The 57,671-nt window shown below is 42.1% G+C and carries 48 protein-coding genes and 1 pseudogene (2 of these 49 only partly in view); 27 read left to right on the top strand and 22 right to left on the bottom strand.

The features are described 5' to 3' along the window. The 4 genes and pseudogenes from ACFPIK_RS05445 to gyrB form a co-directional block, all read right to left on the bottom strand. A pseudogene (locus ACFPIK_RS05445) lies at window positions 1-336 on the bottom strand (DUF3078 domain-containing protein) (its annotated part extends 411 nt beyond the left edge of the window); the annotation flags it as partial. A gap of 15 nt (window positions 337-351) precedes the next feature. Continuing rightward, complete coding sequence (locus tag ACFPIK_RS05440; protein WP_377913033.1) at window positions 352-483, bottom strand: hypothetical protein; 132 nt, start codon at window positions 481-483, stop codon at window positions 352-354. A gap of 200 nt (window positions 484-683) precedes the next feature. Then, window positions 684-2,807 (bottom strand): polyphosphate kinase 1, encoded by a 2,124-nt coding sequence (gene ppk1 / locus ACFPIK_RS05435; protein ID WP_377913031.1) that lies wholly within the window; start codon window positions 2,805-2,807, stop codon window positions 684-686. Window positions 2,808-2,905: 98 nt separating this feature from the next. After that, window positions 2,906-4,864 carry a DNA topoisomerase (ATP-hydrolyzing) subunit B gene (gene gyrB / locus ACFPIK_RS05430; protein ID WP_377913029.1) on the bottom strand — a complete coding sequence of 653 codons (1,959 nt, stop codon included), beginning with the start codon at window positions 4,862-4,864 and terminating at the stop codon, window positions 2,906-2,908. Window positions 4,865-5,369: 505 nt separating this feature from the next. Between gyrB and ACFPIK_RS05425 the strand changes: the two genes are divergently transcribed. The 3 genes from ACFPIK_RS05425 to ACFPIK_RS05415 are packed head-to-tail and all read left to right on the top strand — an operon-like array spanning window position 5,370 to window position 8,160. Next, window positions 5,370-6,113, top strand: coding sequence for a bacteriorhodopsin (locus ACFPIK_RS05425; protein WP_377913027.1), 744 nt, complete (start codon window positions 5,370-5,372; stop codon window positions 6,111-6,113). 42 nt (window positions 6,114-6,155) lie between these two features. Further along, on the top strand, window positions 6,156-7,295 hold the full coding sequence (locus tag ACFPIK_RS05420) for a lycopene cyclase family protein (protein ID WP_377913025.1): 1,140 nt from the start codon (window positions 6,156-6,158) through the stop codon (window positions 7,293-7,295). Beyond that, the gene (locus ACFPIK_RS05415) at window positions 7,282-8,160 is read left to right on the top strand and encodes a Brp/Blh family beta-carotene 15,15'-dioxygenase (protein ID WP_377913023.1); all 879 of its coding nucleotides are present in this window, start codon (window positions 7,282-7,284) and stop codon (window positions 8,158-8,160) included. Before ACFPIK_RS05420 ends, ACFPIK_RS05415 begins: the two co-directional genes overlap by 14 nt. On the opposite strand, the gene ACFPIK_RS05410 is transcribed toward ACFPIK_RS05415, so the two are convergent. Genes ACFPIK_RS05410 through ACFPIK_RS05400 form a run of 3 tightly spaced genes read right to left on the bottom strand, consistent with a single transcriptional unit; the run spans window position 8,151 to window position 10,363 of the window. Next, window positions 8,151-8,537, bottom strand: a complete 387-nt coding sequence (locus ACFPIK_RS05410; RefSeq protein WP_377913021.1) for a CoA-binding protein — start codon at window positions 8,535-8,537, stop codon at window positions 8,151-8,153. The two genes, ACFPIK_RS05415 and ACFPIK_RS05410, sit on opposite strands and share 10 nt — an antisense overlap. Next, complete coding sequence (locus tag ACFPIK_RS05405; protein WP_377913364.1) at window positions 8,512-9,474, bottom strand: GNAT family N-acetyltransferase; 963 nt, start codon at window positions 9,472-9,474, stop codon at window positions 8,512-8,514. The genes ACFPIK_RS05410 and ACFPIK_RS05405 overlap by 26 nt, the downstream gene beginning before the upstream one ends. Window position 9,475: 1 nt before the next feature. Continuing rightward, window positions 9,476-10,363 carry a 1-acyl-sn-glycerol-3-phosphate acyltransferase gene (locus tag ACFPIK_RS05400; protein ID WP_377913019.1) on the bottom strand — a complete coding sequence of 296 codons (888 nt, stop codon included), beginning with the start codon at window positions 10,361-10,363 and terminating at the stop codon, window positions 9,476-9,478. Window positions 10,364-10,464: 101 nt separating this feature from the next. Between ACFPIK_RS05400 and ACFPIK_RS05395 the strand changes: the two genes are divergently transcribed. The 22 genes from ACFPIK_RS05395 (at window position 10,465) to ACFPIK_RS05290 (ending at window position 33,813) form a co-directional block, all read left to right on the top strand. Then, window positions 10,465-11,292, top strand: coding sequence for an SDR family NAD(P)-dependent oxidoreductase (locus ACFPIK_RS05395; protein ID WP_377913017.1), 828 nt, complete (start codon window positions 10,465-10,467; stop codon window positions 11,290-11,292). Window positions 11,293-11,520: 228 nt separating this feature from the next. Continuing rightward, window positions 11,521-12,417 (top strand): RsmD family RNA methyltransferase, encoded by an 897-nt coding sequence (locus ACFPIK_RS05390; protein WP_377913015.1) that lies wholly within the window; start codon window positions 11,521-11,523, stop codon window positions 12,415-12,417. A 14-nt stretch (window positions 12,418-12,431) separates the two neighbouring features. Then, the gene (locus ACFPIK_RS05385) at window positions 12,432-13,613 is read left to right on the top strand and encodes an aspartate aminotransferase family protein (protein WP_377913013.1); all 1,182 of its coding nucleotides are present in this window, start codon (window positions 12,432-12,434) and stop codon (window positions 13,611-13,613) included. Between the two features lie 11 nt (window positions 13,614-13,624). Next, on the top strand, window positions 13,625-13,909 hold the full coding sequence (locus tag ACFPIK_RS05380; protein WP_377913011.1) for a hypothetical protein: 285 nt from the start codon (window positions 13,625-13,627) through the stop codon (window positions 13,907-13,909). Next, on the top strand, window positions 13,906-14,256 hold the full coding sequence (locus ACFPIK_RS05375; protein WP_377913009.1) for a magnesium citrate secondary transporter: 351 nt from the start codon (window positions 13,906-13,908) through the stop codon (window positions 14,254-14,256). Before ACFPIK_RS05380 ends, ACFPIK_RS05375 begins: the two co-directional genes overlap by 4 nt. Before the next feature lie 268 nt (window positions 14,257-14,524). Then, the gene (locus ACFPIK_RS05370) at window positions 14,525-16,915 is read left to right on the top strand and encodes a penicillin acylase family protein (RefSeq protein ID WP_377913007.1); all 2,391 of its coding nucleotides are present in this window, start codon (window positions 14,525-14,527) and stop codon (window positions 16,913-16,915) included. Window positions 16,916-16,925: 10 nt separating this feature from the next. Next, the gene (locus ACFPIK_RS05365; protein ID WP_377913005.1) at window positions 16,926-17,411 is read left to right on the top strand and encodes a DinB family protein; all 486 of its coding nucleotides are present in this window, start codon (window positions 16,926-16,928) and stop codon (window positions 17,409-17,411) included. A 45-nt stretch (window positions 17,412-17,456) separates the two neighbouring features. After that, window positions 17,457-17,879 carry a peptide-methionine (R)-S-oxide reductase MsrB gene (gene msrB, locus ACFPIK_RS05360; RefSeq protein WP_377913003.1) on the top strand — a complete coding sequence of 141 codons (423 nt, stop codon included), beginning with the start codon at window positions 17,457-17,459 and terminating at the stop codon, window positions 17,877-17,879. 160 nt (window positions 17,880-18,039) lie between these two features. Continuing rightward, window positions 18,040-18,618 carry a peptidylprolyl isomerase gene (locus ACFPIK_RS05355; protein WP_377913001.1) on the top strand — a complete coding sequence of 193 codons (579 nt, stop codon included), beginning with the start codon at window positions 18,040-18,042 and terminating at the stop codon, window positions 18,616-18,618. A gap of 4 nt (window positions 18,619-18,622) precedes the next feature. After that, the gene (locus tag ACFPIK_RS05350) at window positions 18,623-19,696 is read left to right on the top strand and encodes a Gfo/Idh/MocA family protein (RefSeq protein ID WP_377912999.1); all 1,074 of its coding nucleotides are present in this window, start codon (window positions 18,623-18,625) and stop codon (window positions 19,694-19,696) included. A gap of 94 nt (window positions 19,697-19,790) precedes the next feature. Continuing rightward, window positions 19,791-23,714: a PAS domain-containing protein gene (locus ACFPIK_RS05345; protein WP_377912997.1), complete on the top strand. Its 3,924-nt coding sequence runs from the start codon at window positions 19,791-19,793 to the stop codon at window positions 23,712-23,714. A 2-nt stretch (window positions 23,715-23,716) separates the two neighbouring features. After that, window positions 23,717-25,705: an ATP-binding protein gene (locus ACFPIK_RS05340; protein WP_377912995.1), complete on the top strand. Its 1,989-nt coding sequence runs from the start codon at window positions 23,717-23,719 to the stop codon at window positions 25,703-25,705. Then, the gene (locus ACFPIK_RS05335) at window positions 25,702-25,926 is read left to right on the top strand and encodes a response regulator (protein WP_377912993.1); all 225 of its coding nucleotides are present in this window, start codon (window positions 25,702-25,704) and stop codon (window positions 25,924-25,926) included. Before ACFPIK_RS05340 ends, ACFPIK_RS05335 begins: the two co-directional genes overlap by 4 nt. Further along, window positions 25,895-26,149, top strand: coding sequence for a response regulator (locus ACFPIK_RS05330; protein ID WP_377913362.1), 255 nt, complete (start codon window positions 25,895-25,897; stop codon window positions 26,147-26,149). Before ACFPIK_RS05335 ends, ACFPIK_RS05330 begins: the two co-directional genes overlap by 32 nt. Beyond that, a complete protein-coding gene (locus tag ACFPIK_RS05325) occupies window positions 26,146-27,150 on the top strand; it encodes a response regulator (protein ID WP_377912991.1) in 1,005 nt (334 codons plus the stop codon). Before ACFPIK_RS05330 ends, ACFPIK_RS05325 begins: the two co-directional genes overlap by 4 nt. Before the next feature lie 149 nt (window positions 27,151-27,299). Further along, on the top strand, window positions 27,300-28,058 hold the full coding sequence (locus tag ACFPIK_RS05320) for an SDR family NAD(P)-dependent oxidoreductase (protein ID WP_377912989.1): 759 nt from the start codon (window positions 27,300-27,302) through the stop codon (window positions 28,056-28,058). A gap of 46 nt (window positions 28,059-28,104) precedes the next feature. Continuing rightward, the gene (locus ACFPIK_RS05315) at window positions 28,105-28,968 is read left to right on the top strand and encodes a fumarylacetoacetate hydrolase family protein (RefSeq protein ID WP_377912987.1); all 864 of its coding nucleotides are present in this window, start codon (window positions 28,105-28,107) and stop codon (window positions 28,966-28,968) included. Continuing rightward, a complete protein-coding gene (locus tag ACFPIK_RS05310; RefSeq protein WP_377912985.1) occupies window positions 28,965-29,789 on the top strand; it encodes an amidohydrolase family protein in 825 nt (274 codons plus the stop codon). Before ACFPIK_RS05315 ends, ACFPIK_RS05310 begins: the two co-directional genes overlap by 4 nt. Before the next feature lie 174 nt (window positions 29,790-29,963). After that, the gene (locus ACFPIK_RS05305; RefSeq protein ID WP_377912983.1) at window positions 29,964-30,734 is read left to right on the top strand and encodes an L-fucose dehydrogenase; all 771 of its coding nucleotides are present in this window, start codon (window positions 29,964-29,966) and stop codon (window positions 30,732-30,734) included. Beyond that, entirely contained in the window at window positions 30,731-32,041 is a 1,311-nt protein-coding gene (fucP, locus tag ACFPIK_RS05300) for an L-fucose:H+ symporter permease (RefSeq protein WP_377912981.1), read from the top strand. Before ACFPIK_RS05305 ends, fucP begins: the two co-directional genes overlap by 4 nt. Window positions 32,042-32,208: 167 nt before the next feature. Then, window positions 32,209-32,547 (top strand): L-rhamnose mutarotase, encoded by a 339-nt coding sequence (locus tag ACFPIK_RS05295; protein WP_377912979.1) that lies wholly within the window; start codon window positions 32,209-32,211, stop codon window positions 32,545-32,547. Between the two features lie 348 nt (window positions 32,548-32,895). Continuing rightward, window positions 32,896-33,813: an alpha/beta hydrolase gene (locus tag ACFPIK_RS05290; RefSeq protein WP_377912977.1), complete on the top strand. Its 918-nt coding sequence runs from the start codon at window positions 32,896-32,898 to the stop codon at window positions 33,811-33,813. Window positions 33,814-33,933: 120 nt separating this feature from the next. Here ACFPIK_RS05290 and ACFPIK_RS05285 read toward each other — a convergent pair whose 3' ends face one another. After that, window positions 33,934-34,725 (bottom strand): hypothetical protein, encoded by a 792-nt coding sequence (locus ACFPIK_RS05285; protein WP_377912975.1) that lies wholly within the window; start codon window positions 34,723-34,725, stop codon window positions 33,934-33,936. A gap of 200 nt (window positions 34,726-34,925) precedes the next feature. Between ACFPIK_RS05285 and ACFPIK_RS05280 the strand changes: the two genes are divergently transcribed. Together ACFPIK_RS05280 and ACFPIK_RS05275 are read left to right on the top strand one after the other, a co-directional pair. Beyond that, window positions 34,926-36,050 carry a pyridoxal phosphate-dependent aminotransferase gene (locus ACFPIK_RS05280; protein ID WP_377912973.1) on the top strand — a complete coding sequence of 375 codons (1,125 nt, stop codon included), beginning with the start codon at window positions 34,926-34,928 and terminating at the stop codon, window positions 36,048-36,050. Further along, the gene (locus ACFPIK_RS05275) at window positions 36,050-36,604 is read left to right on the top strand and encodes a GNAT family N-acetyltransferase (RefSeq protein ID WP_377912971.1); all 555 of its coding nucleotides are present in this window, start codon (window positions 36,050-36,052) and stop codon (window positions 36,602-36,604) included. The genes ACFPIK_RS05280 and ACFPIK_RS05275 overlap by 1 nt, the downstream gene beginning before the upstream one ends. Window positions 36,605-37,123: 519 nt before the next feature. Here ACFPIK_RS05275 and ACFPIK_RS05270 read toward each other — a convergent pair. The 14 genes from ACFPIK_RS05270 to ACFPIK_RS05205 form a co-directional block, all read right to left on the bottom strand. Beyond that, window positions 37,124-38,512, bottom strand: a complete 1,389-nt coding sequence (locus ACFPIK_RS05270) for an exonuclease domain-containing protein (protein WP_377912969.1) — start codon at window positions 38,510-38,512, stop codon at window positions 37,124-37,126. A 404-nt stretch (window positions 38,513-38,916) separates the two neighbouring features. Continuing rightward, the gene (locus ACFPIK_RS05265) at window positions 38,917-40,497 is read right to left on the bottom strand and encodes an NAD(P)/FAD-dependent oxidoreductase (RefSeq protein ID WP_377912967.1); all 1,581 of its coding nucleotides are present in this window, start codon (window positions 40,495-40,497) and stop codon (window positions 38,917-38,919) included. 207 nt (window positions 40,498-40,704) lie between these two features. Next, on the bottom strand, window positions 40,705-42,615 hold the full coding sequence (locus ACFPIK_RS05260) for a polysaccharide biosynthesis protein (protein WP_377912965.1): 1,911 nt from the start codon (window positions 42,613-42,615) through the stop codon (window positions 40,705-40,707). A gap of 218 nt (window positions 42,616-42,833) precedes the next feature. Next, complete coding sequence (locus ACFPIK_RS05255) at window positions 42,834-43,451, bottom strand: sugar transferase (RefSeq protein WP_377912963.1); 618 nt, start codon at window positions 43,449-43,451, stop codon at window positions 42,834-42,836. Window position 43,452: 1 nt separating this feature from the next. Beyond that, window positions 43,453-44,589: a DegT/DnrJ/EryC1/StrS family aminotransferase gene (locus tag ACFPIK_RS05250; protein ID WP_377912961.1), complete on the bottom strand. Its 1,137-nt coding sequence runs from the start codon at window positions 44,587-44,589 to the stop codon at window positions 43,453-43,455. Between the two features lie 347 nt (window positions 44,590-44,936). Continuing rightward, window positions 44,937-46,094, bottom strand: coding sequence for a glycosyltransferase family 4 protein (locus ACFPIK_RS05245; RefSeq protein WP_377912959.1), 1,158 nt, complete (start codon window positions 46,092-46,094; stop codon window positions 44,937-44,939). A gap of 1,699 nt (window positions 46,095-47,793) precedes the next feature. Then, window positions 47,794-50,253, bottom strand: coding sequence for a GumC family protein (locus tag ACFPIK_RS05240; RefSeq protein WP_377912957.1), 2,460 nt, complete (start codon window positions 50,251-50,253; stop codon window positions 47,794-47,796). A gap of 9 nt (window positions 50,254-50,262) precedes the next feature. Continuing rightward, window positions 50,263-51,075 carry a polysaccharide biosynthesis/export family protein gene (locus tag ACFPIK_RS05235; protein WP_377912955.1) on the bottom strand — a complete coding sequence of 271 codons (813 nt, stop codon included), beginning with the start codon at window positions 51,073-51,075 and terminating at the stop codon, window positions 50,263-50,265. A 199-nt stretch (window positions 51,076-51,274) separates the two neighbouring features. Beyond that, window positions 51,275-51,574: a GIY-YIG nuclease family protein gene (locus ACFPIK_RS05230; protein WP_377912953.1), complete on the bottom strand. Its 300-nt coding sequence runs from the start codon at window positions 51,572-51,574 to the stop codon at window positions 51,275-51,277. A 1,745-nt stretch (window positions 51,575-53,319) separates the two neighbouring features. Continuing rightward, window positions 53,320-53,532 carry a hypothetical protein gene (locus tag ACFPIK_RS05225; protein ID WP_377912951.1) on the bottom strand — a complete coding sequence of 71 codons (213 nt, stop codon included), beginning with the start codon at window positions 53,530-53,532 and terminating at the stop codon, window positions 53,320-53,322. 855 nt (window positions 53,533-54,387) lie between these two features. Beyond that, window positions 54,388-54,711: a type II toxin-antitoxin system RelE family toxin gene (locus ACFPIK_RS05220; RefSeq protein ID WP_377912949.1), complete on the bottom strand. Its 324-nt coding sequence runs from the start codon at window positions 54,709-54,711 to the stop codon at window positions 54,388-54,390. Next, complete coding sequence (locus ACFPIK_RS05215; protein ID WP_377912947.1) at window positions 54,701-54,925, bottom strand: hypothetical protein; 225 nt, start codon at window positions 54,923-54,925, stop codon at window positions 54,701-54,703. Before ACFPIK_RS05215 ends, ACFPIK_RS05220 begins: the two co-directional genes overlap by 11 nt. A gap of 182 nt (window positions 54,926-55,107) precedes the next feature. After that, window positions 55,108-55,407 (bottom strand): GIY-YIG nuclease family protein, encoded by a 300-nt coding sequence (locus ACFPIK_RS05210; protein ID WP_377912945.1) that lies wholly within the window; start codon window positions 55,405-55,407, stop codon window positions 55,108-55,110. A 1,856-nt stretch (window positions 55,408-57,263) separates the two neighbouring features. Then, window positions 57,264-57,671 carry the end of a capsule assembly Wzi family protein gene (locus tag ACFPIK_RS05205; RefSeq protein WP_377912943.1) on the bottom strand. 1,236 nt of this gene lie beyond the right edge of the window, so only the last 408 of its 1,644 coding nucleotides appear in the window; the start codon falls outside the window, past its right edge; the stop codon is at window positions 57,264-57,266.

Below are 57,671 nucleotides of genomic sequence, written 5' to 3'. Positions count from 1 at the left end.
CTTGTATTCAATTCCAAGTCCTGTAGTGAAGTATGCAGGATTAGCAAACTTGGAAATGAGTCTTTTTTCAGTCCCACTGAAATCATATCCGGGAGCAAATTGAGAAAGGAAATTGGCAGCGAAGAAGTAATTCCATTTCGAATTGATCTTGAAACCGACTTTTGAGTCTAGAAAAATTCGATCATTGGATTTTCGGGTTTCTTCCCCTTGGTTTTTCACGGTGCCATAGATAAAATCCAAGGTATTGTCCCAAGTCCATTTTTCCTTGGCATAATTTGCTCTTCCTTGCAGGTAAATTCCCAAGGCAATCGAATTGACTCCACCCCCTTTCCAATTGCCGCTGAAGGAAGCCTAATTGAAGTTTAATCCACCACCGATCTCCTTCAGCCAATAGCTCGTGTCTTTTTTGGTCAATGATGGATCCTCTTGAGCCCAAGATGTCCAGGAAAGAAGCATGAAAATGATAAGTAGACCTTTTCTCATAGTATTTAAATTGATGTAAGGTATCAAAAGTAAAAAAATGAACAGGGTAAAACAGGTGTTGAAGCAATCATCTGAAAAATTCCTGAGTAATTCGAAGATCTGTCTCTATCAATGAATCTCGAATAAATACTTTTCACTCTTAACCAAAAAGCCCAAAGAATCTATGGATTCCTTGGGCTTTTGAATAAATAACAGGTCTATTATTCCACCAATTTTACTTGCATGACTTCGGCTGCATCTACGGCGAAAAACTCCTTATGGACGTTGAAGTCAGGCTCACCATCTTTAGGAGCCTTAGCCACATAGGTTCCATCCTCCTGCATGACGTAGGAGTTTACATTATCTTTTAAGTTAAATGCAAGAATATTCATCAGTTGCCTTTCCAAAAGAGGAGATTCGACTTTGAATAAAGATTCCAACCTTTTATCGAAACTTCTCACCATCATATCGGCACTACCAGAATAAGTACGTGTCACTCCGTTATTATGGAAATGGTAAATTCGGCTATGCTCCAAGAAATCTCCCACTATGGATAGGACCTCAATGTTTTCGCTTAAACCCATTCTTCCCGGACGAAGGCAGCAAATCCCTCTCACGATCAATTTTATCTTTACTCCAGATTGGGAAGCACGATACAGGGCGTAAATGATTTCGGAATCCTCTAGTGAATTGACTTTGATAAAAATACCACTGGAAAGTCCTTTTCGGGCATTTTCAGCCTCCTGCTCGATAAAGTGTATGAGCTGGTTACGCATGTCCCGAGGTGCTGTAATCAAATTACGGTAATCGCTCGGCACCGAATGGCCGGTGATTACATTGAAAAATTCCGAGACATCATTGGCCAGCACCTCATTGGTGGTAAGCAAACCTATATCGGTATACAGTCTTGCGGTGTCTTCATTGTAATTGCCCGAACCCAAATGCACGTAGCGAGTGATTTCCTGATCGTCTTTTTTGACAATTAGGAGAAGCTTGGTGTGTGTTTTCAGGTTTGAAATACCATAGATCACAAAGCATCCGGCTTTTTGAAGCTTTTTAGCTTCTCTGATGTTGTTTTCCTCATCAAATCTTGCCTTTACTTCAAAAAGAACTGAAACGTGCTTACCGTTTTCTGCGGCCCTTAGCAAAGCCTTGGTAATCCGACTGTCTTTTGCCAAGCGATAAATGGTCATCTTGATAGCCATGACATCTGGATCATCTGCAGCTTTTTCAATCAGATCCAAAATCGAATCGATGTTATTGTAAGGATGGTGCAATAGAATATCCTTCTCTTTCAAGATATCAAAGATGTCCGCCCTCCCCTCCTCCGGATAGGACAGTGGCTTTACAGGCTCGGGGATCTGAGGTAATCGATCTCGGAATCTTTTATTGCCCACAATTTGCCAGAGTCCGGTAAAATCAATCATACTGGCCCTTCTGACCATAAAAACTGAATCGGGGTGGAGATTCCATCTTTCTAATAGTGAATTGAGCATCCACTTGGAGTAGCCTTCTTCGATTTCGATTTTTACCACGCGACCAGTCTTTCGCTCCATCAGCTTACGCTTTACTTCTTCCAAAAAGTTGGCATCCATATCCTCACTTTCTTCCAAAGTAAAATCTCCGTTTCGGGTGATTCTGAAAAGACTGACGGATTCGATTTCCACATTTCTGAATAGGGAAATCAAATTTTCACGGATAACTTCCTCGATAGGAATTAGCGTGAGGGAATTTTCTCGTTCAATCTCAAAAAATCTCGGAATGTTGGCTGGAATCTGAACAAAGCTCATTTTCCTCATATCCTTTCGCTCCCCGGGACTGGTTGTAACCACTCCAAAGACGAGCAGCTTATTCATCAAAATCGGGAACGTGCGATAGCCATCATAGACCATGGGAGTAAGCATGGGGTAAATAGCCTTGATGAAATATTGCCTTACCTTCTCTTGCTCTTCTTCATTCAGTTTAGATACATTCACCAATGAAATACCTTCCTGATGCAATTCAGGCAAAATCACTTGAGTAAAATGCTGATGCTGATCGAGATGAAATCGCTGACAGTCTTTCATCAGCTTTTCCTTGAATGGCTCCTCTCTCAAGCCTGAATAATCTACCCGCTCTTTGTCGTAATCAAGGTAATTGTATAGCGAACCCACCCTGATCATAAAAAACTCATCCAAATTGGAGGCGGTAATAGCCAAAAATTTCAGCTTTTCGAAAATTGTCCGAAAAGGCTTTTTGGATTGATCCAAAACGCGTTCATTGAATTTCACCCAACTCAAATCACGACTGATCAGGTCACTCTTCTGAATGATTGACTCGTATTTATCTCCTACAGCCAGTTTCATATCTATCTACTCGTAAGATCAATTTTTAAATTAAACCCAAATGGTATTTTCTGGATGGACTGTGCAAAAAAGGGGCTTAATCTAAGCCCCTGAATTTATTATGTATCGATTTTTGCATACTTGGCATTGCGCTCGATGAAGTCTCTTCTAGGGGCTACTTCATCTCCCATCAGCATGCTGAAGAGGTGGTCTGCTTCAATGGCCGATTCAATGGTTACTTGCTTGAGCGTTCGGGTATTCGGATCCATAGTGGTAGACCAAAGTTGCTCTGGGTTCATCTCACCCAAACCCTTATATCGCTGAATGCCCACGCTATCTTCTCTGCCATCTTTAGCCATCTCAGATACCAGTCTTTTGCGCTCTTCTTCTGTCCAGCAGTAGCGCTCGTCTTTTCCTTTTTTGAGCAAATACAACGGTGGAAGTGCGATGTAAACGTATCCCTTTTCGATCAAGGTCTTCATGTAACGGAAGAAAAGGGTCAAAATCAATGTCCGGATGTGCGAACCGTCAATGTCCGCATCCGTCATGATGATAATCTTATGGTATCGTAGGTGGGATAGGTCGAGTTCTTTGTCATCGTTGGCAGTACCAAACTTTACCCCTAACGCAGTGAGGATATTTTTGATCTCGTCGTTGTCATAGATCTTGTGCTCATGGGCTTTTTCCACGTTGAGAATTTTACCCTTCAACGGTAAAATAGCTTGAAAGTCTCGATCCCGTCCTTGCTTGGCAGATCCACCTGCTGAGTCCCCTTCGACAAGGTACAATTCACATACTGTAGGATCTGAGTTAGCACAGTCTGCTAGCTTGCCGGGCAATCCCCCCCCTCCTAATACGTTTTTACGCTGCACCATTTCGCGGGCTTTTCTTGCCGCATGTCTAGCCTGGGCTGCCAAAATCACTTTTCCCACGATGGTTTTTGCTTCACGAGGATGCTCTTCCAGCCAAGTTTGCAACACATCAGAAACTGCCGAATCTACAAAACCAACCACATCTGAGTTTCCTAGTTTGGTTTTGGTTTGTCCTTCAAACTGCGGTTCGGCGACTTTAACAGAAATGACGGCCGTCAATCCTTCACGGAAATCATCTCCTGAAACCTCAATCTTCAGCTTTTCCAACATGCCTGATTTGTCTGCATAGGCCTTGAGCGTACGAGTCAAAGCTCTTCTGAAACCGGTCACGTGAGATCCACCTTCGTAAGTATTGATTGTGTTCACGTAGGAAACCACATTCTCGGTATAAGAACTATTGTAGTTCATTGCCACTTGAACAGGCACTTCCTGATTGAGCGACTCGATGTAGATCGGTTCTTCAATAATTTTTTCTCTTGTCTCATCCAAGTATTTCACAAACTCTACCAAGCCACCTTCAGAGTAAAATTCATCTGATTTTGGACTGCCGTCATCTTCGATCTCGCGCATATCCTTGAGGTGAATACGGATGCCTGCATTGAGGTAGGCCATCTCTCGGAGACGATTGGCGATGGTTTCGTACTTGTACTCCGTTACTGTGAATATGCTTGCATCAGGCTTGAAATGGATAATGGTTCCTCTTTTATCCGTCTTGCCGATCTCTCTGGCAGGATATTGAGGCACCCCGATTTTAAATTCCTGCTCAGTAATAACACCATTTCGGTGAACTGTCGCTTTAAGGTCAGTGGAAAGTGCATTCACACAAGAAACTCCCACCCCGTGAAGGCCACCGGAAACCTTGTAGGTATCCTTGTCAAATTTACCGCCGGCGTGTAACACTGTTAGTACAACCTCCAAAGCTGATTTCTTCTCCTTGGGGTGCATGTCAGTGGGAATACCTCGCCCATTATCCTCTACGGTTACTGAATTATCTTCATTGACCGTCACATGAATGGTATCACAATGACCAGCCAGAGCTTCATCTATCGAGTTATCTACAACTTCCCAAATAAGGTGATGAAGTCCTTTGATTCCCACATCACCGATATACATCGCGGGACGTTTTCTTACCGCTTCCAGGCCTTCTAATACCTGAATATTACCAGCGCCGTATTCTGCTGGGTTTTTAGCTTGTTCTTCACTCATAATTTTTGGAGAAAACCCTAAAAATGGGCCAAAAAGGTGATTTAGTGTTCGTTTTAGACGAGGCAAGATAGGGAAAAAATGTGATTTTACATTTAGGAAAAATCCAATTCAACCAAGGATTGATTAGGAAATCAGGCTAAAAAACAAAAACAGTATGAAGACTCCTTTTAAAGAATTAAAGCAAGGATAAATAGGCCCAACAAACCAAATTTTATTCTGAGAAAATCAATACCCGTCAACCCTAAACACACATCTTCACCCTGAATTTCAGCGGGTTTAAAGATAAAATCAATCTAAAATCACACTCCTACAACCAAATATTATTCTGAATTTCAAGATACATTTAATTTTTTTTTAAATTTTGAACCAAATAAAACAACCATACATACCTTATTTATAACTGTTAATTAACATAATTGTAAATCATCAATTTCTCAATAAAACAAAATAATTGAGGATTGATTTTGTAATTCAAAGTCTTTAACAATTAACCAAAATTAATACTATGAATTACACCTTAATGGCAGATCTTGTCGGACTCGATAAGATCATCAATTCAGACCCTGTAGCTATCACCTTTTTTATTGGGTATATGGCTATGTTTGCATCCGCTGTTTTCTTCTTTGTAGAGAGAGGATCTGTGGAAGGTAAGTGGAAACTTTCACTTTTGGTTTCTGGTCTAATCACCGGAATCGCAGCAGTACATTACTATTATATGAGAGATTTTTATCTCCAAACAGGAACAAGCCCAACAGCATTTAGATATGTAGATTGGACTTTGACTGTACCCTTGATGTGCGTTGAATTTTATCTCCTGACCAAACCTTTTGGAGCGAAAGGAACTACCTTATTTAAGCTAATCGTAGCTTCTTTGGTAATGCTGGTTACGGGTTATATTGGAGAAACTTCAGGTATTGACAACAATATCATGTGGGGAGTTTTATCTACTGTAGGTTATCTCTATATCGTATATGAAGTATTCGCAGGAGACGTAGCTAAGCTTGCTAAAGACTCAAACAGTCCTGCACTGGGAAGAGCAATGTTTCTATTGAAAATTTTCATCACACTGGGTTGGTCAATCTATCCTATTGGATACATGGTACTACCCGGCAACCTACTCTCAGGTGCATTTGAAGTAAGTTCGATTGACTTGTTCTACAACTTGGCAGATGCAATCAACAAAATTGGTTTTGGTCTAGTAATCTACTCCGTTGCAGTAGCAGAAACAGCCAAAGCTAAGTTAGCCTAATTTATACTAGCTGCCTGAGAAATACTCAGGCAGCTATTTTATATGGAAAGATATGACTACATATTTTGCGGAGGAGGGTGTGCAGGATTGAGCCTACTTTACTATTTGCTGGAAAGCAAATGGAAGGAAGCTAACATCTTGATCATCGACCCTGCTCATAATGAAGAAGTCAACAAAACGTGGTGCTATTGGGCGACTGAGCCGTTACAAATCCACCCAAAAGAATCCATCATTTCTTGGAATACTTATTCCTTGAAATCAGGTCAAAAGAAGTTGAGAAAATCGTTCAAAAATCTAAACTATTACCATCTGAATTCAAGTAATTTTTATGAGAGTATTTACACGAAAGCCAAAACCAGAAGCAATGTCGAATTTTTAAAAGATCGAGTAATTGAACTCAAGGAAGAGTCTGATTATGTGACCATTAAAACTGAAAAAACAGGATTATTTATCGGAAATCTGGTGTTTGATTCCAGAATAAGCTCCAGCCACGATGGCAATTCCAAGCTCAAACAACTGTTTGTAGGCTGGAAAATAAAGACTCAACTTGAGGCATTTGAACCTAAAAAAATGACCTTAATGGATTTCAGAACAGAATCCTCCATTCCTTTTGATTTCTTCTACATCTTACCTTTTTCTGAAAAAGAGGCACTGATTGAATATACGGCCTATAGCAAAAATTTAATTTCTTACGATTCCCTTGAATCACATCTTAAGAAGTACCTCAAGAAAAAATTTGAAGAAAATCCCTTTGAAATCACTTATGTTGAAAAAGGTACTATTCCGATGAGCACCAAACAAACAAGTTATTCGGAAAGCGACAAAATAATCCCTATTGGCACAAAGGCAGGATGGACTAAACCGTCCACCGGATACACATTTTATCAAATCCAAACCAACTGCCAATTCATTGTAAAAAGGCTAGAGGAAAATAAGATTGACAAACTAATTATTAATAGAAAGCCTCGATTTAAGTTTTATGACAATGTATTACTAAATATTGCCCATCGATGGCCTGAAAAATTAAAATATGTATTCTTAAATATGTTTGGCTCTTCATCCTCGGATCTTATATTTCGATTCTTATCAGAAGAAACAACCTTTTGGGAGGAGTTGAAAATTTTAAGCAGACTAAAGTTTAGTATTTTTTTAAAAAGTCTATTTCATTATGAATCACATTGAGAAAATAGGAAAAATACTTGGAATAGGTGTAAATCTACTATTTATACTATTTCCTTCTATTCCGGAGATTTATCAATGGATAATATTTGGTATTATTTTGGTCCTTGTAGGTATTCCACACGGAGGAATAGATCACCTTATTCATAATCCTACTATTAAAAAATCAGAGTTGTTCAATTTCATCATTAAATACTTATTTTTAATAGTGATTTATTCAATTATTTGGTTGTATTTACCCAAAATAGCATTACTTATTTTCATATTAATGTCATCTTATCATTTTGGTCAATCACACTTCATCCAACGAATATTGCCCAAAAAATTCACTTCATTAAGTATATCTTTAAGAGGTTTATTTTTTCTTTTTATCATTTTATTGGGTAGTTGGGAAAGGACTAAAACCATTCTATCCCCTGTCATTATTTTAGAATTAGACATAAATTATAGACTCGGAATTTTAATCTGTTTGGCACTAGTGTCAATTGGACTTCAGCTAGCCCAACGAGTGAAAATGACAGTATCTGATTTCTTGGAATATTTGGTATTGGCCCCTATCCTTTATTTCAGTCCTCTGTTCATAAGTTTTATTGTCTACTTTGGTTTTTGGCATGCCTTACCCAGTATGCTGGAAGAATACCGGGTGCTTCGTACATTTACTGCCTACAATTCGGTAAAAAAGTTTATTGTTCAGCTTTTGCCTTTTTCCTTCATCAGCCTTTTTGGAATAGGTCTCATCCTGTTTTTTGCCCTAAGCTATTTGGATGAAAACGAGGTTTTCATGCTGTTTTTCGCCCTGGTCTCGCTTATTTCATTTCCACACATCCTTTACATGGATGCTTTCTTGAAGAAAAACTATCAGTATTGACCTGTACTTAGCATGACCAGATTACAAGCCGGTAGGACTTCAATTCCAGCCTCCTTTGCTTTTCTAAAAAATTCCGGATTCTCAGTGCCCGGATTAAAAATGATTCGTTTTGGCTTCAATCCGATCAGGTAATCCATCCATTCGGATTGATTGGCTGGACCTAAGTAAAGCGTGATGGTATGAATGTCTTTTAAAGGAGGCTTTGCTTTGAGATCAAGAATCTCCTCGCCAAAAAGGACGCCTTTTTTGATTCCTATCGGGATAAACTCCATTCCAAGATTGGCAAACTGCTGAGCCACCAAAAATGCATATCGATCGGGATTGGTAGTTGCGCCTACGATAAGCGTGCGTTTAGGACTCGACTCGACGATTTCCATAGTGTTTGTCTCGTTCAAAAGTGTCCATGTGGCGGTGCTTTTTACTTTCGTAAATATCTGCCAGCGTGATCATGATTCCTGTCTCCTCTACTTCGCCAAACTCATCATTCAGGGCTGTTCCGAAGGTGCGCATAGTAGGCGATAGATTCATATACGTATTGATCAGCGGAGGAATATTCTCACCAAGGGATCGGATTTTCCCATTGAGCAACTTGTAACCTTCTTTGTAATCCAACCCTTCGAAAGGATTACCTGAAGCGATTATATCGGTTTCGTAATCGAGTTTGAGCTGCGGTTTAGGTTTTACCAAACTTTCTGAATCCGGGAAATAATGATTCATAAAGTAAAGGAGCAAATCTCTTCCTTCCCGATTGTAATGAGGGTACATGGTCACTTTTCCGAAAAGGTACTTTACATCCGGATTGAGCAATACCACCGCTCCAAGCCCATCCCAGAGGTTATCCAAACTGAAAATCCCTTTGCGATTATCCAAACTTGGCTGGTATTGAGGCTGAACAAACGATCTCCCCAATTCGAGTGTGTAGGGAATGTAGTCTTTGATGAATTTTTCGGAGAAATCGAAAAGATGGGTGGTGGAAAGATTAATCGAACCATCCGGCTCGATGGCGTTTTTGCACATGATCAAGCGATAGCCTGCCACGATCTCACTGTCCTCAGGATTCCAGGTGATCAACTGATCATAACATTTTTCACAGGTATCATTGTCATCTAAGTCCAATGCCATTCCCGTGCCTCCACCCGCTGCCCTGAAAGTTAATTCTCTAAGGCGTCCGATTTCCCTGACTACATTGGGGGCATTGTGGTAATTGACCAAATAGACCAGATTATCTCCATTATTGGTATGTCTCAAAAACCGGTCTTGAGTTAATTCCGACTTTAACAATTCCCGATCTACCGGAGCTATGATTTCCTCCACCTTATGCATGTGTACTTCCCAGTTTATATACCTCTGATTTTACAAAATCAGCCCAATACGCTTCACTTTTAGATTCCTCAAAGTATTCAGCAGGAATTGGTTTTCCTATTCTGATTTCAATTTTTTTTCCTCGCTGACGATACATCTCATCCACCAACCAAAACATTTCGATGTTGGCCTTGACACCCAGTTTTTTCCTCCAATTAGACAGATTATAGAAAAACTCAGAATTTCGTCCCCCGATATGACAGGGCAACACGTCCAGACCATACTTCTTTGATTTGGCAATAAAGCTCTTTCGCCAAAGTAAATCTTTGATCACTCCATCTTGTTTCCTCGACACCAATCCTGCAGGAAAAATCAACACGGCATGTCCATTCGCATATACTTCTTCGATACGCTGATTTGCCTCCTTCGAATTCCTACCGTGCTTATTGACAGGTACAAAAATCGGTTCAAAGTTATCGAAGGTCATCAGCAGGTCATTGACCAGAAAACGGATATCAGGCCTTATTCTACCTATGGCATGCATAAATGCGATACCGTCCATTCCTCCCAAAGGATGATTGGAAGCCAAAATTACACCGCCTGTTTTTGGAATTTGCTCCTCTCCGATCAATTGGACATCCATTTCAAACTCTTGTATCAACGCATCGGCAAAAGCCAATCCTTTTTTCTCCAAATGCTTATTCAGCACCGAATTGAGCCAGCCCTCATGGGTGACACGTTTGATGTAGTTGAGCAAAAATCCAGGCATCCATTTCAAAAGGGATGGATTCTTGGAAGCAATAGCTTTTTCTATGTCTATAAATTTCTGAGCCATCGGGACCTTGGCAGGTAATATTTCCCAAGTCAGGAAATAGGATTTAAGGGTTGGTGATTGGTTCAAAAGTATAAAAAATCAAGATATTTTGACTAATAGCCAATCCTGACCTTCCATAGGACTGAAAACCAATTGACTTAATTTTGTGTACTAGAAAAAAAGACTCCATGAATCTCGTACTTACAGGAAGCACCTCAGGAATAGGTTGGGAAACACTCAAAGCGCTCATGCCGCATGCGAACAGGATTTTTCTGCCCGTCAGAAATGTTAAGAAGGCTGAGAAAATGATCCTGCACCTTTTTCAAAAGGAAAAAATCATCCTCATCCCCATGGATCTGAGTATCATGTCCGAAGTCAAACAAGGTGCAATCCAAATTCTCGAGCAATGCCAAGAAATCCACCTGCTCATCAACAATGCCGGGGGAATGTTTCCTGCGGGAAAGAAGACTTCTGAAGGAATCGATTTGACCTTTGCCACCAATCATCTTGGACACTTTTTGCTTACACTCGAACTCATGCCTGCATTAATCCAAGGCAAAGCCAAAATCATCCATGTCAGCTCCATAGTCCATCAAATTGCCACCAATCCTAGTAAAGATTTGGGCTTGCTTAAAAGTGCAAATACAGGTACTGCCTATGGAAAAGTAAAACTTTATAATATTCTGTTTTCCAATGAATTGAAAAACAGATTTGAAAGTAAAGGAATATCTAGCTATGCACTACATCCCGGCGCGGTAAAGACTGCCTTTGGCTCAGAAACTTCCCTGTGGGCAAAAGTGATCATCGAGGTGAGTAAGCTCATTTTTATCAGTCCAAAAGCAGGTGCACAAACCACTATTTTTCTCGCTACCTCTCCGAAAAACCAGCTTCGAAACGGAGGATATTACATTCGAAAAAAACCAAAAACTCCAAGCACTTTGGCAAGAAATCAAAAGCTTTCTGCCACCCTTTGGAACTACAGTGAGGAACTACTTAAAAACATGGGATTGACGTAGATTTTGTCTTAAATAATTGAATGTCAAGGTTCAAATACTTTTGAACCATTAAGGGAATTAAGAAAATTAAGATTAACAATCGAACCTCTTAATTCCCTCAATTTCTTAATGGTTTTAAGACAAGGAGTCTACCATTTCAAATTCACCTCCTTGTAATGGTAAAAGCTCTTAGGTATTCAATGGTTCAAACCTTGAATCAACCCAAGGGAATTGCCTATTTTTGCCCCAATGAACGAAACCATCTTATCCCTTTGTCCCGGACCCTGGAAAGATTACGAACTCATCGATACCGGGGGGTTTGAAAAATTAGAGCGCTTTGGCAAATTTATCCTCAGCCGTCCCGAGCCCCAAGCTATCTGGGACAAGAGCCTTCCAGAATCCGAGTGGAGAAAACTGGCCCACGCACACTTTGCAAAGGAAAAAAACAACCCAGAGAAAGGGCAATGGCAGCAACTCAAAACCATGCCGCACAATTGGCAAATTGGCTACGAAAATGCGGATGGACTTTCTATTAAACTCAATCTCGCCCAAACTTCTTTCAAGCACATCGGACTTTTTCCCGAGCAGGCAGTCAATTGGGATTACCTATATCGAAAACTGAAAGCCTTTCCAGGACCAAAACCTAAAGTCCTCAATCTCTTTGGTTACACGGGAGCGGCGAGTATTGCAGCCAGAGCAGCAGGAGCAGATGTTTCTCACTTGGATTCTGTCAAGCAGGTGGTTACGTGGACCAAGCACAACATGGAATCCTCCGGCTTGGATGGAATTCGCTGGATCGTGGACGATGCGATGAAGTTTATCAAGCGCGAAGCGCGTAGAGGCAATGTGTATCAGGCAATCATTCTCGATCCACCTGCGTATGGAAGAGGGCCCGAAGGGGAAAAATGGATTCTCGAAGAGCAAATAAATGACATGCTCAAAACCTGCAAAGAAATCCTTGATCCCAAAAATCACCTCCTTTTGCTCAATATGTACTCCTTGAGCTTCTCTTCGATCATCGCAGCCAATCTCATACAGTCCAATTTTGGAGCAGTGCAAAATGCCGAACACGGTGAGTTATATCTCCAGGAAAAGCAAGGTAAAAAGCTTCCTTTGGGTATTTTCTTCAGATTCTCCAGTTTTTGACCGAAAGTTAGACCATGAATAACCGACAGCTTTTCTTAACGCATTTGGCTCAAACGACGGACTTTCCATTGATGATCGAGGTGGAAAAAGCCGAGGGGATCTACCTTTTTGGCCCAAATGGAGAAAAGTACATCGACCTGATCTCAGGAATTGGGGTGAGTAATGTGGGCCACCGCCACCCAAAGGTTTTGAGCGCAATTCAAAGTCAGCTTGACAAATACCTCCACCTCATGGTATATGGAGAATATGTGCAGACACCTCAGACTCTTTTAGCCAAAGCCCTTTCCGACACACTTCCCTCCCATTTGAACAATGTATACTTGGTCAACAGCGGTTCGGAAGCAGTCGAAGGTGCATTAAAATTGGCCAAACGCTACACCAATCGACGTGAAATCCTCTCCTGTGTCAATGCGTACCATGGAAGTAGCCACGGTTCCCTGAGTGTGGGAGGTAATGAGATTTTCAAACGGGCTTATCGGCCACTGCTTCCCGGGATTTCCCACATTTTTTATGGAAGCTATTCCGATTTGGAGAAAATCACAGATCAGACGGCAGCGATCATCATCGAAACCATCCAAGGAGAGGCTGGGATTCGAGTAGCTTGCCGGGAATATTTTCAGGCTTTACGAAAAAAGTGTAACGAAACCGGAACGCTCCTGATCCTCGATGAAATACAGGCGGGATTTGGACGAACAGGGAAAATGTGGGCTTTTGAGCACTTTGACATTTTGCCGGATATCTTGGTTTGTGCCAAAGGAATGGGTGGGGGCATGCCGATCGGGGCATTTATCGCCAATCGGGAAGTGATGGGTGTATTTAAAAACAATCCACTTTTAGGCCATATCACCACTTTTGGAGGACATCCGGTTTCAGCAGCGGCATCCTTGGCCACGATTCAGATTCTTCAGGAAGAAAACCTTATTGACCAAGTTGAAGCAAAAGCCAACTTGTTCAAAACCCTGTTGATACACCCAAAAATCAAATCCATCCGAAACAAAGGCTTGATGATGGCGGTGGAGTTTGAATCTTTTGAAGTCTTGAAAAAGATCATCGATCGGGCGATTGAGTTGGGTGTAATTACCGATTGGTTTTTGTTTTGCGATGACTCCATGCGGATTGCACCGCCATTGATCATCACTGAAGAGGAAATCAGAGAAGCCTGCGCAGTTATTCTTCAAGCTATTGAGGAATCTTAAGCCAATCAATTATGGGAGAAAAAAGATGCCCTAACTGCGGAAAATGGTCCCAATGGAAGCAACAACTCCAAGATGTCTGCGAACACTGTGGAGAAGGACTCAGCATCAAGGAGCAAGAAAACATCAAACGAATTGAAGACCATATTCAGGCACGAGAGGAAAACTGGATGTTTTACATCAAACAAACCGATCCCACTTGGCTGGTAAACCTGAAGAAAACAGGAAATTTTTTCTACACCATTTTCATGGCAATTGTCAGTTTCATCCTTTGGTTGGTAGCAGCTTTTCCGGGATGAGTGTTTTCAAAAACCCTTATTTTTTCATTCCAATACTACTTTTTGCAGGAAATCAGGTACTGGAAAAAGGATTTAAAATCTTTATTCCGTGGGTTCATTCCTATTTGGATGATCTCTTAGCTCTGCCAGTCATTCTTGGAATTACCTTGCAGATTTACCACTGGATTCATCCCAAGCAGGAAAAATTCAGATTTAAGAAGGAACACATCTTGGTGGCTTTTCTCTATGTTTCTTTGATATTCGAAGGCTTTCTACCCTGGTATTCAGATCAATACATTCGGGATCTTTGGGATATAATTTGCTATGGATTGGGCTCCCTGATTTTTTATTTCAAAATCAATACATGAACAATTTGAATATCCGCAATTTTACCACCAAGTAAGTCATCGGTTTTAAAGACTGCGGATATTCGTCGACTGACCATAGACGACAGTCCAAAGCACCTCTACCAAGACTTCAAACCTTATCTTATTCTGTCAAGGGTAGAAAAGCGGATAATCAGCATGAACAAAAAGGTAATCCAAGCTCTTTATCAGCTACTGCTACTTGACTTCACCCAAACCTTCATTTCCCAAGTCGTCAGTTTGCATTAACTTTCAGCAAAATCACCCCTAAATGAAAAAACTCTCAAGTGTTTTTGGCGCACTCCTCTTTCTAGTAGTGCTCGGAATTCTAGGATTTATTAGTTGGCAATCACCTAGCTATAAAGGAGAAATCAATCTCTCGGGACTTGAAAATGAGGTGGAAATCTACTTTGATACCTACGGAGTGCCACATATCTATGCTCAAAATGAGGCCGATGCTTATCGTGCGTTGGGTTACGTTCATGCCAAAGAGCGCTTGTTCCAACTGGAAATGATGCGAAGGGTGGGTTCGGGGACCTTGGCAGAATTTCTTGGACCTGACCTACTGGAAATTGACCAGTTTTTTCATACGCTAGGCATACCCAAGCACGCTAAAGAAAGCACTGAAGCCTTTTTAGCACAGGGAGATACTCAATGGAAAAGTGCCGCTGATGCTTATGTCGCAGGAGTCAATGAGTTTATTGAAAAAGGACAACTTCCAGTTGAATACTTGCTGTTAGGCGAAAAACCCAGAGTTTATACCTTGGAAGACATGCATTCCATCCTCGGCTATATGTCTTTCACCTTTGCCATGGGTTTGAAAACTGATCCTCTTGTAACCAAAATGGCCCGTGAGCTTGGTCCTGACTATTTGGCTTCACTTTCGGTTCAGACTCTTCCTGAGCACCATGTCATCCCCAATCATTATCCTGATTCTCTGAAAACGGAAAACCTGCTGGTGACTTCCGAGCTGACTGCTCTTTTGGAAAAGCTGCCCGTGCCCCTTTTGGAAGGATCCAATGCTTGGGTGATCTCTGGAAGCAGAACAAAGTCTGGTCAGGTGCTTTTCAATAATGACACGCACATTGGTTTCAGCTCACCATCAGTTTGGTTTGAGGCGCATCTGGAATATCCGGGTTTCAGCTTTTATGGAAATCATTTGGCAGGAATTCCCTTTGGTCTGGTTGGGCACAGCCGCCATCATAGTGTAGGATTGACCATGTTTGAAAATGACGATCAGGACTTTTTTGAAGAAAAACTCAATCCGTCTAATCCCAATGAAATCTTGATTGGAGAGCAAGCTTTCCCGATCACTTCGCGAAAAGAAATCATCCAAGTAAAAGACCAAGAACCAGTGGAATTTGAAGTTCGTGAAACTGTCCACGGTCCCATCATGAATCCGGTCGTGAAAGAAATTGCGGCTTTGACTCAAAATCCAGTTTCCTCCTGGTGGATATATATCCTGGAGCCTTCCAAGGCCATGGAAGCACTATATCAGATCAATCACGCCGAAACCATGCAGCAGGTCGCAGATGCAGCGGCATTGATCCATGCGCCAGGCTTGAATATCATGTACGGGGATAAGGCCGGAAATATCGCCTGGTGGGCAGCCGCCAAACTTCCGATTCGGGCGGAAAAAGTGCATTCGAAAATCTTTGCCGATGGTTCTGATCCAGATTCACAACCCAAAGGCTGGTATCCTTTTACCGAAAACCCACAAAGCATCAACCCTGCGTCAGGATTTGTGGCCTCTGCTAATAACCAGCCCGACACCACTCGAAGCGGGATCTTCTTCCCTGGCTATTACTACCCCGGAGAGCGCTGGAATCGAATCGCTAAAACGATCACTTCTCGGGAAGACTGGGATCTGGAATCGATTCAAGACCTTCAATTAGAATCACTCAATGAACTCGCTCCTCAAAACGCCAAGTTTTTGATTTCTCAAATCGATCAAAGGCAGTTTGATGGTAATTCAGAACTATTGGACGACTTGGCAAATTGGGATGGAAAACATCAGGTAAACCTTTCTCCTCCGACACTTTACTATAAGTGGCTTTACCACACCCTGCGTTTGGCGATGGAGGATGAGTTGGGAAATGAAGGATTTGAAGCCTATCTACAAACTTTCATGATGATCCGAAGTACCCGACATTTCTTAACCCATGAGGAAAACAGATGGTGGGACAATCGATCCACTGATCCCTTGGAATCCCGATCTGAAATCATTTCAGAAGCACTGAAAATCAGCTTGGAGGAGTTAACCAAGCAATTTGGAAATAACTCCAAAGATTGGGAATGGGAAAAAGCGGTGACCATCGAGCATCCGCATCCACTCGGTGCGCAGAAGCCTTTGGACAAACTCTTCAACGTGCGAACAGAGGCCGTGGAAGCCAATGAAGAAGCAGTTAACAAACTGGCTTTCAAGCTAAATGGAGAAGGAATCTACAAAGTCACTTCCGGACCGGCAATGCGGATTATTCTGGACTTTGCCGATGTGGAAGGTTCTGTCTCCGTACTACCAACCGGCAATAGCGGTAACCGATTCAGCAAGCATTATGCTGATCAAAAAGAGCTATATGTCAATGGTAAATACCGGCCACAGCTGATGAATGAGGAGACGATCAAGGAGAAGTCAAAGAATAAACTGGTTCTTTTACCATAAAAATAAATTGATGTCCTCATTTATACAGGAAGAATTAGGAAAGCAATTCGGTGCCGGGTTGGATATGTTGTCTGACTCAATCGGCACCTGTCCGGATGCTATTTGGCAGTCAGATGGGAGATTTTCGCAAATGGCTTACCATACCTTGTTTTTCCTTGATTATTACTTGACCAAAGAACCGGTTGGCTTTTCACCGCCTTCCCACTTCAGTTACTCTGAATTTGAAGAAGAACCAGAATTAGTCATTTTCTCAAAAGCTGAACTTCTCCACTATCTAAATAATTGCAGATCCAAAGCCAGAGATTTCGTCTTCTCTCTTGATGAAGCCCAACTTGAGAAAAGATGGATCAATGAATCCCGGACCATGAATTTCTCCATGCTTGAGATTTTGCTTTATAACCTAAGGCATGTCCAACATCATGTGGGCCAAATAAATCTTTTACTTCGACAAGTGACCCTCCAAGCTCCAGAATGGATTTATAGAGCTGAAGTTTGAAAACTCCTAAGTGCATTTCAGAGTTGACGTAAGAAATTCCAAGAGATGAAAAGTAAAGCCAAAAAAGCATATCCCATTCAAAAAACTAGCGACGAGTGGCAAGAAATCCTTGATCCCCACTCCTATTATGTGTTGAGAGAAAAGGGAACGGAGCGTCCTTTTACAGGGCAATATTACCTGAATAAGGACACAGGCATCTACGAATGTAGAGCCTGTGGGAATGAGATTTTTCACTCCTCCAAAAAGTATGATAGCGGTTGCGGTTGGCCAAGTTTTACTGAACCGATACGTCCCGATGCCATCGACGTGCAGATGGACTACAGCCACTTCATGATCCGTGAAGAAATCCTCTGCTCCAATTGTGGCGGGCACTTGGGACATCGGTTCCCGGATGGTCCGAAAGATCAGGGCGGCATCAGGTACTGCATCAATTCGGTGAGTATGGACTTTAAAAAGGGAGAAAAATAAAGGCCTGATCACCTTTTTCAAGTTCTCAGAACTACCTTATTTCTAAACCAAACATTTTCAATTTTCAAGACCAATTTCAACTAAGCACAATGAATAAATAGGTGACTTTTTTCGGTAGGCAGGCATTAATTGTATATTTTGAAAAAGATAATGACCTGCCATGTACCGAACCCTGTTTTCTTTCCTGCTGCTATTGGCTTGTACCAAATTTACCTTTGCTCAAAGCGATAAAATTCCGGTAGGCCATATCCAAACTCCCCTAGGTGAGATCTGGATTGAACTCGATGACCGCACACCAAAACACAAAAAAAGCTTTATCCAACTCGCTGAGGCCGGCTATTGGGATTCATTGACTTTCAATCGAGTGATCCCAAACTTTGTTGCGCAAGGTGGATGTCCCGATACACCGGAAGGATTTAACGATCCGGAATATTTGATGGAGCCTGAATTTCATCCGGACCTCACGCATAGCTATGGCGCAGTAGGCGCAGGCAGGGACGACAATCCCGGTAAACTTTCGGCTAGGTGTCAGTTTTACATCATCCAAAATCCAAAAGGTGAACATCGCTTGGACGGTGATTATACCGTCTTTGGAAAAGTGATCAAAGGAATGGATGTAGTGGATAAAATTGTAAAAGTGAACCGAGATCAAAAGGATGAACCCCTTTCTCCTATTTCACTTCATGTGGATATCCGATACCTGACCCACAAAGAAATAACCCAACTCTTGACCCAATAAAATCATGACCTCTCCGATCCGAATTCTCATTGTAGGCTGTGGAAATATGGGAGCTTCCCATGCCACTGCTTACCATCACATGCCTGAATTTGAAATATGCGGACTTGTGGCTCGTGGTGATTCCAAAGTCAGACTCAATAAAAACCTGGGAGCTGATTATCCCCTTTATGAGGACTATGGACAAGCACTGAGAGAAACAAAACCTGACGCAGTCTGTATATCGACCTATCCCGACACTCACGAGCAATTTGCCCTGATGGCTTTGGATGCAGGATGCCATATATTCATCGAAAAACCACTGGCAGACACGGTGGCAGGCTGTGAAAAAATCATTGCCAAAGCGAAAGAAACCGGAAAAAAAGTGGTGGTGGGCTATATCCTGAGACATCACCCTTCTTGGATGCGATTTATAGAGGAGGCTCAAAAGCTTGGAAAACCGCTGGTCATGCGCATGAACCTCAATCAGCAAAGCCATGGTTTCATGTGGGATGTGCACCGCAACTTGATGAAATCACTCAGTCCGATCGTCGATTGTGGGGTACACTACATCGATGTCATGTGCCAAATGACCCGCTCCAAACCCGTTTGGGTGTCAGCTATCGGGGCAAGACTCACCGAAGACATTTCCACGGACAATTACAATTACGGCCAATTACAAATTCGTTTTGAGGATGGATCTGTAGGCTGGTATGAGGCAGGTTGGGGCCCCATGGTCAGTGAGACTGCTTTTTTTGTCAAGGATGTGTTTGGTCCAAAAGGGGCAGTATCTATCGTAGCAAAAGACGCGGGTGCTTCCGGCAAATCCGATGATGTGGATTCTCATACCAAAACCGAATCCATTAAAGTCCATCATGCTGAACTGAACTCCAAGAATGAATTTGTCAAGCCTGACCAATGGATAGACATGACCGACGAACCCAACCACCAGCAACTTTGCGACCGAGAGCAGGCTTATTTTCTCAAAGCCATTCAGGAAAACCTCGACCTGACCGATCATCTGGCTGACGCACTTAACAGCTTGAAAATTGCATTTGCCTGTGACGAATCTGTCAAAACCGGTGAGGTCGTGCGGCTGTAGATTTACACCATGCGACAATTCATAGGGATTACCTTAGCCAAACCCTACCTTTAAACTTTTTATATCCACAGACCTAATCAGCCAACTATCCCAAATGAAGGATCAAGCAAATCTCCATTACGGTCGAACTACTCCGAGTAGTTTCGATTCTGTTTTTCGCAGAATGGCGGCGGCTTCCAAGATAGGATATTGGATAAGTGACCCCTATTTGTCAGACCTGTTTTGGTCAGACATCTTATTCCAACTTTTGGGTTTGATTCCATCTGAAAAACCAAGCTTTGAAAAACTCCAATCTATTCTTGAACCCTCTAGCCAAGATCTTTTCAAAACTCGATTAACAGCCTTGAAAGAGGAGGGCGTTTCATTTTCAGTACCCATTCTGGTTACACTTCCATCAGGCGAAAAACGCAGCTTGAGTTTTGATGCTTGGGCTGATCGGGACTCTTCGGGAGCGATCATTCAACTAGCCGGAATCGTCAAAGAACAAACCGGAATACTGGAGGAAAAAATCGAGCTATTGCTCAATCATTCCCATGAAACAATCTGGTGTGTGGATAAAAATCTCTGCCTAATCAAGGGGAATGAAAACTTTCACAAAACCTTTGGATGGGAAAAAGGAAAAACCCTACGGGTGGGGGATTATATTCTGGATGAAAAAAATATGTCTCCGGAAGAAATCACATTCTGGAAACCCAATTTCGAAAAGGCACTGCGTGGAGAAGAATCCTCTTGGGTAATCAAGCGATTTTTCAATGGGAAAAATGGTTTTTTCCAAATCCGAATCGTGCCTATCAAAGAATCTGACAAAATAGTAGCTCTGGCATGTTATGCCGATGATGTCACCAACCGAATCGAAGAAGAGCTCAAAACCAAGGAACTGGTAGAGAAATTGAATCTCTCGCAGAAGATTGCAAAGATTGGCTACTGGGAATTTGACACGATTACCGAAGAGATTTTTTGGACAGATGAAGTATTTCAAATTTGGGGACTGGAAAAGGGATCTTTGATTCCAAATTTTCAACAGTTCATCCAGTCATTTCATCCGGATGACATTCAAGATTTCCTTCCCAAGCATTATGCAGCTTTGAGAGGAGAAGCCCCATTGGATGCAGTACATCGGATAATTACTTCTGACGGCACGGTTAAATATGTCCATGAAAAAGGCTGGCTGGAAAAAAACAGTCTGGCTGGAAAAGACATTTTCAAGGGGACAGTTCAGGATATCTCTTATGAGAAAGAAATCGAAAAGCGGTTAAAGGAAAGAAACTCATTTATCGAATCGACCCTGATCAATCTCCCGATGGGAATCGCAGTGAGCAGTCTTTCAACAGGGCAAACTACTTTCATTAATCCTGCATTTTCTAAAGCTTATGGATGGCCCGAAGATGAACTTCGAGATGTAAATGCCTTTTTTCAAAAAATATATCCTGATCCGGAATTTAGGAAACAGATTTCTGAAAGAATCATGAAGGACATTCAATCAGGTAATCCTGACCAAATGTACTGGAATGATATTCCAATTACCACTCAAACTGGAGAAACTCGGTACGTATCCGCTAAAAACATCCTATTGCATGAGCTGGATTTGATGATTTCCACTGTTCAGGATGTTACAGACCGGTTTGAAGCAGAGCAAGCGCTTAAAACCAGCAATGAAAGATTTCTTCTGGCCACTCAAGCAGTTTCGGATGCTATTTGGGATTGGGATGTCAGCACCAAAACTATTTTATGGGGACCGGGATTCTACCGTTTGTTCGGATACCCGGAAGACCTCACCGAAGTTTCCACTACTTTTTGGGATTCAAAAGTCCATCCTGATGATCTAGAACAAATAAACAAACTGCTGGAAGCAACCAAAAAAGATTCCCTCCAGTCCAAATGGTCTGGAGAATACCGCTTCCAGAAAGCAGATGGATCCTACGCTCATGTTAAAGAGACAGCTGTAATCATACGCGACTCCTCCGGGAAACCTATACGAATGGTTGGGGCACTGCAGGATGTGACTGAAGAGAAAGAAAATCAACTTCTGATCTCGCAAAAAACCAAGTACATCGAGACCACCGCTGAAATCATCGAGCTGTTTTTGGAAACAGATGATTGGGAAAGCCAAGTGCCCAACATGCTAAAGATGATGGGAGAAACAGTGGGTACTGACCGTGCTTACATCATTCAGATGTATGAAAAAGAGGGTAAGAAATTTGGTGATTTGACTCATGAGTGGGCCAATGACTTCACCCCATCTTTTATAGAAGAACCAGAATTCAGGGAGATTCCCGCCGATGCACATCCGGAGATTTATGAAAAAGCTAAGCAGCGAAAACCCTTTGTAGTCCATACCAGAGAGGCACTCCCTGCAACCAAAAGAATCTTGGAAGCTCAGGGGATCAAGTCGATTCTGAATATTCCGATCATCCAAGACAATGAGCTATTTGGCTATTTGGGATTTGACAGCTGCCAAGAAGAGCATAATTGGACAGAGGATGAAAAGAACTTTATCCAAACGGTTGCTACCAACTTATCCTTTGCCATCGGCAGAAAGAAACAATTGGATCAGATCCAGGAAGCATTCGAAAACCATAATGCTCTTCTGGAAAGTATTGGAGATTCTTTTTATGCTTTTGACAAGGAATACAAGGTCACCTACTGGAATCCAACAGTAGAGAAACTAACGGGGGTGAAGCGGGAAGAGATCCTTGGCAAAAGCATTTGGGATTTTATTCCCGAGGTGAACGAAGAGTTTGTAGAAGCCTACAAAATTGCACTGGACGATAAAAAGAAAGTCAACTTTGAGACTTATGATCCTTGGGTAAATGCCTGGCTGGAAGTAACCATCTATCCTACGCACCAGGGCGTTTCTGTCGTAATTCGGGATATTTCTTCCAAAAAAGCATCAGAACAGCAAATTCAAGAATTCAATGAACGCTTCTCTCTCATTACCAAGGCTTCTCATGATGCTATTTGGGATTGGAATATCCTGACAGGTGAGCACTATTGGGGAGAAGGCTTCAATATGATCTTCGATGAAGAGGTAGCAGGAGTTCACATGGACCATAATCGATGGAAAAACCGAATCCATCCGGAGGATCGGGAGAGAATATCCCAACTATTGCTTGATATTCTGAGTGATCCAAATAGAAATTCATTTGAAGCAGAGTATAGATTTATCAAAACAAACGGAACAGAAATCTATCTGGTAGATAAAGGCACCGTAGTGAGAGATATGAATGGAAAACCTACCCGAATGGTCGGTGCCATTCAAAATATCACTCGAAGAAAAGCCTACGAGCAATCACTCAAAATCCTCAATACCGAACTCGCCAAATCCATCCGAGATCTGGAAATCTCCAATAAAGAATTGGAGCAGTTCGCTTTTGTGGCCTCCCATGACCTTCAGGAGCCACTCCGGATGATCACAAGTTTTCTCACTCTGATCGAAAAGCGCTATGCAGATGCCATCGATGAGCGAGGGCAGCAATACATTCGCTTTGCGGTAGACGGCGCTAAACGAATGCGGGAGATCATCTTGGATTTGTTAGAATTTTCCAGAATTGGGAATGTCACCGAGGAGAAGAAATTGGTGAGTGCTGCAGACCTTGTTAATGAGGTTTTGATCGTACACAAGAAGACCATCCGTGAAAAACAGGCTGTAGTTCATGTCGCCGAACTTCCTGAAATTCTGTGCCACCCAAATTCCATCATGCAGGTATTTCAAAATTTGATTTCCAATGCACTCAAATACCATGAAGGGAATCATCGACCAGAAATTTCGATTGAATGCTTGGAGAAAAAAGACAGTTGGCAGTTTAGCGTCAGTGATAATGGAATCGGGATTGAAAAAGAATATTTGGAAAAAATATTTGTGATTTTCCAACGCCTGCATCAAAAAGAACAATACTCGGGTACAGGTATCGGCCTCGCGATTTGTAAAAAGATCGTGGAGTTTCACGGAGGCAAAATCTGGGCACAATCAGAAGTTGGCAAAGGCAGTACATTTTTCTTCACAGTTAAAAAACAATGAAGATGAACCTGTCAAAATTGAAAGATTCAGTTTTGGATTTTCTGTCTGCCTATCCAAAAATCACAGGACTGGGAGTCTTTTTGGGAGTCTTATCACTTTCGCTTTACCTTTCCTATACAGAATACCAAGTCCGCATCTCCAATGAAGAACAGCGGGTCAAAGCTCGACTCAACGAACTTCAAAACTCAGTTTTGTTTTCCATAAGAGATGGTATTTCCGCCACAAAAACCCTTGGATACCTCGCGCAGAATTTAAATGTGGTCGAAAATTTTGATTCGATTGGAAGGCAATTGATCGAAAATAACCCCCACATCGACGCCATTCAATACCTCGATTCAGCCACAATAGTCGCTGTTTTTCCTTTGGAAGGAAATGAACCTGCTATCGGCTACAACATTGCCGAGGATCAATTAAGAAAAGATGAAATTGAAGAAGCATTTCGCAGAAAAGAAACTTATTTCTCAGGACCTTTAAATCTAAGGCAAGGTGGAGTCGGAATCGTGGGAAGATACCCGATCCTCAAAAAGTCAGGGGAATTGCAGGGGTTTTCCGCCGCAATCATCCGATTGGAAACACTTATCCAAAATGCTGGATTGATCAATTCTGAAGAAAATCCCATTGCCATTCAATTTTCAAAAGTCGATTTAAAGACTGGAATTCTTACCCCATTTTTACCCGAACCGGGAAAATCGGCTTACACAGGATCCAAAGCGAGCTTACTCATTCCTGAAGGTAATTGGGAATTATCAGTCCAGCTCAAAGAGAGTCGAGCTTTAAGAGAAACACTACCCGGAATCATTCTGAGGTGTATTTCTGCGTTATTCTTTGGTATAATTGCCTGGAGTTTTGCGTTGATTCCGAGCGTACTCCGCAAAAAAGTAGCCGACCAATCCAAAGACCTTCAGTTAGCCAATGAGCGTTTTGAGTTAGCAACAAAGGCGACCTCTGATATCATTTGGGATTGGGACCTGAACAGCAATCGTACTTTTCGATCAAGTAATTTCTTTCAGATATTCGGTTACACCCAAGACCAAAACTTAGGTAATAATGACTTTTGGGACAGCATCATACATCCAGAGGATGTAGACCTGGTAAGGAGCAATCTCAAGGAAGCATTGATCGGCTCAGGATCTTATTGGTCACAGGAGTTTAGGGTCAAAAAACAATCAGGAAGCTATTCCTATGTCTTGGATAAAGGATACATCATCCGAGACCCATCAGGAAAAGCCATCCGGATGATCGGTGCCACTCAGGATATCACAGACAGAAAACTTGCAGAACTGGAGATCATCCATACCAATGCCAAACTCACCTCTGCCAATGAAGAGCTAAAGGCATTTGCAGCCCTTGCTTCCCATGACTTGCGCGAACCGCTACGAATGATCAGTTCATTCATGGACTTGCTGGATAAGCGCTATGGGCAAAATTTGGATGACAAGGCCAAACAATACATTCACTACGCCAAAGATGGGGCAAAACGGCTCACACTGATGATCAATGACCTTCTGGATTATTCCAAGGCAGGTTTTGACCTCAGTCAATTGGAAAAAGTTGACCTCATGGAATTGATCCGGGAAGTAGTTGAGCTAAAATCAGATATCGTGAGAAGCACACACGCCACGATCACCTATGAAAACCTACCTCAGGTAATGGGAATAAAAGTTCCCCTGAAGACCCTATTTCAAAACCTGATTGGAAATGCCCTCAAGTACCGATCCATCGAAAGACATCCGGAAATCATCATCCGATCAGAGGAAAGCAAAGACTTCTGGAAATTCAGTATTGAGGACAATGGAATCGGAATTGAATCTGGATCCTTGGAAGATATTTTTGGAATCATGAAACGACTTCATTCCTCCGAAAAATATCCGGGTACAGGGATGGGATTGGCTACTTGTCGAAAAATCGTCAGCCAATTCCATGGGAAAATCTGGGCAGAGTCTACCCCTGGGCAAGGAAGTAAAATGATATTTACCTTAAAAAAATTATGAGTCAGCACCCTTTTAAAATCCTTTTGGTGGAAGATAATCTTGGAGATATTTTACTCACCGAGGAGGCACTTCGTGAATGTAAATTTCCGACTGAATTAATCGTAAAAAAGGATGGAAATGAGGCACTTATATATCTGATTCGACAACAGAAAAAAGACCCATCCGAACTCCCCAACCTCATCCTTCTGGATATCAACCTGCCCAAAAAAAAATGGGCATGAAGTACTCGAAAGCGTCAAGAACCACCCAGATTTAAAACATATTCCAATTATCATCCTGACTACCTCTTCATCAGAATGGGATATTTTGCAAGCCTACCGCGAACACTGTAACTCTTACATAGTTAAACCGGTGGACGCGCAGGAATTTTTCAAAATCACTTCTGTCCTGGAAGATTTTTGGATACATACTGCGTCCATTCCCAACAAAAAATCATCTTCGTGAACAGCACAATTCAACCGTATCGTTTTTTACTGATTGAGGATAATTTTGGTGACTTTTTTCTCATCGAAGAATATCTAAGTGAACATTTTAAAAATCAGGATCTGATTCATGTATCCACTTTTTTGGAAGCTAAATCAGTGCTCGATCAGGAAAAGGTATTTGATGTAATTCTTTTGGATCTTTCTCTTCCTGATCACTCAGGGGAACAGTTGATCGTGGAGATCATCCAACTGGCTGGTGAAACTCCCGTAATCGCCTTGACTGGGTTCACCGACCTGGAATTCAGCGTCAAATCACTTTCACTAGGGATTTCAGATTACTTGTTGAAAGATGACATCTCTGCCGGGTTGCTATACAAAACCTTGATCTATGCCATCGAGCGAAAAAAGTTTATCGAAGAGCTTCAAAAATCAGAGCGGAAATACAGCAACCTTTTCCATCTCAGTCCACTTCCCATGTTTGTATGTGACCGTTCTACCTTTGATATTCTTGATGTAAACGAAGCTGCGATCGGGCATTATGGACTTTCCAAAGACGAGTTTATCGAATTGGGATTTCTTGACCTTTTTGTGGATGAGCCACCTATTTTGCAGAATGAAACATTGGAGGGAAAATTTTGTGACCGGTCTTCAGTAGCCAAGCATGTGAAAAAAGGGGGAGAAATCTTTGAAGTCGAGCTGGAGTCTTCCATGATTCAATACAATGAAGTGAGTGCCTGCCTGATTTTGATCAATGATGTGACTGAGAAAAACCAACATCTTGCCACCATAGAAAAGCAAAACGCAGCATTTTTGGAAATTGCTTGGATTCAATCACATGTCGTAAGGGCACCCCTTGCCCGACTAATGGGCCTGGTGAATCTTTTGATCGAAGAAGAAAAAATCCAAGATGAAGAGTCTGTAGGATTTTTACAGCTTATCCAGAAATCGGCCGAAGAACTCGACCAAATTGTGAGAGAGATCAGTAAAAAGACTGAATCCATTACCAGACCTGAGCTCTGAAATACAAGGGGAATTAGAAATATCAAACCTAATTACATTGATTATCAACTCGCCTAAAAGTATTTTTTAATTCACTTTACTAAAAAATTGATTTGGGATAGTTTGTTTTCGTATTTTGAAAATCAAGTTTTCAAACCCGAAATCAAATCATGACCGGAAAAACCGTTCTAATCACAGGTGGGGCCAGCGGCATTGGACTTGCCATGGTTAAAAAATTCGCCTCAGAAGGCTGCATCGTATTTTTCATCGACACCAATCATCAGGAAGGTACCAAAGTCCAATTGGAAGAGCACGAAAAAGGCTATCGTGTAAAATTTTTGGAAGGCAGCATCACGGATTACAGCCAATTGGAAAAGTTGATTCATTCTATTCCCGGCAAATTGGACGTATTAATCAACAATGCCGGGATTTCTCACATCGGAAAAGTTGAAAACACCACAGAAGAGGATTTTGATCGGGTATACCAAGTCAATGTCAAGGGCATGTTTAATAGCATCAAAGCTGCCCTTCCCAAATTGAAAGAAAACGGAGGAGGCTCCATCCTCAATATGTGTTCAGTAGCTGCAACCATCGGGATTCCGGATCGATTTGCCTACTCCATGACCAAAGGTGCGGCCCTCTCTATGACCTTGAGTGTGGCTAGGGACTACGTGGCTGACGGAATTCGCTGCAATTGTCTCTCTCCGGGAAGGGTGCATACGCCATTTGTAGATGGGTTTTTGGCAAAAAATTATCCGGGCCAAGAAAAGGAGATGTTTGCCAAACTTGCTGCTACCCAACCTGTCGGAAGAATGGGAACACCTGAGGAAATCGCAGAATTGGCTTTTTTCATCAGTTCAGATGCTGGAAGTTTCATCACTGGAGCAAACTTCAACATTGACGGAGGTTTTATGGGCCTCAAAATGTAAGTCATTTTAATTCAATATTAATTCAAACCTAAAAGACCTATAAACAATGAAATTGATACGATTTGGTGCCGAAGGCGCTGAAAAACCGGGAATCCAAGACCACACAGGAAGAAATCTGGATTGTTCTGCCTTTGGAGAGGATTGGAATGAATCTTTTCTGGGTTCAGATGGACTCCATAGACTGGCTGAATGGCTCAAAGTGAATCAGGATTCCCTTCCGGAAGTACCTGCAAGCGCTCGCATCGGATCACCCGTTGCCAGACCTTCCAAGATCATCTGCATTGGTTTGAACTACCGAAAACACGCCGAGGAAGCAGGAATGGCTGTTCCCGAGATCCCAATCATTTTTATGAAAGCCAGCTCCTCACTATGTGGACCATTTGATCCGATCTATATTCCGAGAAACTCCGTGCAGACAGACTGGGAAGTGGAACTAGCGGTGGTCATTGGCAAGCGAGCCAAGTACGTCAATAAAGAGGATGCATTTGACTACATCGCAGGATACTGCCTTCACAACGACGTGAGCGAACGAGATTTTCAACTACGCCATGGGGGCCAATGGGTGAAAGGCAAGAGTGCAGATCACTTTGCGCCACTGGGTCCCTTTCTGGTGACCAAAGATGAGATAGCAGATCCTCATCAGCTTAGACTTTGGCTAAAACTCAACGGGGAAATCCTACAAGACAGTACTACTTCGGATTTGATTTTTGACATTCCGACTTTGATCGAACACCTCAGTCAATACATGACTCTTCTACCGGGTGATGTCATCTCCACAGGTACTCCGGCTGGTGTAGGGATGGGGCTAAAACCATCTCCCCGATATTTGAAACACGGAGATACCGTGGAATTGGGAATCGAAGGCCTGGGGATTAGCCGTCAAGTTGCCGTAAACGATCCAGAAGCATGAGAATAGACAGCCATCAGCATTTTTGGAATTACGATCCCAAGAGGCAGGAATGGATCAGTGAGGAAATGAGCCGAATTCGGAAAAATTTCACTCCTGGAGATCTCTATCCTCTTCTTCAAGATGCCAAGCTGGATGGTTGCGTAGCCGTACAGGCTGATGAGAGCCTCAGGGAGACTGATTTCCTTTTGGATCTTTCCGCTCAACACGAGTGGATTTTAGGTGTAGTAGGATGGGCAGATTTGGGAAAAGACGACTTGGACCAAGTACTAGATCACTATGCCTCTCAGGAAAAATTGGTAGGTTTTCGGGAAGTACTTCAAGCCAAAGACCCTAGGTATATGCTCCGGGAGGAGTTTGTCAGAGGCATGCATAAACTCAAAGAACGAGATTTTTCCTATGATCTTTTGCTTTTTCCTCAGCATTTGGATGCTGCTTTGGAGTTGGTCAAAAAATGCCCGGAACAGCGAATGGTCATCGATCACTTGGCAAAACCACTGATCAAAGACGGGGAATGGAAAGAGTGGAAAAAGAAAATGTCCCCGTTGGCAGAGCGTGAACTTATCTATTGTAAACTGTCCGGGATAGTGACTGAAGCCGACTGGAAAAAATGGAAAACAGAGGACCTTCTACCCTACTTGGAAATCGTCCTCGAACTCTTCGGTCCGGAGCGACTCATGTACGGCAGTGACTGGCCCGTTTGCTTGCTGGCAGGAGAATACGAGCAGGTTTACCGCGTAGTAGATGACTTTACCAGTCAACTTTCACCTTCAGAAAAAGACCGAATCATGGGGGAAACTGCGATCGAGTTTTATAAGATCTAATCTGATGAATAGTAGAACAAAAACTCACATCCTATTGAAATATTGAACCTTATAACTTAAATCAGGAATTCAACTTTAAAAACGTTTGGACTCAGCCAAAGTGAAAACTGTGACTGAACACTGAACACTACTTATTGATCACCACTTTCCTTTTACTAACCTCTGCCTACCTCTATGAACCTTCACCTACAAGACAAAGTCATCCTTATCTCCGGCGGTGCAAAAGGAATTGGAGGGGCGATTACTCGAGGCCTTATTGAAGAAGGAGCTATTCCGGTGATTATTGATCCTTCTGAAAAAGAAGGAAATGAACTGATTGCACTGGCTAAAGGAAAAGTACTGCATCTTCCTTGGAGGCTTTTCTCAGCAGCCGATTGCCAAAAAGTAATTGAAGAAGCAATCAGATGTTTTGGAAGAATTGATGGCGTAGTCAACAATGCCGGAGTTAATGATGGCGTAGGTTTGGAGCATGGAAGTCCAGAAGCTTTTGCAAATTCCATCGCCAATAACTTACACCACTATTATTCTTTGGTTCATTTTGCTTTACCGGAATTGAAAAAAAACAAAGGTTCGATAGTCAATATTTCCTCCAAAACTGCCGTCACAGGACAAGGGGGCACATCCGGCTATGTGGCTGCCAAAGGCGCCCAACTCGCCCTCACCCGAGAGTGGGCTGTCGAGCTTCTCCCTTACCAAATCCGTGTCAACGCAATCCTACCCGCTGAAGTGTACACCCCTATGTATGAAAGCTGGATTCAATCTTTTGCCAATCCGGAAGAAAAACTGGCCGAAATCAGCAAGCGAATTCCGCTTGGAAAACGGATGACCAAACCTGAAGAAATTGCCTCCATGGCCATCTTTCTTCTTTCAGAAAAAGCCGCTCACATCACCGGACAGCATCTCTATGTCGACGGTGGCTATACCCATCTTGACCGATCCCTATGAACCAAAAACCTGCACTCGTACCCAAAAGCCTCCTCCTCCCCTTTATTCTAATCACCTCACTTTTTGCGCTTTGGGGATTTGCCAACGACATTACCAATCCCATGGTAGCCGCTTTCAAGCGGGTCCTGGAGCTCAATAACACTCAGGCCTCTTGGGTGCAATTGGCCTTTTATGGAGGTTACTTTACCATGGCTTTGCCTGCGGCATTTTTCATTAAAAAATACTCTTACAAAACAGGGGTATTGCTGGGATTAGGACTTTACGCATTAGGCGCTGTTCTTTTTTATCCGGCAGCAGCTTGGGAGAGTTATGGATTCTTTCTGGCAGCCCTATACATTTTGACCTTCGGATTGGCTTTTTTGGAGACCACCGCCAATCCTTATATTCTATCGATGGGGCCTGAAGCCACCGCTACGCAGCGGTTAAATCTCGCCCAAGCTTTCAATCCCATGGGAGCCTTGGCTGGTCTATTTGTGGCAAAAACATTTATCCTTAATTCACTCCAGAGCAACAATACCGATGAAAATGGTCAGTTGCTCTATGACACTCTGGATGCTGCCTCTAAGGCTTTGGTAAAAAGCAATGATTTGATGGTGATCCGAAATCCCTATGTGATTTTAGGCTTGGTCGTATTGGCGATTCTTGTTGTTATTTCTTTGGTCAAAATGCCTGAAAACAAAGATTCACACGGCAAAGTAGATTTTGGTCCTACTATGAAGAGGCTAGTAAAAAACAGAAACTTTGTAGAAGGCACGCTGGCACAGATGTTTTATGTCGGTGCACAGATTATGGTCTGGACCTACATCTATCAGTATGCTGAGTCTATTGGGATCACTACCTACCATGCGGTAAACTATGCTTACGCATCTTTGGGAGTCTTTTTGGTGGGGCGTTGGGTTTGCACCGCATTACTGAGAGTGATGCCCGCTGCCAAGCTTCTTTCCGGCTTTTCGATTTTAGCCATGGCTTTTACACTTGGCGCCATTTTTCTTCCCGGTATGACAGGTTTATACAGTTTGGTCGGAATCAGCTTTGCGATGTCCCTGATGTTTCCAACCATCTATGGAATTGCGCTGGAAGGCCTTGGAGAGGATTCCAAATTTGCGGCAGCGTTCTTGGTAATGGCTATAGTGGGAGGAGCCATCATGCCCACCCTTCAGGGAATGGTATTGGACTTAGGAGGTACCGGCTACACCGATGTGATCATTTTGGGAGTTCCTGAGGTAAATTTCTCTTTTGCTTTGCCGTTGATTTGCTTTCTGATGGTTTGGCTCTTTGCGATAAGGGTGAAAAAGTTGGGAAGCTAGGAAGTAGGGAAGTCAAGAAGTTAATTACGCTCACGCTTTAGCGTGGTATATAAGTTGTTAGAACCCGGAAACGAACTTCAATCCTCTTTAAATAAAGCTGAACCATTGAAAATCATAATTGAAGTTCTTCTAAACGTCGTAAATCAAAAATCGTAAATCGTACTTCAATGCAAACTTTCCTTCTCATCTGCGACTTAAAAGACGAACCAGAAGCCATACAGGCCTATGTCGATTGTCATAAGGCTGTTGCTCCGGAAATTATAGAGAGTATTCGCGTTGCAGGAGTGCTACAAATGAGCATTTACCGTTGGAAAAACCGATTAAGCATGATCCTGGTGGCGGAAGACGGATTCAGTTTTGAAAAAAAAGCAGCATTGGATCAAGCCAACCCAAAAGTTCAGGAATGGGAATCATTCCTAGGTCAATTCCAAACCAATCTTCCAGGTACACCCCCCAATTGGCGCTGGGCGCTTTGTGAGAAGATTTTTGAGTTTAAGGCGGAGTAGGATATGGTATTGAATAAATGAGTGATTGGGTTATTGGGTTCAGATCATTACGCTATTCTTCCAAGTGACGGATATACCCTTGATTTTGGGCTGAATACTTCGACTTCGCTTAGCTCAGCAGGCTGTAGGAGACCAGAAATTGGCATCTCCTAGTTCATTTGAACTTCGAAGTAAGCAACCTGCAAAGCTCCATGCATCCAAAGATTTGGTAAATAAGTATATAAAACACCTAAAAAGCTTGCTGCTATAAAAATCAGCTGAGTAAGCGTTAAGTTGTAATTATTTTCTAAAATCATCCATCGTAATTACCATTTAATGGTATCGATGTAAATCTTGAATTTGAAAAAAATGAAAAAACCCATTCTAACCTTGCTTATCGGCCTATTTACAATTATGGCATTTGCCCAAAATCATACTCTCCCACTTTGGCCAGGTAATCCCCCTCTCCAAAATGCATCTGACCTAAAAGAAGAAGCTACCCAACAGGGAATCCTGAGAATTGCAAATGTCCAAACGCCCACTATCGAAGTGTATTTACCTACCAAACAGATTGCCACCGGAGAGGCAGTAGTGATCTTCCCAGGTGGTGGATACGGGATTTTAGCGTATGATTGGGAGGGAACGGACTTTGCCAAGTGGCTGAATGCTCAGGGTATCGCCGGGATCGTGGTAAAATATCGCCTTCCTATCTCCAAATCACTTACTGACGCGAAGGAAGTGCCCTTGATGGATGCACAACGAGCGATTCGTTTGGTAAGAAAAAATGCAGAAGCATGGAATATCGATCCGACCAAAGTGGGCGTAATGGGTTTTTCTGCAGGAGGACACTTAGCTTCCACACTCAGCACCCAATACAACCACGAAGTAAATCGCCCTAAAGATGAGATAGATGCAATCGCTGCCAGGCCTGACTTTTCGATTTTAGTTTATCCTGTGATCTCCTTTCGGGATGCGGCCGTTCATTCAGGTTCAAGAAAAAATTTAGTCGGTGAGCATGCCTCTCAGGAACTGATGGATCGCTTTTCCGGAGAACTTAATGTAAATGCCCAAACCCCACCCACATTCTTGGTGCATGCTCAGGACGATAAAGGCGTTCCCATCGAAAACTCACTTTTGTACTACCAAGCACTTCACAAGCACGGGGTGAAAGCCTCACTCCACATCTACCCGACTGGTGGACATGGCTTTGGGTTTGGTTTGGGAAAAGGTGCCGTCGAAAGTTGGAGAGAAGTATTGCTTACCTGGATGGATGAAACGGTAAAATAAATCCCCTTCCTAGTGGATTGTGTGTAAAGGGGAAAGAGAAAAAACAAATTGAATCAATCACTTACTAACAAAAAAGAGGCTCCTTTCGGAGCCTCTCAGCGAAACAGTCAAACCGGACTATTATCTCACTACGTTTTCTAATGTGGCTAAGTAAATCCACTTTTGATCTCTTGAATTGAGGCCGGCATTGACTGCCGCTCGTTGTTCTGCCGTCTGATTCAAATCCTCATAGGCCTGAGCATTGAAAAACTGCATGTAATCCTTATACAGATTTACCGTCAGATGGGTTGACTTGGCTTCCGATCCAAGAGGTAAAGCTGACCTCAAAAAACTCCAATGTCCCATCATTCCTTGATTAATTCGATTTTGATGAATCGGCTTAAACACCTCGATTTCTGCCTTTTCATAATCACCAAATCTTCCTTCCACTGCCTTCATCAAGTCAAATGAGGCCAAAACCCCAGGTTTAAACTGAAAATCATCCGCCGTCAACGCCAACTGCTTCATATACAATCTCATCGGAGCATCTTTGACAGACAGCGCTTGCTGAAAAAGAGTCCTCACCTGAGCATCTGTCAAGTGTGGATAAGCAATTTTGGTGTAGGCTACCATTGTTTCTTCTTCCAATCCATTCATCATATGGACCGGATTTTTGAAATACGTGACCATGATGTACTGGAAATCGCCATGATCAGCACCATTTTGTAGCCTCCAAATATCCCAACCATTGATCAATTGATCATTGAATGCCTGCCGGTAGACTTTTTCCATGAGATCTTTAAACTCGATGTAATCAAAAAGCTGGTCTTTCTCCACCTTGATGAACTCGAATACCATGTACTGAGTTTGCTGGGCCTTGAGGATATTTACCCAAAGCAACCCACAAACAACCAAAGCTAATGTCTTTTTCATAGTATGTTTGGGTTTAGGGTTAAATGCGCTTGGAATAATTTAAAAAAAATATTTCGAAAAAATCAATTTTTCAGAATAAAAATAATTTTAAATGGCATTTAGCCAAAAATACTTTTATTCAAGAAAATGGAATCAAAAATAGAATTTTGTTAACATTCTTTGGAAAAGCTTAGTATTTTACCAATCAAAATCAAAAAATTATGAAGGGACTATCGAGAAGAGATTGGTTAAAATCAGCTTCATTGACAAGTGGATTAGCACTTTTGGGCGGCAATGGAATTGTTTCTTCGCTCAGTGCTGAAGAAATCAGGAAGTTTAACCCGAGACCTTTGGCAGGTCCGATTCGCCTCGGATCCAATGAAAATCCTTATGGTCCTTCTGAATCCATGAGAAAAGCGATGGTGGCTGCATTTGAAAACAGTTGCCGTTATCCATGGACCTACAATGCCTCCTTAGTCAAGATGATTGCTGAAAAAGAAGGAGTTCCGGAAGATTATATCGTGCCGGTAGCAGGATCTACGGAGGGACTGAAAGTAGCTGGAATCACCTTTGGGCAAGGGGGTGAAATCATTACTTGCGCTCCAACTTTTCTCTCGATGATGGAATACGCGGAGCTATGGGGTACTGATATCAACTGGGTTTCACTGACCAAAGACCTGGATTTTGATTTGGATGAAATTGAAAAACGCGTTTCCACAGAAACCAAACTCGTCTTCCTATGCAATCCCAATAATCCCACCGGAAAGCTACTTCCTGCTCGAAGAGTCCTCGATTTCTGTGAGACCGTCAGCAAAAAAACAGTAGTCTTTAGCGATGAAGCTTATTACGATTATATCACGGAACCAAACTATCCTTCGATGGTAGAATTGGTCAAAAAGGGTCATAACGTCGTGGTTTCCCGAACACTTTCCAAAGTCTATGGACTGGCTGGAATCCGATTGGGATACCTTATCGCCAAGCCGGATCTTGCTACCAAACTGAGAGACCGAGTGGTAGCGAACACCAATATTATGGCTATCGAGGCAGGAAAAGCAGCCTTATTGGACAAGGAATTTTATCAGTTTTCACTTAAGAAAAATGAGGAAGCCAAAAACCTCTTAATCCAAACACTCAACGAACTCAAGCTTCCATACTTAGAATCCCACGCCAATTTTGTCTTTTTCCAGTCTGGAAGAGACGTGTCCGAACTCGGAAAAACGATGGCCCAAAAAGGATTTATCGTGGGCAGGCCTTTCCCTCCTCTTAACGATTGGTGCCGGGTATCTACTGGGACTATTGAAGAAGTTCAGCTTTACAACCAAGCCATCAAAGAAGTACTGGGCTGATGCTAGACAGAAACTTAATCCTCGAGAACGAAACAGTCCTGCTGAGACCTTTGTCCCGGCAGGATTTTCCTTTTTTGCAAAAACTAAGTGCTGAATCCAACATGTGGGTCTATTTTACGCATGACCTTAGCCTTCCTGAGGATTTTGAACAATGGGCAGCAGGTCATTTTTCCGAGGATCGCCTGCAATTTACCGTCATCGAAAAAGCAAGCGGCCAAATCGTAGGTTCGACGGCGTTTGGAAATTACTTCCCACGAGATCAACGGATCGAAATCGGCTGGACTTGGCTGGGTAAAGCGTACCAAGGAAAAGGAATCAATCCAGCCATGAAAAAGGTCATGCTGGATTATTGTTTTGAGGTGCTGAAAATGAAACGGGTAGAAATTAAAACTGATGTGCTGAATATTCCTGCCAGAAAAGCGCTTCAACGAATCGGGGCCACTGAAGAAGGGGTTCTAAGAAGTCATACCCTGATGACTCATGGACGGCGTAGAGATACGATCTACTATAGTTTTTTGGAAGGAGAATGGATGATTGTAGGAAATATGGGATAAAGTAAATAGCGAATAAGTGATGAAGAAATCGGGGGAAATCAATTCTTACTGCATTTGAAAAATCATTAATCAACCCCAAAAATATTGGCCACCTGGCCGAGGAATTTAACAAACCATTAAGGTTCATTAAGAGAATTAAGACCGCAGAATAAAATTCCTGGCACAAGGATAGTCTAGGATTACCGGAGGAAAGCGGAGCTCTTCATTTCCTTGATCATTTAAATGATTATCCGCTTTTCTACAAGTAACGAAATAAGATAAGGGTGAAGTCCGATTTTAGGTGTTGTGGACTGTCGTCTGTGGTCAGTTAACGAATATCTGCGATCTTTAGAGCCGAAGACCTACTTAGAGGTAAGATTGCGGATATTCATAATCTTCTAAATATTTGATTATTTCCATTGTAAACAATTGATCTTCGAGGTGGAGTGATCAATTTTTCTAAAGGCGATTTCTTTGATTAGGAGATTGAAAGAGTAAGTGATTAAGGAAAGAGCGATTGGAGATTGAATGAGCAGAAAGTTAGAAAAATCCGAGTTGAAGAGGATTCGACTCCAGACTTGGCTCAAGCACCTGAATCTGATCTTCGGGGATCCGATGTATAAATTGGCGAAGCAAATAATAGGTTTCTGGAACAAGTGGTACCATTTCCAAATCCTCAGACACAATCGAATCCTTTTCCAAAAAGCCATATTTGGCCAAAATGCCCCCTTGGAATAGACAGGCAGCTTTTTCCCCCTCTTTTCTACCTGGTAAAGTAATCAACAGTTCTTTCTTGGCACCCTTTATCCGATTGATACACTCCTCCGCTCGTTGGTTATAGTCCGTGGGATTTTCCCCCGAACCACATGCCCCTTGACAGGATGTATCCTGTACTACCGCACAGGTAACTGCCCGAAGTCCACAAAGTTTTTGACACAATCGATACACTTCCACGGCTTCCATTAAAAATTGTCTGGCTTCCTCTGACGAGAAAAATGTCTCCAAAGGCTTCAGATTTTTGGTGACTTTGGAAATTTGAAACCGATAAAAACCCGAGCCATCTTGGTAATGAAACAGGCCCCAAAGGGTTTTGGGCATTTTCATGGCTGAATTATACTTAGGCCACAGACGCTTGATTTCGAGTGTTTCAATGAGCAGAGCCATAAATTCCGAACCGGTCAATTGCCAGTGTACATCCACTACTTCCGACTTCAGTAGTTGCTTAAGCTGAGGGAGGACATTACCTGAAAAATGACCCTTAAACCTCTCCTTGATATTGTTCGCCTTTCCCACATAGATCACCTTGCCCTTGTCATTGAGCATGTAGTAGACTCCGCAGGATTCGGGAAGCTGACGAAATTTACTCAATGGAAAAAGGGGTGGAAGGAAAGAATTAACCGCATTTTTTTTGAGTGAAGCCTGAATGATTTCGGGCTTTTGCTGAATCATCCGATCAAATAATAAGGCCGTAGCCTTTGCGTCTCCCATAGCGCGATGTCGAGCGAGAATGGGAATCTTTTGTTGCTCACAGATTCTTCCCAAACTGTAGGAACCCAAACCCGGGAATATTTTTCTGGACAGCCTAACCGTACAAAGCTTAGGAGAATCCAGCTCCTTCCCAACTTTCAAAAAAGCTTCTCGGATAAAGCTGAAATCAAAATTAACTTGGTGTGCGACAAACACTCTCCCCTGGAGAAGTTCAAAAAGTTCATCCGATATCACTTCAAAATAAGGAGCATCTTTCAGCATGTAAGAGTCGATTCCTGTCAATCCTGTGATGTAGGCAGGTACTGCCATTCTGGGATTGATTAAGGTTTGATACTCTTGGATAACACGTTGTCCATCATGAATGACCACTGCGATTTCAGTGATTCCACCTCCCTTGGGGTTCCCTCCTGTGGTCTCGATATCAACGATGGCATATTCCATGGCCTAAAGATAAATGCTTCGAGGAAAGAAGAGTTGATATCGACAAAGGTTGTCAGGTTTGGCAGGTTATAGGGGATATCAAGTTATCTGGTTATCGAGTTATCTAGTGGTTTGGTTCTCAAGGTTGGATACTTTTCTGCCAAGCTTTGAGTACTTGAGCGCCGAAAGTCTCGAAATCGAATGGTTGCCAAGATTAATATCTTTCTCATTTGAGCGTTTGAAAATGCACTAAGAGTCAATCAGAAAAACAGCTACCCATGAATAGCTTGTAGACCTATTCAACAACATGATAATAACTTGAGCAGCTAACTTAGCAACAACTTTAGCAGACAACCCGACAACAGCTTTAGCAGACAACTTGACCACAACCCTTCGGCAGGCAAGACTCAATTAAGCTCAAAAAGTCACCTTTTCACATACATTTCAATCAACTTTTCGGCACAACGCTCACCATCCATAGCCGCAGAAACAATACCACCTGCGTAGCCTGCACCCTCTCCGCATGGAAATAGACGCTTGATCTGTGGATGTTCAAATGATTCTTTGTCCCTTGGAATTCGCACAGGAGAGCTAGTTCGACTTTCTACCCCAATCAGCTGTGCTTCGTTGGTCAGGTACCCCTTCATTTTCTGTCCAAAGGCTTTGAATGCCATGGCCATTCGGGCAGAGATAAAATCAGGCAGTACTTCCCGCATTTCCACAGATTCCAAACCCGGCTGATAGGAAGTATCCAACAAGGAGGAACTTACTTTTCGATTTACGAAATCCACCATCCGTTGTGCGGGAGCCACTTGAGTTTTCCCACCCATCTCCCAAGCTTTTTTTTCTACCTCAGCCTGAAAATGCATGGCAGCAAGTGGGCCGTACTTCTGAAATTGAGGCAAATCCTCCAATTCTACCGATACGACCATACCTGAATTGGCAAATTTGCTATCACGACGGCTAGGACTCATACCATTGACTACAAGTTCGCCGGGTGAGGTCGCTGCAGGCACAATAAATCCCCCCGGGCACATGCAGAAGCTAAAGACTCCCCGCTGCTTGCCTTGGTAATCGGTCTGCTGCACCAATGAATAAGCAGATGCAGGTAAATAAGGTCCTCGGTCAATTTCACAGTGGTATTGAATTCTATCGATCAGATTTTGGCTGTGCTCTATTCTCACTCCCAAGGCAAAAGGCTTAGCCTCGATGAGGACTTTTCGATGATGTAACAGATGGAAAATATCTCTGGCAGAGTGGCCTGTAGCCAAGATTACGCCTATTCCTTTGATCTTTTCGCCTGTGTGAGTGATGACTCCTTTGATTTCATTTTCTTCTAAAATCAAATCCTCCACTCTGGTCTCAAACAAAATTTCTCCTCCTGCATCCAAAATGCTTTCCCGCAATTTGGCCACTAGGACCGGTAATTTGTTGGTTCCAATGTGGGGATGAGCATCCACCAAAATTTCCTCGGTGGCGCCGTGTGCCACCAAAATCTCCATGATTCGCCGGATATCTCCTCTTTTCTTGGAACGCGTGTACAATTTGCCGTCGGAATAAGTACCAGCCCCACCTTCCCCGAAACAGTAATTGGAATCCGGATTTACAATTCCTTCTTTATTGATAGCCGCAAGATCACGTCTACGAGCCCGCACATCTTTTCCTCTTTCGATTACGATTGGCTTTATTCCCAATTCAATCGCTCTAAGCGCTGCAAACAATCCTGCAGGACCGGCACCGACAATCAAGAGAGGCGAAGATTGACTTACATTTTTGTATTCTGGGAAATGATCCAATAGCGAACCCGGAGATTCATTGATAAAAAGTTCAGCTTCCACATTTACCAGTACTTTTCTCCCTCTGGCATCGATGGACCTTCTGGTTTGTCGTGCAAAGGTATAAGGAGTATCCACTCGGAGTCCTGCTTTCTTCAAAACAGAACGCTTAAAATTAGCCTCATCGTAAGCCTCTTCAGGGCTCAATTGAAGTGAAAAGGTTTTTTTCATAGTAAGGTATTTATCCTTAAATCTTTGCAAAGGTACAAGGTCAATGTATAGAACCTGAAAAATACATTAGAAAATCTACTACGAATTCCAATGCTGATTCCAAATTGAATTGAAAAAGCCTGCTACCAATTCAAAAGGAAAAGCCGCTTTTCTCAAAGCGGCTTTAGCAATATCCTGTTCGTAATTAAATGATCAAACTTATCTACCTCAGTTCATTCTATCCAAAACCTCAAACCGGGAAGAATTAGAAATGTACTCGGGCACCAAGGCTTTTAAGTGCCTTACCAAATCAGTCTCGTTATTTTTACCGATCAAATCTTGGAAAAGGTCTATTTGACCATCTATTTTATGGTAGGATGAAGGTTGAACCTGAGCGATTTTGATTTTGGGGTGGTGTGTGATTTTCACGGTTTCAAAATCATTAAGTAACTCCTCATAGAGCTTTTCTCCTTCACGAAGTCCGGTGAACTGAATTTTGATTTCTTTATCAACCTTTTTGCCAGACAATTGGATCATCTTTTTGGCCAAATCAAGAATTTTGACCGGCTCGCCCATGTCAAACACGTAAATTTCTCCTCCATTACCCATGATGCCCGCTTCGAGAACCAATTGGCAGGCTTCCGGGATCGTCATGAAATAACGTGTGATTTCTGGATGAGTGACTGTAAGAGGCCCACCATTCATGATTTGTTTTTTGAATAGCGGTATCACAGAGCCATTGGATCCCAATACATTACCAAAACGCGTGGTGATAAACTTGGTGTGAAATTTCTTGTGGTTGGTATCTAGGTATTCATTCAGAGCCTGAACATACATTTCAGCCGCTCTTTTACTTGCCCCCATGACATTGGTAGGATTTACAGCTTTATCCGTGGATACAAAAACGAATTTATCCACCTGAGAAAGAACAGCTAGATCAGCCAGAATTTTTGTGCCTATAACGTTGGCATGAACTGCCTCTTCCGGATAATTTTCCATCATAGGCACATGTTTATAGGCGGCCGCATGAAAGACCACTTCAGGCTTGCATTCCTTAAAGACCTCTTTCATTTTCTTCTTATTGCGAACATCACCCAGCACAACTTTAATCTTACAAGAAGGGTGGTGTTCTTTAAATTCCTGCTCCACATCGTACAGGGCGGATTCCGCAATGTCGAGCATGACCAAAAGTCGGGGATGGTAATGGGATATTTGACGACACAATTCTGAGCCAATCGAACCAGCGGCACCTGTCACCAAAATGACTTTGCCCTTCAGATCTTCTTCAATTTGAGGATTATCCAATAGAATCTGTTCTCTACTAAGTAAATCTTCGATTTTAATCTCGCGAATCGCGCCTGCCGTAAGTCCTCCATTAATCCATTGATCTACAGGAGGCACCATGGAAACGGACACGTTCAAACGGAGACATTCATCGATGATTTCATTCTTGCGCTGAACTGAAAAATCTCTTACTGCAATGATAAGATCTGTGATTTCAAACTGCCTCACTAAGTGCTCTAAATCTCCAAGCCCATGGTAAATCCTCTTGCCATCAATATTTTTCCCCTCCTTTTTCAAATCATCATCCAAAAAAGCAACTACGTTGACTTGGCTTTTGCTGTCCCGCTTGATGGCTTCTTGAGCAATTATACCTGCTTCACCAGCACCGAAAATGACAGCCTGACGAAAATCTTTTTGAACAAATCCGTTTTTCAGGTAAACAAAAAGCTCCTTAACCACCAGCCTGTAAAATACCAACATAAACAAGGCAGATAAACTGGCAATGATTAATACCGAAGTCGGAAGCAAAAAACGGTCATTCAAAAAACTCCCGTGGAAGAAGTTGAGAAATAAGAAAAGGATGAAATTGATGACTACCGTTTTGAAAATGTTTGATCCATCTCTAAAGCCGGTGTGGCGTACTATGCCTTCATAACTTCGGGTATTTTGCATCACCAAAAGTCCACCAACCATGAAGGTAAAGCTTCCTGCAAATGCGTCATATTCCTCGATAAGCTCCAGTTCAAAATTAAAACGGACGAGGTAACCAAATAAAGCGCAGTAAAAGAGAATTAAAGAATCCAGAGTTGCGATAATCCAGCGAGGAAGAATCTTAAGCTTCGATAAAAAATTCATAGTATAGGTTTTTTCAAATAGTCAAAATTTGCTGATAGGCTACTATTCATTCACATAATAGCTACAAAGTAAACAGTTTTTTTATTTTTCTTCAATTTTCCAAGAAATTATTGTGATATTCTAAACACAGCATATTCCCGGACTTTTATGAAAGTTAATTCTCGATTAAACTTTTTGGAATTTGATTTACATATACGGTATAGTATATAGTTCCGGATTTATATAATACCCTTGTTTCCTTTAAATTTCCCAACTGTCGCTTGCCCTTGTTGACTTACCCCTTTTCCCATCAATACATTGAACAAAGTCACGAAGAGGATTTTTAAATCCAACAGAAATGAAAGGTGATCAACATACCAAACATCCAAAAGAAATTTTTCCTGCCAAGAAATTGCATTTCTACCATTTATCTGGGCCCATCCAGTGACTCCAGGCCTCACTAAATGCCTCCTCGATTGATCCGCATCATACAGCGGAAGATACTCCAACAGTAAAGGTCTTGGCCCCACTAGGCTCATATCCCCTTGAATGACATTGAGTAATTGTGGAAGTTCATCGAGTGATGTTTTTCTAATAATTCGACCCAACCGAGTAAGCCGCTCCCCATCCGCAAGGGGGATACCTTTTGAATCAAAAAGATCTGCCATCGTTTTGAATTTGATAATTCTAAAAATACGACCGTGCTTTCCCGGTCTTTCCTGGAGGAAAAAAGGATTCCCCCAAAAGTTAAAGCTGATCATCAACGTCAAAATTAAAAATACAGGTAAAAAAACAAGGAACATCAGGATTGCCAATCCTAAGTCTAGGATTCGTTTGCCGACATTGCTGTAGAACACTTTAATAAATTTTGCTAAACTCCTTTTCAATCATACCACAGATCAGTTTTTGATCTTCAAAAGTGAGGCTGACTGAGCTTGGCAAACAAAGGCCTTGAAGGAACATCTTTTCAGAAATGTTTCCTCCATAAAAAGGAGCAGATTTATATACTGGTTGCAGGTGAAGAGGTTTCCAGAGGAAACGGGTCTCAATCCCTGCTTTAAAAAGGACAACTCTAAGGCGGTCATTAGAAATCCCCGTCGCCTTATCATCAATCAAAATCGTAGTTAGCCAATAATTAGACTTGGACTCATCAGACTCTGTTTGAAAGGTAATTCCAGGCACACCTTCCAATAGATACCGGTAACGCTCATTGATCAGCCTCCTTTTTTCTATCCAGGATTCCAATTTTTCCAGTTGCGCCAATCCTATGGCTGCCGCCATATTATTCATTCGGTAATTGTATCCTATTTCCAAATGCTGATAAAATGGAAGGTCTTCTCTTGCTTGTGTGGATAAGTATTTAGCTCTTTCAATCAGGGTAGCATCATTGGAAAGCATTGCCCCGCCTCCACCTGTTGTGATGATTTTATTCCCATTAAATGAATAAATGCCCAATTTCCCTATCGTCCCACAATACTTTCCTTCATAGCAACTACCTACTGCTTCTGCAGCGTCCTCGAGGACGGGAATACTGTATTTGTTGGCAATATTCATGATTTCATTCATCTTAGCCGGCATGCCAAATAAATGAACCACGATGATAGCCTTAGGCTTTTTACCTTGCGCTATTCTACTCAGAATAGCATCTTCCAAAATTTCAGGATCGATATTCCAGGTGTCTCGCTCGCTATCTACAAAAACCGGTGTGGCTCCTAAATAAACGATTGGATTGGCAGAGGCACAAAAAGTGAAAGATTGGCAAATGACTTCGTCTCCTGGACCAATTCCCAATAAGACTAATGCCAAATGAAGTGCGGATGTTCCTGAGTTTAAAGCAACAGCTTGGTGAGACTTTACTTTTTTGGACAGCTTAGATTCGAATTTATGGATAAAGGAACCACTGGTTGCCAGATGACCGGAACTCATCACTTGTTGGATATACAAGTTTTCATTTCCATTAAAAACAGGAAAAGAAAGTGGTAGCATGTAGGACATTAATCGAAATGAATCTATAAAGCTTTAAACTTACTACTTACCTTACAAAAACCCAACCAATTCTACTTGGGCACTTCAATCATTTTACTCATGTATAAAATCTTTAATAAATATCAGCAATCTTATAGGTAGGTCATCAGCTCTAAAGATGCCGGATATTCGTCAACTTACCACAGACGACAGTCCATAGCACTACAAACAGGACTTCAAACTTTATCTTATTTGTTTAATGGGAGAAAATCGGATCATTAAAAATCTTTTTATTTCAAATCTTTTACCTAAGAATTCCATTCATTTATAAACCGTCTCACTAACCGTATCAATCAGCAAGCTAGGTCTGGTTTAAGCTAGTTCAGATTCATATTTCCTGACTCCACTGTTTGAGGCCCTACTTTCAATTTTATTGATTTATTAGCAGGCTTCGGATCCACAGCGAGTATCCTAGGAGAATTATTCACTTTTCTTCTGATAGATTTGAGCGTTAATACATCCAGTCTTGAACCGAGTAGCAATACCACAGCAGAGAGGATGGGCAAAACAAGGTTGTCTGCATAGCTACCTAAGGAAATCACCAAGCCAATCAATACCAGCTGAACAAATCCCAACAATAAGGCCACCTCATTGTGCTTCAATCCGGAACGCAACAAAAAATGATGAACGTGGCTTTTGTCCGCACTCATCGGGTGTTTGCCTTTGGAAAGCCTTTTCGTAAACACCCTGGCCATATCGTACAAAGGATAAATCATCAAGACTATTCCTATCGTAAATGAAGGTTCAAACTTCAAAAATGTCCCTTCTGCCAGAGAGGAATTGTATTCCATAAAGGCAATGATCAAACTGCCCAGGGAAAATCCCAGCGCCAAGGAACCCGTGTCCCCCATAAATATTTTTGCCGGATGCCAATTGAATACCAAAAAGGAAAGTACACCTCCCAATAAGGTAAAGCTTAAAACAGCCAAACTCTCCAAACCCTGAATATAAAACCAGCCCCCCAGCAGGGAAAGCGAAATTACTGCTACAGTACCTGCTAGCCCGTCCAACCCGTCTATCAGGTTGAAGGCATTGGTCAAGGCCAACAGGACAAAGGCACTAAATCCGTAACTGACCAACAAAGGCAACTGATCAATTCCCAAGAACCCATGAAATTCTTTGATCCGGATATCCCCCGCCACAATCACCAACAATACCGCGACGAGTTGACCCAAAATCTTCTGTTTAGCTGTGAGCTCAACCATATCATCTCGGAAACCCACAAAAAACATCAAGGCAATGGCACCAAGCAGAAACCGGATATCAGGCATTGGATACTGCCAACCCCAAATCGCCAAAGCAATGTAAGTAGCAGATATAAAGGCGATTCCACCCATGGAAGGAGTAAATCTCTTATGGATTTTACGTCCTCCAGGACTATCACCGATTTTTATCTTTTTCAACACCGCAATAACTATGGGTGTTAGTAAAAATCCTACTGAAAAGGAAGTGAGCGTAGCTAAAAGAAAATTCATGATTAGTTGGTTTTCAAACAATAAGGATCACATTTCAAGTTAATTTTTTACAATTATTATGCCTAATTTTTATAGAAAAAATAATTTAAGTACCATGTATTTGAAAAATACAAAATGAGTACAATTTCTATTTGAAAAACAAAAGGACAGTTTTAAAGGTCATTTTTTTGAATTTAAAAATTCCGACTGGTGATTTAAAAAAGATAGAATTTTTGGAGATGGATGGGTAAATGGATCAAGTTCAATTTTCAATGATCAATGACCAAATTCAATTTTCATGGAAAAACAGTCGGAATTCGATTCAGCAGAGAGGTTTCGATCATAGTGCTGAAAGCACGCCTTGTAATAGCCCAGCTTTTCAAAGCTGGGATTCAAAAAAAATACGGACGCCCGCGGCGCTGGCCCGAAATGATTGTTTGGAAACGTAAAGTCAGTGCCAGCGCAATGGCAATGGGACAATGATCAAGTTCAATTTTCAATGATCAAGTTCAATTTTCAAGGAAATTGGATCGCAGATTCATTCAGGCAGGATTTCACGAGTTGATTAATGTGGTGAATAGCAGAATTGGAAAACAATCAATTGAAGCGTGGCTTTAGCCCGCTCTTACCTGTCATCTCACCAACCTAGGCTTTAGCCAAATTTCCTGTTCGTATCAATTTGGGCTAAAGCCCAGAGAAATCAGCATTCCCTTCCTATCCTCCTCCTCCAACTGAAGTTGGAGGCAATTAAATAGAACTGAGCAAGGATCAATGACCAATGACCAAATTCAATTTTCAAGGAAAAACAGTCGGAATTCGATTCAGCAGAGAGGTTTCGATCACAGTGCTGAAAGCACGCCTTGTAATAGCCCAGCTTTTCAAAGCTGGGATTAAAAAAAAATACCGACGCCAGCGGCGCTGGCCCGAAATGATTGTTTGGAAACGTAAAGTCAGTGTCAGCGCAATGGCAATGGGACAATGATCAAATTCAATGATCAATGATCAAATTCAATTTTCAAGGAAATTGGATCGCAGATTCATTCAGGCAGGATTTCACGAGTTGGTTGATGTGGTAAACAGCTGGATTGGAAAACTATCAATTGGAGCGTGGCTTTAGCCCGCTCTTACCTGTCATCTCACCAACCTAGGCTTTAGCCAAATTTCCTGTTCGTATCAATTTGGGCTAAAGCCCAGAGAAATCAGCATTCCCTTCCTATCCTCCTCCTCCAACTGAAGTTGGAGGCAATTAAATAGAACTGAGCAAGGAGCAATTCTCAATGATCAATGGCCAATGAACAAATTCAATTTTCAAGGAAATTGGATCGCAGATTCATTCAGGCAGGATTTCACGAGTTGGTTGATGTGGTAAACAGCTGGATTGGAAAACTATCAATTGGAGCGTGGCTTTAGCCCGCTCTTACCTGTCATCTCACCAACCTAGGCTTTAGCCAAATTTCCTGTTCGTATCAATTTGGGCTAAAGCCCAGAGAAATCAGCATTCCCTTTCTATCCTCCTCTCCTCCAACTGAAGTTGGACTGAGCAAGGAGCAATGATCAATGGCCAATGATCAAATTTAATTTTCATGGAAAAACAGTCGGAATTCGATTCAGCAGAGAGGTTTCGATCATAGTGCTGAAAGCACGCCTTAAAACAGCTCAGCTTTTCAAAGCTGGGGTTCCAGGCCACAAAAAAAGCCTCCCTTTGCTGGGAGGCTTGTATTTAGGATCTACGACGGAAAGCTCGTTTCCACCATGGAATGTGTACTTCATCATGGTAGCCGTAGGAATTATGGCCGTAGCCATAGCCATAGCCATAGCCGTAACCATAGCCATAGCCGTACCCATAGCCTTTGTCCATGTGAATATCATTGAGGACACCATAGATTTTACTCACATTCCCTTTTTCTACGAGATTATTAAGGATCTGGGTATTCCCCTTCATCGAATAACCTTGTCGGAATACAAAGAAATTAACATCCGAAAAGGCAAATAATTCCTTAGTCTCTGACACCAGACCCACCGGTGGGCAATCAAATACCACGATCTCATACTCCTTTTTCACTTCCTGGATAATCTTTCCAAACTTCTCCTGTAGCAATAACTCCGCGGGGTTGGGAGGGATAGGTCCTGAAAGGATCACATCCAAATTTTCATATCCTGAAGATTTTACCACTTGTTTCCATGAAGTAGTTGAACTTAGCACGGTGGACATCCCAACATCATTCTTCAATCCAAACTCTTGGGCAATTTTTGGTTTGCGCAAGTCCAGGCCTATCAAAATCGTCTTTTTGCCCAATAAAGCAAAAACTGACGCCATGTTCATGGATACAAAGGTTTTTCCTTCTCCTGAAATGGAAGAGGTAAAGAGCAATGTCAAATTCTCTTTTTGAGGACTAAGGTAAGTCAAATCAGCTCGAAGAGAACGAAATGATTCAGTCACTGATGAGCGCGGATTGTTCAAAACAGGTATTGATTCTCCTGATATATTCCGACCAACCATACCGATCAGAGGAACTTTTATTTGGTTTTCCAATTCTTTAGGATCCTCAATCTTGGTGTTCAAAAAGTCTTTGACCGTGATAAAACCAATGGGAATTATCAGACCTATCAGTAACCCAAAAATTAAATTTCTGCTAGTATTTGGAGATATGGGACCCTGCCCAGATTTGGCGAAATCCAAAATTACATTGCTTGGCATATTGGAAGCCATGGTGATCTCCGCTTCGGCCTTTTTCTGAAGGAAATAAATGTAAATGTTTTCGTTTATCGAGAACTGACGCTGATAACCCAAGAGATTTCGCTCAGTTTCCGGTAGCTGATTGATATCCCTTTCGATCATTCGGATTCGATTATTCAGATCCGCCAGCACATTTTGGGTATTGGTAATGGCCGAACTTACATTTTCCTGAAGTGCATCTGTTGTATTTTTAATTCGCGCATTGATGTCACGAACCTGAGGAGTTTGGTCTGAAAAATTCGCCTTCAACCTGACCCGATCTGCTTGTAATTCCGAGAGATTTTGAACTAACGCACTTAGCAAAGGATCAGCCGTCCCCATGATGGATGGAGCTACCAATTCTCCTGTAGAACCTGTGCCTAAATAAGTTTTTAATGTCTGTAAATACTTAATATTCAGCTCGGTTTGACTTTTTTGCTTTTCAAGCTCCTGAAGACTTGAAAAAATTACAGACCCCTCTTGGGAAAGATTGAATATCTTATTTTCTGAGCGGTATTGTTGCAGTTTGTTTTCTGAACCCCGAAGTGAATCTGTGATCCCGCTAAGTTGTTGATCGATAAACCGAATGGTGTTTTGAGAAGTACGGTTTTTCTCATCCAATTCGCGTTGCAGATAGGTTTCCATTAAACCATTTAAGTAATCTACTCCCAATCGTCTGAGAGGGGTCTCCAGACTCAAAGTAAGAATGGAACTCTGCTTGTTAGATGGAGTTACACTCAGTGCTGAGGAATAAGTTAAGGCTAGTGAAGGAGTATCCAACAATCTGAAAAAGACAATTTCACCGGGAATTGCCGACACTTTATCTACCTTAAACTCAAAAAACTCGTGTGAAACCGTTTCCCCAAATTCATAGATGGACTTAGGAAGTAAAACCAAACCTGTACCAGTTTTAAAATTGGGGTCAGCTGGATTAAACAGCTGAAAACCATTCCCTTCTGTAGTCAATTCAAATCGATTTTCATCCAAAACTACTAATCGAAAAAGTCCACCTACTGCTTGCTTTCTTGAAAAATCTGCCTGAACTAAAACCGGGCTGTTCCCATAAATTTCAACCATTTTGTAGAAGCCCTCCTTGAAATATTGCACATTCAGGTTGAGCTTACCAATAGTGGAAATCGCCAAAGAGTAGGATTTCAATAATCCGATTTCATTCTCGATATTACTTCTTCCCTGAAGTCCAGAAAACCCGGCAGAACCAAAGATATCCGACCCCAAGGATTTATCATCATCTTTGATAATGAGGGTAGATTCTACTTTGAATAGTGGTGTAGTGAATTTATTGTAAAAATAAGCTGCCACTACTCCCAAAAAAGCAAAAATCAAAATAACAGGCCAATGCTGGAGATACCGAAACAGAATAACACGGAAATCCAACTCACTTTCCTGGCTTACCAAAAAAGGATTGGGTTGGTTAGAATTGACTTGGGGTGAATTCGGATACATAAAACAGAATTAACGGGTAAAGGTATTGATCAACAAAATAGCAGCGGTGAATACGGATACAAATAACGCAAGGGACTGAGATGCATTTTCACCTGCACCTACCTCCCGCACTTTCATCGGTTCGGCGTAGAGTTGGTCATTGGGTTGGATAAAATAAAACGGAGAGGCAACGATGTGTCGGTCATTGAGGTTGATCCGGTGCAGCTTGGTGCCTTCCGGATACTGACGGATCAGGAGTACCTCGTCGCGCTTGGCGATATTACTGAGATCACCTGCATTGGCAATGGCTTCGAAGATGGTCATTCGGTCTTGAAGCACGACAAACTTGCCAGGTCTACGGAATTCACCTAGGGCCGAATAGCGGATACCTCCGAGTTTGACCTTGACATAGACTTCGGAAGTGATGTAGGTCTTAAGCTTTGATTCAATTTCTACTCGCGCTTCCTCGATGGTTTTATCCTTTACCATGATGTCACCTACGATCGGCAGGCGGATATTTCCGTTTTTGTCTACCGTGTAGCCGGTCATGTAGTATATATCTCCGCCTCCCTGGCCCATTTGCATGCCCATCCCTGGGTTCCCTCTTTGATTGGAATTGGAAAAGCCATTTTCGATCAAATCTTGCACCGTCTGAATATTCACATCAATGATGTCATTGTATTGGAGCTTGTACTCGGGGATTACGTAGGTGATCAATTCCCCTTCTGAGATGGGTTTCTTTCCCTCCAGATTTTGAAGGTAGATGATTTTCTCGTTGGAGACACAAGACGCCAAGCCGGCGAACAGGATCAAAAAAAAGGCAGATTTAAGTGTATGATGCATAAGTAATCGAAAATACAGGGTAAAGCGCCCAAAATTAAGGCAAAATGGGTTTTGAAACAGCAAGGTTTCTGTATGAAGGTTGAATTTTAATTGTTTTTATTGAGTTGAACTAAATTCATTTTGATTTTCATCTTCGGAGTTGTTTATCGGGATGCAGTTGATTTAGATTGCGGTTTTACAGCATCAAATTAAACCTTAGTCACCAATTTTGAACCTCATCCCATAGATCTTTCCAAGCGGGATTTAAGGAGTTAATCAATTTCTCTTTCTTAATTCTACTTCCGCCCTTAATCTGCTTTTCCCTTACAATTGCCTCTTTTATCGAGTGAAAAGATTCAAAATAAACCAATTTGGAAATCTTGTATTTGAAGGTAAAGGACTTAGGATCAAGTCCTGATTTATGTTCAAAAACTCTACGAATCAAATCATTCGTCACTCCAGTATACAAAACAGTATTCGAAAAATTAGTCATGATGTAAATTACTCCACCTTTTTCCATTTTAGCTTTTTGGCTGTAAAAGTTGAAAGATTGCCCGCCTCTCGGCGGGCAGGCTTCGGGTGCCACGTCATCTCGAGAAGCGTAAACGTCATCGCGAGAAGCATGAACGTCATCACGAGCAGCTTATCCAATTAGTTTTGTTTAAACAGAACTCTACAGCTGCGAAGTGATCTTGATTTGGTTTATGAAAGATTGCTTCGGGTAATACGTCATCGCGAGGAGGCACGACGAAGCGATCTTAACCCTTGAAAAGATTGCTTCGGGTAGGCTGGCCTTTTTGATAACTACAATGACCGATTTCTACCCTCGCAATGACGATCACGTCATCGCGAAACGTCATCGCGAGAAGCAAAATGACACTTGAAATTTAGCCTAGAAGCTAACTGCGACTGCCTGTCCCGATTTTTTCGGGGAAGCGATCTTTTATAACACACACTAAAGATTGCTTCGGGTAAGACGTCATCGCGAGAAGCAAAATGACACTTGAAATTTAGCCTAGAAGCTTACTGCTTCGAAGCGATCTTTCGTGGTATTCAAGAAGATTGCTTCGGGTAGGCTGCCCTTTGTAATAACTACAATGACCGGTTTCTACCCTCGCAATGACGATCACGTCATCGCGAAACGTCATCGCGAGAAGCAAAATGACACTTAAAATTTAGCCTAGAAGCTTACTGCTTCGAAGCGATCTTAACCCTTAAAAAGATTGCTTCGGAAAGGGTGGCAATCTGCACAAATTCTATTTTTCCGTCTCTTCCCTCGCAATGACGGAATCGACGAAGCGATCTTAATCCAATGAAAAGATTGCTTCGGGTAAGACGTCATCGCGAGAAGCAAAATGACACTTGAAATTTAGCCTAGAAGCTTACTGCTTCGAAGCGATCTAGTCTTTAGGAATAGATTGCTTCGGGTAGGCTGCCCTTTGTAATAATCACAATGACCGGTTTCTACCCTCGCAATGACGATCACGTCATCGCGAAACGTCATCGCGAGAAGCAAAATGACACTTGAAATTTAGCCTAGAAGCTAACTGCGACTGCCTGTCCCGATTTTTTCGGGAAAGCGATCTTTCGTGGTATTCAAGAAGATTGCTTCGGAAAGGGTGGCAATCTGCACAAATTCTATTTTCCCGTCTCTTCCCTCGCAATGACGATGGCTACGAAGCGATCTTTGGTAAGTAAACACTAAAGATTGCTTCGGGTATCACGTCATCGCGAGAAGCAAAATGACACTTGGAATTTAGCCTAGAAGCTAACTGCGACTGCCTGTCCCGATTTTTTCGGGAAAGCGATCTTTTATAACACACACTAAAGATTGCTTCGGGTATCACGTCATCGCGAGAAGCAAAATGACACTTGGAATTTAGCCTAGAAGCTAACTGCTTCGAAGCGATCTTTCGTGGTATTCAAGAAGATTGCTTCGGGTAGGCTGGTCTTTGTTAAAATTACTACAAATGATTTCTACCCTCGCAATGACGAAAACTTCGAAGCGATCTTGGCAACTGGATGAGATTGCTTCGGGTATCACGTCATCGCGAGAAGCAAAATGACACTTGGAATTTAGCCTAGAAGCTTACTGCTTCGAAGCGATCTTTCGTGGTATTCAAGAAGATTGCTTCGGGTAGCCTGGACTTTGTAATAATTACAATTACGGATTTCTACCCTCCCGCCACAGCGGGCAGGCGCAATGACGATCACGTCATCGCGAGAAGCAAAATGACACTTAAAATTTAGCAATGAGGCTAACTGCTACGAAGCGATCTTAACCCTTAAAAAGATTGCTTCGGGAAGGGTGGCAATCTGCACAAATTCTATTTTTCCGTCTCTTCCCTCGCAATGACGATGGCGACGAAGCGATCTTAATCCAATGAAAAGATTGCTTCGGGTAGGCTGGCCTTTGAAATAACTACAATGACGGATTTCTACCCTCGCAATGACGATCACGTCATCGCGAAACGTCATCGCGAGAAGCAAAATGACACTTGAAATTTAGCCTAGAAGCTTACTGCTTCGAAGCGATCTTTCGTGGTATTCAAGAAGATTGCTTCGGGTAGGCTGGCCTTTGTAATAATCACAATGACCGGTTTCTACCCTCGCAATGACGATCACGTCATCGCGAAACGTCATCGCGAGAAGCAAAATGACACTTAAAATTTAGCAATGAGGCTAACTGCTACGAAGCGATCTTAACCCTTAAAAAGATTGCTTCGGGTAGGCTGGACTTTGTAATAATTACAATTACGGGTTTCTACCCTCGCAATGACGATCACGTCATCGCGAGAAGCATGAACGTCATCGCGAGAAGCAAAATGACACTTAAAATTTAGCCTAGAAGCTAACTGCGACGAAGCGATCTTAATCCAATGAAAAGATTGCTTCGGGTAGGCTGCCCTTTTTGATAACTACAATGACGGATTTCTACCCTCGCAATGACGATGGCGACGAAGCGATCTTTCGTGGTATCAAAAAGATTGCTTCGGAAAGGGTGGCAATCTGCACAAATTCTATTTTCCCGTCTCTTCCCTCGCAATGACGATGGCTACGAAGCGATCTTTGGTAAGTAAACACTAAAGATTGCTTCGGGTATCACGTCATCGCGAGAAGCAAAATGACACTTGAAATTTAGCCTAGAAGCTTACTGCTTCGAAGCGATCTTTCGTGGTATTCAAGAAGATTGCTTCGGGTAGGCTGGTCTTTGTTAAAATTACTACAAATGATTTCTACCCTCGCAATGACGAAAACTTCGAAGCGATCTTGGCAACTGGATGAGATTGCTTCGGGTATCACGTCATCGCGAGAAGCAGAGTATATTAAAAATTATATTTGATCTAAAAGTTCATTGATGGCTGAATCAGAAATGTTTGCCTGATTTGATTTATCATAAATAGTAAGTAAATGAACCTCTTCCTTTACTATCCTTACATGAGTAATTAAGCGTCCACCCCCACTTTTCCCCTTTCCCTTACTTGTTATGGCAATTCTGATTTTATAGCAATTTTTTAAGAGAGGAGTTCCAAGTTTAGGATTTTCCTTCAATTGAGAAACAAGCACAAAAAGGTCAGATTTAATTGAAGGATACTTTTTAAAAAGTCTTTTTAACTCTTTTTCAAATTGGGAGGTAGGAATGATTTTATAACTCATCCAACACTTGCTCAATGGTTTTGGGTTGAATCTCACCATTTTCAATGGCAAGAGATTCCTTGTACCCTTTTGCAATGCCCTTCAAAATTCGTGTTTCTTCAATTCTCTCAGAAAAATCAGAAAAACCAATGAATTTCATTTTCATCGCTTTAGCAAAAGCCTTTAAAGCAGTTAGCTGCTCTTCATTTTCAATTTTTATGTTTGCAACTTTCATAATTCAAATGTAAGGATTTTAGATGTGCTTTACTTATCCGCTTTTTCTACGTCGACTTCAAGGATAGAAGTTCAAAAATTATTGAAAAAGTTTCAAGCCTAATTTTTAGAAAAAAGATCTGATTACCAACAGGAAACAACTCAAAACCGACTTTAACTTAAAAACCTATTTTACTAAAGCGATTACCAAAGTTGCAGGTTATCCCACAAATCTTCCCATCCAGGATTAACTGAATTAATCAGATTTTCCTTCTTTTTCCTACTTCCTCCTTTGATCTGCTTTTCTCTAGCTATGGCCTCTTCGATTGAATGAAAAGATTCAAAGTAAACCAACTTGGTGATTTTGTACTTGGAAGTAAAGGATTTGGAATCAAAACCTGATTTATGTTCGTAGACTCTGCGAATCAACTCATTTGTCACTCCAGTGTAAAGTACCGTATTCTTAAAATTGGTCATGATGTAAACTGATCCGCCTTTTTCCATATTGGCTTTTTGGCTATAAAAATTGAAATATTTCGGGTGCCTCGTCATCGCGAGAAGCTATAATGTCACCGCGAGAAGCACTAACGTCACCGCGAGAAGCATGAACGTCATCGCGAGAAGCAAAATGACACTTGAAATTTAGCCTAGAAGCTTACTGCTTCGAAGCGATCTTGGCAACTGGATGAGATTGCTTCGGGTATCACGTCATCGCGAGGAGCATGAACGTCATCACGAGCAGCTTATCCAATTAGTTTTGTTTAAACAGAACTCTACAGCTGCGAAGTGATCTTGATTTGGTTTATGAAAGATTGCTTCGGGTAATACGTCATCGCGAGGAGGCACGACGAAGCGATCTTAACTCTTGAAAAGATTGCTTCGGGTAGGCTGCCCTTTGTAATAATCACAATGACCGGTTTCTACCCTCGCAATGACGATCACGTCATCGCGAAACGTCATCGCGAGAAGCAAAATGACACTTAAAATTAAGCAATGAGGCTAACTGCTACGAAGCGATCTTAACCCTTAAAAAGATTGCTTCGGGAAGGGTGGCAATCTGCACAAATTCTATTTTTCCGTCTCTTCCCTCGCAATGACGATGGCGACGAAGCGATCTTTGGTAAGTAAACACTAAAGATTGCTTCGGGTGAAACGTCATCGCGAGAAGCAAAATGACACTTGAAATTTAGCCTAGAAGCTTACTGCTTCGAAGCGATCTTTCGTGGTATTCAAGAAGATTGCTTCGGGTAGGCTGGCCTTTGTAATAATCACAATGACCGGTTTCTACCCTCGCAATGACGATCACGTCATCGCGAAACGTCATCGCGAGAAGCAAAATGACACTTAAAATTTAGCAATGAGGCTAACTGCTACGAAGCGATCTTAACCCTTAAAAAGATTGCTTCGGGTAGGCTGGCCTTTGAAATAACTACAATGACGGATTTCTACCCTCGCAATGACGATCACGTCATCGCGAGAAGCAAAATGACACTTGAAATTTAGCCTAGAAGCTTACTGCTTCGAAGCGATCTTAATCCAATGAAAAGATTGCTTCGGGTAGGCTGGCCTTTGAAATAACTACAATGACGGATTTCTACCCTCGCAATGACGATCACGTCATCGCGAAACGTCATCGCGAGAAGCAAAATGACACTTAAAATTTAGCAATGAGGCTAACTGCTACGAAGCGATCTTAACCCTTAAAAAGATTGCTTCGGGAAGGGTGGCAATCTGCACAAATTCTATTTTTCCGTCTCTTCCCTCGCAATGACGATGGCGACGAAGCGATCTTAATCCAATGAAAAGATTGCTTCGGGTAAGACGTCATCGCGAGAAGCAAAATGACACTTGAAATTTAGCCTAGAAGCTAACTGCGACTGCCTGTCCCGATTTTTTCGGGAAAGCGATCTTTATAATAAACACTAAAGATTGCTTCGGGTAGGTAAACATCAGAACAATCACTACTAGGACCGATTTCTACCCTCTCAATGACGATCACGTCATCGCGAGAAGCAAAATGACACTTGAAATTTAGCCTAGAAGCTTACTGCTTCGAAGCGATCTTTCGTGGTATTCAAGAAGATTGCTTCGGGAAGGGTGGCAATCTGCACAAATTCTATTTTCCCGTCTCTTCCCTCGCAATGACGATGGCGACGAAGCGATCTTAATCCAATGAAAAGATTGCTTCGGGTGAAACGTCATCGCGAGAAGCAAAATGACACTTGAAATTTAGCCTAGAAGCTTACTGCTTCGAAGCGATCTTTCGTGGTATTCAAGAAGATTGCTTCGGGTAGGCTGGCCTTTGAAATAACTACAAAGACGGATTTCTACCCTCGCAATGACGTCCCCTCGCAATGATGTTACCAAAAATACACCGCACTGACCTGACCCAAGACGCTGGTCAGGTTGCGACCACGGGGAAACTCCGGCGTGCTCAACGGGTCTAGCTGCCACTGGTAATTCCTCGCATGGATCACTTGCAGCTTCGAACTCAACAACAAACTCCCAAACTGCTTGTCGTAAAGAAAGCCTACAGAATAATCGATCCAAGGCTTGTATTCAGATGGCAAATAAAAAGATCGGTAATAAAATCCCTGATCATTTTCCAAACGCTCAAGCTGTATTCCCATTTTATTCCAACCTTCTACCACTGCAACCTCCAAGGTTTGCACATTCGCTCCTTGACCTATACCCACTCCAAGCCCTTGACCACGATTGGTGAATCCTCTTGCTTGACCATGCATTTGCCAACTCAAAAATCCACCCAA

Source organism: Algoriphagus aquatilis, assembly GCF_042657405.1.
In the GTDB taxonomy this organism is placed as follows: Bacteria; Bacteroidota; Bacteroidia; order Cytophagales; family Cyclobacteriaceae; genus Algoriphagus; species Algoriphagus aquatilis.
This window is presented reverse-complemented; position numbering and strand designations above follow the sequence as displayed.

What these genes read in the sequence shown, in the direction of transcription:
- ACFPIK_RS05420 (WP_377913025.1), top strand. Translation starts at nt 6,156, where the DNA reads ATGGAAAGATATGACTACATATTTTGCGGAGGAGGGTGTGCAGGATTG.
- ACFPIK_RS05415 (WP_377913023.1), top strand. Translation starts at nt 7,282, where the DNA reads ATGAATCACATTGAGAAAATAGGAAAAATACTTGGAATAGGTGTAAAT.
- ACFPIK_RS05285 (WP_377912975.1), bottom strand. Translation starts at nt 34,725, where the DNA reads ATGAAAAAGACATTAGCTTTGGTTGTTTGTGGGTTGCTTTGGGTAAAT.
- ACFPIK_RS05310 (WP_377912985.1), top strand. Translation starts at nt 28,965, where the DNA reads ATGAGAATAGACAGCCATCAGCATTTTTGGAATTACGATCCCAAGAGG.
- ACFPIK_RS05280 (WP_377912973.1), top strand. Translation starts at nt 34,926, where the DNA reads ATGAAGGGACTATCGAGAAGAGATTGGTTAAAATCAGCTTCATTGACA.
- ACFPIK_RS05395 (WP_377913017.1), top strand. Translation starts at nt 10,465, where the DNA reads ATGAATCTCGTACTTACAGGAAGCACCTCAGGAATAGGTTGGGAAACA.
- ACFPIK_RS05305 (WP_377912983.1), top strand. Translation starts at nt 29,964, where the DNA reads ATGAACCTTCACCTACAAGACAAAGTCATCCTTATCTCCGGCGGTGCA.
- ACFPIK_RS05440 (WP_377913033.1), bottom strand. Translation starts at nt 483, where the DNA reads ATGAGAAAAGGTCTACTTATCATTTTCATGCTTCTTTCCTGGACATCT.
- ACFPIK_RS05235 (WP_377912955.1), bottom strand. Translation starts at nt 51,075, where the DNA reads ATGCATCATACACTTAAATCTGCCTTTTTTTTGATCCTGTTCGCCGGC.
- ACFPIK_RS05390 (WP_377913015.1), top strand. Translation starts at nt 11,521, where the DNA reads ATGAACGAAACCATCTTATCCCTTTGTCCCGGACCCTGGAAAGATTAC.
- ACFPIK_RS05355 (WP_377913001.1), top strand. Translation starts at nt 18,040, where the DNA reads ATGTACCGAACCCTGTTTTCTTTCCTGCTGCTATTGGCTTGTACCAAA.
- ACFPIK_RS05385 (WP_377913013.1), top strand. Translation starts at nt 12,432, where the DNA reads ATGAATAACCGACAGCTTTTCTTAACGCATTTGGCTCAAACGACGGAC.
- ACFPIK_RS05245 (WP_377912959.1), bottom strand. Translation starts at nt 46,094, where the DNA reads ATGAATTTTCTTTTAGCTACGCTCACTTCCTTTTCAGTAGGATTTTTA.
- ACFPIK_RS05230 (WP_377912953.1), bottom strand. Translation starts at nt 51,574, where the DNA reads ATGGAAAAAGGTGGAGTAATTTACATCATGACTAATTTTTCGAATACT.
- ACFPIK_RS05260 (WP_377912965.1), bottom strand. Translation starts at nt 42,615, where the DNA reads ATGAATTTTTTATCGAAGCTTAAGATTCTTCCTCGCTGGATTATCGCA.
- ppk1 (WP_377913031.1), bottom strand. Translation starts at nt 2,807, where the DNA reads ATGAAACTGGCTGTAGGAGATAAATACGAGTCAATCATTCAGAAGAGT.
- ACFPIK_RS05375 (WP_377913009.1), top strand. Translation starts at nt 13,906, where the DNA reads ATGAGTGTTTTCAAAAACCCTTATTTTTTCATTCCAATACTACTTTTT.
- ACFPIK_RS05370 (WP_377913007.1), top strand. Translation starts at nt 14,525, where the DNA reads ATGAAAAAACTCTCAAGTGTTTTTGGCGCACTCCTCTTTCTAGTAGTG.
- ACFPIK_RS05345 (WP_377912997.1), top strand. Translation starts at nt 19,791, where the DNA reads ATGAAGGATCAAGCAAATCTCCATTACGGTCGAACTACTCCGAGTAGT.
- ACFPIK_RS05320 (WP_377912989.1), top strand. Translation starts at nt 27,300, where the DNA reads ATGACCGGAAAAACCGTTCTAATCACAGGTGGGGCCAGCGGCATTGGA.
- ACFPIK_RS05265 (WP_377912967.1), bottom strand. Translation starts at nt 40,497, where the DNA reads ATGAAAAAAACCTTTTCACTTCAATTGAGCCCTGAAGAGGCTTACGAT.
- ACFPIK_RS05315 (WP_377912987.1), top strand. Translation starts at nt 28,105, where the DNA reads ATGAAATTGATACGATTTGGTGCCGAAGGCGCTGAAAAACCGGGAATC.
- ACFPIK_RS05250 (WP_377912961.1), bottom strand. Translation starts at nt 44,589, where the DNA reads ATGTCCTACATGCTACCACTTTCTTTTCCTGTTTTTAATGGAAATGAA.
- fucP (WP_377912981.1), top strand. Translation starts at nt 30,731, where the DNA reads ATGAACCAAAAACCTGCACTCGTACCCAAAAGCCTCCTCCTCCCCTTT.
- msrB (WP_377913003.1), top strand. Translation starts at nt 17,457, where the DNA reads ATGAAAAGTAAAGCCAAAAAAGCATATCCCATTCAAAAAACTAGCGAC.
- gyrB (WP_377913029.1), bottom strand. Translation starts at nt 4,864, where the DNA reads ATGAGTGAAGAACAAGCTAAAAACCCAGCAGAATACGGCGCTGGTAAT.
- ACFPIK_RS05275 (WP_377912971.1), top strand. Translation starts at nt 36,050, where the DNA reads ATGCTAGACAGAAACTTAATCCTCGAGAACGAAACAGTCCTGCTGAGA.
- ACFPIK_RS05380 (WP_377913011.1), top strand. Translation starts at nt 13,625, where the DNA reads ATGGGAGAAAAAAGATGCCCTAACTGCGGAAAATGGTCCCAATGGAAG.
- ACFPIK_RS05215 (WP_377912947.1), bottom strand. Translation starts at nt 54,925, where the DNA reads ATGAAAGTTGCAAACATAAAAATTGAAAATGAAGAGCAGCTAACTGCT.
- ACFPIK_RS05210 (WP_377912945.1), bottom strand. Translation starts at nt 55,407, where the DNA reads ATGGAAAAAGGCGGATCAGTTTACATCATGACCAATTTTAAGAATACG.
- ACFPIK_RS05220 (WP_377912949.1), bottom strand. Translation starts at nt 54,711, where the DNA reads ATGAGTTATAAAATCATTCCTACCTCCCAATTTGAAAAAGAGTTAAAA.
- ACFPIK_RS05425 (WP_377913027.1), top strand. Translation starts at nt 5,370, where the DNA reads ATGAATTACACCTTAATGGCAGATCTTGTCGGACTCGATAAGATCATC.
- ACFPIK_RS05340 (WP_377912995.1), top strand. Translation starts at nt 23,717, where the DNA reads ATGAACCTGTCAAAATTGAAAGATTCAGTTTTGGATTTTCTGTCTGCC.
- ACFPIK_RS05225 (WP_377912951.1), bottom strand. Translation starts at nt 53,532, where the DNA reads ATGACGTTTCGCGATGACGTGATCGTCATTGCGAGGGTAGAAATCCGT.
- ACFPIK_RS05335 (WP_377912993.1), top strand. Translation starts at nt 25,702, where the DNA reads ATGAGTCAGCACCCTTTTAAAATCCTTTTGGTGGAAGATAATCTTGGA.
- ACFPIK_RS05350 (WP_377912999.1), top strand. Translation starts at nt 18,623, where the DNA reads ATGACCTCTCCGATCCGAATTCTCATTGTAGGCTGTGGAAATATGGGA.
- ACFPIK_RS05295 (WP_377912979.1), top strand. Translation starts at nt 32,209, where the DNA reads ATGCAAACTTTCCTTCTCATCTGCGACTTAAAAGACGAACCAGAAGCC.
- ACFPIK_RS05365 (WP_377913005.1), top strand. Translation starts at nt 16,926, where the DNA reads ATGTCCTCATTTATACAGGAAGAATTAGGAAAGCAATTCGGTGCCGGG.
- ACFPIK_RS05410 (WP_377913021.1), bottom strand. Translation starts at nt 8,537, where the DNA reads ATGGAAATCGTCGAGTCGAGTCCTAAACGCACGCTTATCGTAGGCGCA.
- ACFPIK_RS05270 (WP_377912969.1), bottom strand. Translation starts at nt 38,512, where the DNA reads ATGGAATATGCCATCGTTGATATCGAGACCACAGGAGGGAACCCCAAG.
- ACFPIK_RS05240 (WP_377912957.1), bottom strand. Translation starts at nt 50,253, where the DNA reads ATGTATCCGAATTCACCCCAAGTCAATTCTAACCAACCCAATCCTTTT.
- ACFPIK_RS05290 (WP_377912977.1), top strand. Translation starts at nt 32,896, where the DNA reads ATGAAAAAACCCATTCTAACCTTGCTTATCGGCCTATTTACAATTATG.